Origin of the sequence: Dokdonia sp. (genome assembly GCF_039945015.1) — a bacterium.
GTDB lineage: Bacteria > Bacteroidota > Bacteroidia > Flavobacteriales > Flavobacteriaceae > Dokdonia.
In genome coordinates this window covers 115,208-172,878 of sequence record NZ_JBDUXP010000015.1, presented here as the reverse complement: position 1 = coordinate 172,878, position 57,671 = coordinate 115,208, and the positions used below count along the sequence as shown (strand labels likewise).

The following is a 57,671-nucleotide window of genomic DNA, read 5'->3' as shown; positions in this document are numbered from 1 at the left end:
TATATCGCAACACTTTTTCGTTACGCTTTCGCGAAAGCGTATATTTGCTCAAAAATAATACACTTTGCGGTATTTTATACAACTATCTTATAACGGAACTCCATATCATGGATGGCAACGCCAACCTAATGCAGTTACTGTACAACAAACCATTGAGGAGGCACTCTCTACGATCTTACGTACGCCTATTACTATTATGGGAGCGGGAAGAACGGATACGGGAGTACATGCGAGTATGATGTATGCCCATATAGACATTGCACAAACGGAAGATAGTAATGCTGCTGAATTTGTTTTCGCGAAAGCGGACATCACAAAACTCATCTATAAACTCAATAGTTTTTTACCTGCTAGTATTGCTATTATAAAGATAGTACCGGTTACCGAAGAAGCACATGCACGTTTTCATGCGACTCATAGATCATATTTGTATAGAATAAGTCCTACGAAAAATCCGTTTACACAAGAGCGAGCATTTTACCATAAGATTCCATTGGATTTACAACGTATGCAAGAAGCATCAAATATCTTATTGGACTATAAGGATTTCGAATGCTTTAGCAGATCAAATACAGATGTCAACACGTATCTTTGTGATATCAAAGAAGCCTCTTGGAAGGAACTAGATGGAGAATATCATTTTATAATAACAGCAGATCGCTTTTTACGTAATATGGTACGCGCTGTTGTAGGAACTTTACTTGAGATAGGACAAGAAAAACGTCCTGTATCTTGGATGCACGAAGTTATAAAAGGGAAGAATAGAAGTCTGGCTGGATCTTCTGTTCCAGCACACGGATTATACCTGACCGATATTGGATATCCAAAAAATATATTTATAGATTAATGGCAAGTACAAAAGGAAAAGCATTTGACACAAAACTCTTTAAAAGGCTCTTGCAGTTTGCAAAACCTTATAAAGGGCAATTGTATATTGCTGGTATAGCTGCTATACTCCTATCTGTATTTGCAGCTTTGCGTCCTTTCTTTATGAAAAACGCGATTGATATAGGTATTAATCAGAAAGATTCAGAAAGTCTTATTTATTTTCTGACTATGATGGGCTTAGTTCTTTTGGGACAAGTCCTGTTTCAATTATTATTTATTTATTTTTCAAACTGGATTGGACAACAAGTAATACGAGATATACGTGTTGCTCTTTTTGATCATATGCTTCGGTTTAAAATGCAGTATTATGACACATCTGCTGTTGGGAGACTCGTTACTAGAGCTGTAGGAGATATAGAGACGATTTCTAGTATTTTCAGTCAGGGTCTTTTTATGATTATTGCAGACCTTCTCAAAATGGGGGTTGTTCTTGGATTTATGTTTTGGGAGAGTTGGCAGCTTACATTAATCGTTCTTGCTGTTTTTCCTATTATTTTATATGCAACACGCCTTTTCCAACGCGCTATGAAAGTCGCTTTTGAAGAAGTACGCACGCAAGTAGCAAATCTCAATACCTTTGTACAAGAACGTGTCACTGGAATGAAAATCGTGCAAGTGTTTAATCGCGAAACTATAGAACATAAGAAGTTTGCAGCGATTAATAAAAAACATATGGATGCTTGGAATAAGACAGTGTGGTATAATTCTATCTTCTTCCCTATTGCCGAGATGTGTACTTCTATTACCATAGGACTGGTTGTATGGTATGGAGGAATGAAAATGGCTCAATCATCTGATGCTATTACTCTTGGAATGATTACCGCCTTTATAAGTTATATACAAATGCTATTTACACCACTACGCCAAATAGCAGATAAGTTTAATACGCTACAAATGGGGATGGTAGCAGCAAATCGTGTATTTGAGATCTTAGATACTGATTCAAAAATTAAAGACAAAGGCACAAAAGAACTCTCAGAAATTAAAGGGAAAATCACGTTTGACAATGTCCGTTTTAGCTATATAGAAGACGAAGAAGTCTTAAAAGGTGTTTCATTTACTGCAGAACCTGGACAAACAATTGCCATTGTAGGATCTACTGGTGCCGGAAAATCAACCATTATCAATCTATTAAATCGTTTTTATGAAATCGATAGTGGTATTATTGTTATAGATAACACCTCAATTTCTGATATCAAGTTAAAACAATTAAGAAAAGAAATTGCCGTCGTGTTACAAGATGTATTCCTTTTTGCCGATTCTATTCTCAATAATATAACGCTTAATGATCCGTCTATTTCTGAAGAAACGGTTATTGCATCTGCTAAGGAAATTGGAGTACATACGTTTATTTCTAGCCTTCCTGATGGATATCATTATAATGTAAAAGAGCGTGGTGCTATGCTATCTAGTGGACAGCGTCAACTTATTGCCTTTTTACGTGCGTATGTAAGTAAGCCATCTATTCTTATTCTGGATGAAGCAACTTCATCTGTAGATTCACACAGTGAGCAATTAATTCAAAAGGCCATTAGCAAAATTACCAAAGGACGTACCTCTATTGTTATTGCACATCGTCTTGCTACCATAAAGAATGCAGATCTTATTATGGTTATGGAAAAAGGGAAAATTGTAGAGCAAGGTACTCATAAGGAATTACTCAAAAAAGAACAAGGTCATTACCTTAATCTTTATGAAGCTCAGTTTACAGAAGCTGAGGAAATACTATAGAAAGGAATTCTATTATTGACTTTCTTTGTATTGATATGTTATCAGTTCTATTTCTTCTGCTTTACCTCTTAACTGCACAGAACCTATCGCTATCTTTTTAAAACCTTCTGGTAATTGATACATAATATCAGAAAACGCACTTGAGGTAAGAATATCAACTCCTTTCTCATTACACTTTGCTTGGATACGAGCTGTCGTATTAAGTACATCTCCAGAAAAAGCTATATCACGTTTTATTTTTCCTAACTCTCCTACCATAACAGAACCATAGTGAAGTCCTACTTTAAATATAGGTAGATATCCATAGTTTTTCATATAATATGCTTCTCGCTTTGCGATCTCATCTTGCATTTTATAAAAGCATAGTAATGCATTTGCTTTACGAAGTCCATTTTTCATTTTCCACGTAAGTACAACTTCATCTCCTACGTATTGATATACTTCTCCTTGTGTTTGTTGTATTGCTGGAGCAATATCATTAAAGAAATCTTTTAGGAAATTAAAATACTTTTGCTCTCCTAACGTCTCTGCAATACCAGTAGCATTACGTATATCTGCAAACATAAAAATACGTCGCTCTTTTTTAGGACTAAAGTATTTTCCTTTAAGATAATCAGGAAAAACACCTGGACCATATTTATCATTAATCATAAAGACAATCACAGTGCCTAGAACTATAAATAACCAGATAATGAGGTTTTTTATAAACAACCAACCACCAAAGAATGCTTTAACAGCTTCTATAACATCTTCACTATGGAAAGGTTTTCCTAAATAATCACTATAAAAAAAAGTGCTACCTATGAGACTAATAATAAGTGCGACTATAATGTAAGTTATAGATATTAGTATAAGTGCTTTTCCAAAAGCATACTTTCTAAGACTACGCTCCATAAAATTAAGGGTAAGTGTCCCTCCTATAACACCAGCAATAACAGATACCATAAGGTTTGCCCTAAAAGCTAATGTAAAATCAAAATCTGATGCTAATGCATTATTATCCAGTAATGTCAAATATTCATAAAAGAATAAGGCATTAAAAATAAGTACCCAAGCAACGAGCACCCAGAAAGCCCTTTTTGTGTAGTACCATAATTTTTGTTTGGAGAAACTCATATTTTTTTTGCTTTCGCGAAAGCGTACTTTATCTAATACTATCTTTTACTGTCTGTATAACATGTTGCATGGTATCACTGTTTATAGAGTCTTTAACTGCTTCTTGCATGGCTCTTTGTGCTTCTACTTGTTCTTTCATCATTCTAAAAAATTCATAATTATCTAATTGACCAGACTTCGCTAGATACACTCCTATAACAGCAATAATAATCATAAGTAATCCAAAAAGAATAGCACCTATTAAAAAGAATAGCCCCGTTTTTAGAACAATACTTCCCATATCTAGTTTGAATAATCGCTTTAAAACATAACCCATGTAGACGATCATTAGAATAATGCTTACGAATCCAAATATCTGAGCTAATGTTTGATTCCAAACAAAACATATTCCTACAATGGTGTTTAACATAGCAATATGTGAGTACCCATATAGGTAGATCACAAAATGCTCTACCAAATTATACTTTTTATAATTCCAAAATACAAGTCTGGAAAGCAGTGCCAATATAGGAATCATGGCAAAATACGTAAGAGACTGATGTTCCATCATCGTACGGATCGTACTTCCAACCATATCCTTTTGAACTTCTGCTACGCTACCTTTATAAATACTTGTTTGCGCTAGTATCATATCATCTAGGAACCAATTTTTAATGATAAAAGCATACACACTTGCTATGGTTATCGCTACTGCAAAATAACTAAAAGCAGGAAGGTATTTTTTACGCATTCCGTGCATATAACCTCCTATCACATCTTCAGGTCTTTTAAATAATCCTAAAAATGTACGCAAAAACGCATTTTCTACATTTAAGAAACGATCTACAAAATCTTCAAAAAGGTTACGCCACGTAATACGGTTATAAACACGTTTACCTCCACAACTAGAACAGAAACGTTGATCTAATGCGAGAGGTTCCTCACAATTAATACAGGTATCTCTTACTTCTAGAAGTGCTTGTTTACGTTTTGCTATTTTTCCCATGGGAAGATAAATTGGTCAGTTTATAAGAGGCAATTTAAGATAATGTAGCTAGGTACCAAAAAGTAAGACGGTATCCTTTATACTTTTTGTAAACTGCCGTACACTATCCATACGAATACTATCTTTTGCTGCCTTAGCAGCTTCTTTTAATGATCGCTGTTGCTCTCCTAGTTCTTTTGCCTTTTCAATAAATGAATCAAAAAAACCAAGTTTATAAAAAATGACTCCTAATGATCCAAAAACAACAAGAGACAACACCCCAAAAACAACAAAGAATAATAGTGTTTTTAATAGAACCTTTTCTATAGTAAGATCAAAAAGGCGCATAAGTACATAAATAGCATATCCAAGATATACAACCATTAACAAAGAACTTGCAATCACCTGAGTAGTTGGAGACCATATAAGTAGAATTCCCAGAATAGATGCAATAATTTGTGTATGTGAGTATATATACAAATAGATCACTACATGTTCTATAAAATTATATTTCTTATAATTCCAGAAGACTAATTTTGATATTAATGCATAAAACGGAATGTATATAAACGTAATAACAGATTGATACTCAAATATCATATTCACCATTGACATGGCTTCTTTCGTAAAATCTTCGGCTCCTTCAGAATTAGCATTTTCTATCCCTTGAAGAATAACAGCATCATCGAGAAACCACTTCCTAAAAACAAATAAGTATAAACCAGAAAGTGTAAGGGCTATTGCAAAATAGCTAAAAGCTGATAAGTATCTTTTACGTAACCCGTCTATATACCCACCTATGACATCTTCAGGTTTTGTAAACATGGCAATAAACGTACGCAAAAAGTTATTCTCAATATTTAAAAATCGATCTACAAAGTCTTCTGTAAGATTATGCCAGTTCAATCTATTAAACATACGTTTTGCCCCACAACTAGAACAAAAAGCTTCATCAAGATTTAATTGTTTATCACAGTTTTTACATCGATCAGATATGGTAAGGAGTTCTTGCTCTTTCTTCTTCTTTTTCTTCTTCTTTTTAGACACTGCCTTTTCTTTAGTAGACAATTCCTTTTCTTCAGTAGACAGTTCCTTTTTTTCTGGGAGTAACTCTTCTTCCATATGGCTAACTTAAATCTGTTGTGATTAGTTCTCTCAATTCGTCTATCGTTTTAAAAATCACAAATTCTCCATTTTTCACATAACTAATATCTCCTGACTCTTCACTAACAACAAGGGCAAGTGCATCTGTTTTTTCTGTAATACCAAATGCAGCTCTGTGACGTAACCCAAAACGTAGTGGTATAGAACGTCCTTGAGTCACTGGAAGAATAACCCTCGTAGCAGTAATCACATTATCCTCTATAATCATAGCACCATCATGAAGGGTAGAGTTCTTATAGAAGATACTCTCTATTATAGGTTTATTTACTTCTATATCCATAGCATCACCTGTTGCTTTTACAAATTCAAGACTCGTAGTCCTACGTATTACAATAAGTGCTCCTGTATATTGTTTTCCCATATTAACGCAGGCATCCAAAATAGCATTTACATCAATATCTAATCCTTTATCATTCTTAGAAAATTGAAAATTCTTAAAAACTGCTTTACCCCTAAGGTTTGTACTTCCTATCATTAATAAGAACTTACGTATCTCTTGTTGAAATACAACAATAAGCGCAAACATTCCTACACCTATAAATTGTCCAAGAATGGTACTAAGTAATTCCATTTTTAATAGTTCTGTAAGTTGCCATATTAAGTAAATGACAACAATCCCTATAAAAATATTTATTGCTACAGTTCCTTTTACTAATTTATAGACATAGTATAGTAATGTAGCCACTAATACAATGTCTATAATATCGAGTATTCTAAAGTTTTCTAGTATTTCCAAAAAAGCTTGCTTTGTAGTAAAAGTAAAAGAAAAAACAACAGCGTAAAACTTGCTGCATAAAAAAACCGTTTTCAAGTTATGAAAACGGTTTATAACAAGGAGTTATATCTATTTATTTATTAATAATAATTTTCTGAGTTGTTATTATTTCTGTGTCATTTTGTAATGATAAGAAATAAACTCCGTTTCCATACTTTGACACATCTAATGATGTAAGGTTATTTGTAATTGAAAAACGTGCTACTTCCTGGCCGGTAACATTATAAAGTATTGCATTTTTTACATTTGCAACAGATCTTATAAATAACTCTCCATTCGTCGGGTTAGGATATATATTAATACCATTAACTGTCGAAGGATCATCTACCGAGAGAGCTTGATCAAAAAGAGTTTGTAACTCATCAATAGGTTCAAAAACTTCACTAGTAATCCAGACATTAAGATCCAATGACAGATTGCCATAAGAGCTATCGGTATCAGAAGGATCTGCAACACGTATAAAAGCAGATGCTGAACTTACACCAAATTCTAAACATCTAGAATCTGCTCCTGGGCGTTTTGCTGCTTGCATTGCTGCCATTAATTTTTCTGCAAGTGTTCCATCCGTATTTATAAAAGCATTTTCCATATCAAGAACTACCTCATCAGATATTAAGATATTACCCGCAATAGAGTAATTAGGGCCTGTAGCATGTATAAATTCTTCAAAACAATTAGGTCCTGTAAAAGCGGCACTTAATGGATTTCCATCATTTAAAGTAACAGCAGTATATTGACGAGCAGAAGGATCATTTGCTATATCATTATCTTGAAGCCATTGCATGATTTCTTCTGGAGTATCTCCAGCAACCATACGGGTTCTAGCATTATTTTGGTTTGTAGGGTCATAAAAAGATTGTGTATGGATAGCTCCAACACCTAACACAATATCGCTTATAGCTTGTGCTCCATCTTCAGCACCTATACAAGTAGCACCAGCGCTTCCTATTTCTCCAGTATCAGGATCTACAGCAACAATAGAAAAAGTATGTTGCCCATAAGAAATTGTAATAAATAAGAATACTAATAAGGTAAATGTAATTTTTTTCATAGTTGTAGGATTATACTATAATAACAACCTATGAGTTTATTTTCCTACCTAGAAACATCCTTTTTAACTTTTTAATAGTTGGATGTCATATAACCTATAAAATTACCTTAAAAAGAGCGTCTACTACTTCCACTTTATACCGCAACCCATACTTGGTTTCTGAACCATCGTTTGTGGTCTGCTATTAAATACATTATCTAATGCTTCTCTTAAGTCACGACCATTTACAGGAATCCCATTACCAGGTCTTGAATCATCTAGTTGTCCTCTATACACCAATCTATCATCTGCTCCAAAAAGATAAAAATCTGGAGTGCAAGCAGCATCATATGCCTTTGCTACTTCTTGGCTAGCATCAAATAAGTATGGAAAAGTAAAATTATTTTTACGTGCATTGTCCCACATTTCTTTGGGTCCATCCTGTGGATAGGAAACAATATCATTACTACTTATGGCTACAAAACCAAATCCGAGTACTCTATAATCATTTGCAACACGAACAACTTCATCTATTACATGAATTACAAATGGGCAATGATTACATATAAACATAACCACGGTTCCTCGATCACCTTTTACGTCTCCATAACTACAAAGTGCATTGGTTACAGCGTCTGTAAGTTTAAAATCCGGAGCTTTGGTTCCTAGCTCAATCATATTAGAAGGTGTGAGTGCCATAGTTTTTATATAAATTATGAGTTAAACGTTTTTAAAGATACGTACTAATTGGACGTAAAACAGGATAGAATGTTACGTATTTACTGGCTTAATTATAGTCTTAATTATTTTAAAACACATTTTTACGCTTTCGCGAAAGCGTACTCAGACATAAAAAAACCACTTCCTAAAAACTAGAAAGTGGTTTTTTATAAAACTATAAATTACGATTATTTTATCATACCATATGAACGGTTAATAAAATCAGTAAGTTCTTCTCCTTTTAGAAGGTTTTGAGAAAGCTTTGCTAAGTCAAAAGACTGCTTAATTAAACGTTCTTTTTTCTTTGCTGTTTTTGTGTTTAATATCTCTGAAACAAGTTCGTGATTTGCATTTACAACTAAGTTGTACATATCTGGCATATTACCCATACCAAACATACCGCCACCGCCACCAGACTGCTGCATCTCTTTCATACGACGCATAAACTCTGGTTGTGTAATAATAAATGGTGCTGCAGCACTATCCATAGCTTCCATCTGTACGGTATAAGTACTATCTCCGATACTGTCTGTGATTACAGTTTTAAGTGTTTCTTTTTCCTCGTCTGATAATTTGCTTATTTGCGCCTCATCTTTCTTAATCAAATTATCAATATGATCTCCATCTACACGTACAAAAGAAATGCTTTCTTTACTTGTTTCTAGTTTTTGAATCAAATGACTTACAATAGGAGAATCTAATAATAAGACTTCATATCCTTTATCTTTTGCACTCTGGATATATGCATGTTGTGCATCTTTATCACTTGCATATAAAATGATAAGTTTATCATCTTTATCCGTCTGTGTTTCTTTTATTTTGGTTTCAAGTTCCTCCCAAGTAAGGTACGATCCATCTACCGTAGGGTATAGCATAAATGCATCTGCTTTTTCAAAGAATTTATCTTCAGAAAGCATTCCATATTCTATTACTACTTTAATGTCGTTCCATTTACTTTCAAAATCTTCACGATCATTATTAAATAATGATTTAAGTTTATCTGCAACTTTACGAGTAATGTATCCTGAGATTTTCTTTACTGCCCCATCTGCTTGTAAATAACTACGAGATACATTTAAAGGAATATCTGGAGAATCTATAACACCACGTAACATGGTTAAGAAGTCTGGTACAATCCCCTCTACATTATCTGTTACAAATACTTGATTTTGATATAACTGAATGCGATCTTTTTGTGCATTCATGTCTTGACCAAGTTTAGGGAAATATAATATTCCTGTAAGATTAAAAGGGTAATCTACATTAAGGTGAATATTAAAAAGAGGCTCTTCAAATTGTGATGGGTATAACTCACGATAGAATCCTTTATAGTCTGCTTCTTCTAAATCTGCAGGTTGTTTTGTCCAAGCTGGATTAGGGTTGTTTATAATATTATCAACCTCTTGCGTTGGTGCTGGATCTTCTTCTTTTGCGTCTTCTGGTTTAGGAAGTGTTTCTGTCTTCATACCAAACTTAATTGGTACAGGCATAAACTTATTATACTTCGTTAAAAGCTCTGAAATACGTCCTTCTTCAAGGAATTCTGTACTATCCTCTGCAATATGAAGAATGATTTCAGATCCTCTTTCTGCCTTGTCTGCTTCTACAAGTGTAAACTCTGGAGATCCATCGCACGTCCAGTGTGCACCTGGTTCATCTTTATGAGACTTTGTAATGATTTCTACCTTTTCGGCAACCATAAACGCAGAATAGAATCCTAAACCAAAGTGTCCTATAATTCCTGCATCTTTTGCAGAATCTTCGTATTTATTTAAAAATTCTTCAGCTCCAGAAAAAGCTACTTGATTGATATACTTCTCTACCTCTTCTGCTGTCATACCAAGACCTTGATCTATAATATGAAGCTTCTTTCCTTCTTTGTCTATTTTTACTTCTATACGAGGATTTCCATACTCAACTTTAGATTCACCTATACTAGCAAGGTGTTTTAGTTTAAGTGTTGCATCCGTTGCATTTGAAATTAATTCTCTAAGGAATATCTCGTGATCACTATATAAGAACTTTTTAATAAGTGGGAAGATATTTTCTACCGACACATTAATTTTTCCTGTTGACATATGTTTAGTATTTGATAATTAGATGTTTTATTTGATAATCTATTAGTCAAAAAAAATACCAATTCTCATATTATGACAAGATGACATAACCACATATTCAGATACTTAAAACGATAAGGTATAAAGATATAAGCATCCATAGGAGAATTCCTATGGATGCTTATATAGTTCTGTAATTATATGTATTAAATAATTTTAAACTTATAGTTTTCGCTTCTTCTTCAGTAGTCACGATCGTTAAGTTTAGAGGCTTAATCCAATCTATTAAAGCATTTACTCCTTAAGGATTTTTAGGTTTTATAAGTATGATTGGATGTTTTTTTTCTTCTTTATTTCTTCCTATTTCATTAAAGAAATCTATTGTTTTTCGTAATCTATCTCTATAGGTATACTATAATTCTGAAAAATCTAAAAATAACATATAACAATTTGTCTGAAAATATTACTGACATGTTTTCTCAAATAGGTAATCAGCAATAGTATTTCCTTTTGAACCATTTTTTATTGTTCCAGAGACTTTACATAATAAAAATCGAGAATCTTCATCTACTTGAAAAGGTACTGTTATATCATGATCTTGATCATAATTAATGTCATAAAACATCATACTCTACTTCTAGTATACTCTAGAGTAATTAAATTGTATTAAGCTTGACCAGTTGGACCAAAATTTAACGGAATAGGTTGTTTTTCATAATCCTTAATTTCTCCGTGTGCATTTTCAAAACGTTTAATATTTTCGGCAAGTGCTTTTGTTAATCGTTTTGCATGTTGTGGGGTAAGTATAATTCTAGATTTTACTTTGCTCTTAGGTGTTCCTGGCATAATATTTACAAAATCTACCACAAACTCAGAAACTGAATGATTGATTATTGCTAAATTAGAATAGGTTCCTTGTGCAACGGCTTCATCAAGTTCTATATTGATTTGTCCTTTCTTCTTTTGATTGTTACTATTATTTTCTGCCATGATATTGCATTTTACATTCATTCTCAAGCCATCACCTAGGATAAACTTATAACTACATTTTTGTTAATTCTCTATTATAAGGTATAATCAATATACGCATAAGTCTGCTCTTGTAAAAACAGAAATTCTATTATACCAATGTGTGTGTATTAAAAATCCCATCTTGTAAAACAAGATGGGATTTCATTTAATTTATATAAGAGTACGCTTTCGCGAAAGCATACTAATTATAATTTACTTCTTGCTTTTCAGCCATCATGTTATCTAAATCTTCTTTGCTTCCTACAATAATATTATCATAGCGACGCATACCTGTACCTGCTGGGATTTTATGCCCAACAATTACATTCTCTTTAAGACCTTCTAAGGTATCAATCTTACCGCTTACAGCAGCTTCGTTTAATACTTTTGTTGTCTCTTGGAAAGAAGCAGCAGAAATAAATGATTTTGTTTGAAGTGATGCCCTCGTAATACCTTGAAGTATAGGTGATGCTGTAGCTGGAGTAACTCCTCTAGCAACAACAAGGTTTTTATCTTCTCTTCTTAGTATTGAGTTTTCATCTCTAAGATCACGTGGTGAAACAATCTGACCTGCTTTAAGGTTTTCTGATTCTCCAGCGTCTTCAACTACTTTCATTCCAAAAATAGCATCATTTTCTTCAATAAAGTCGGCTTTATGTACTAATTGATTCTCAAGGAAGATAGTATCTCCCGGATCTTCAATACGTACTTTACGCATCATCTGGCGTACAACTACTTCAAAGTGCTTATCGTTGATCTTCACCCCTTGTAAACGATATACTTCTTGTACTTCATTTACTAAGTATTGTTGTACCGCAGATGGGCCTTTTATATTCAAGATATCATTTGGTGTTACAGAACCATCAGAAAGTGGCATACCTGCACGTACATAATCATTTTCTTGTACAAGAATTTGATTCGATAACTTTACTAAGTATTTCTTAATCTCTCCTAGTTTAGATTCAACGATAATCTCACGATTACCACGTTTTATCTTACCAAAAGAAACAACACCATCTATCGCAGATACAACTGCTGGGTTTGAAGGGTTACGTGCTTCAAATAATTCTGTTACACGTGGAAGACCTCCTGTAATATCTCCTGCTTTTGCAGATTTACGAGGTATTTTTACAAGAATCTTTCCTTCTTTTACTGCTTCGCCATCATCAATCATTAAGTGAGCTCCTACAGGAAGGTTATACGAACGAAGCGCATTTCCTTCTGAGTCTTCAATAATTAATGTAGGTATCTTTTTCTTATCTCTAGATTCTGAAATTACTTTTTCTTGGAAACCTGTTTGTTCATCAGTCTCTACACGGTATGTAATACCTTGTTCAATACTTTCGAATTTAATTTTTCCAGAGAATTCAGAAATAACAACTCCGTTAAATGGATCCCACTTACAAATTAAATCTCCTTCTTTTACAATATCTCCAGACTTTATGAAAAGTTGAGAACCATAAGGGATTGTATTTGTACTTAATGTGATTCCTGTTTTAGGATCTGTTATTTTAGCTTCAGAAGTACGAGAAATAACAATAAGAGCATCATTACCCTCATTATCGGTTCCTTTTACTGTCTTAAGATCTTCTATTTCTAATTTACCAGGGAATTTAACTTTTACATTACTATCCTCAGAGACACCTCCTGCAACCCCTCCTACGTGGAAAGTACGTAGTGTAAGTTGTGTACCAGGTTCTCCAATAGATTGTGCTGCAACAACACCTACAGCCTCTCCCATTTGTACTGTCTTACCAGTAGCAAGGTTACGACCATAACATTTTACACAGATTCCTTTCTTAGCTTCACAAGTAAGAGCAGATCTTACTTCTACACTTTCGATAGGAGCAGCACCGATAGCCGCTGCTATATCATGTGTAATTTCTTCTCCAGCATGTGCAAGAATGTCATTAGTAAGTGGGTTAATAACATCATTTAAAGATGTTCTACCTTCTATACGATCTTGTAATTTTTCAATTACTTCTTCATTCTTCTTAAGTGCAGAAACTTCAACACCTCTTAATGTATCACAATCTGTACTGTTTATTATAACGTCTTGTGAAACATCTACTAGACGACGTGTTAAGTAACCTGCATCTGCTGTTTTAAGAGCGGTATCTGCAAGTCCTTTACGTGCACCGTGAGTAGAGATAAAGTATTCAAGAATTGAAAGTCCTTCTTTAAAGTTAGAAAGAATTGGATTTTCAATAATAGCTCCTCCTCCATCGTTAGATTTCTTAGGTTTTGCCATCAGACCACGCATACCTGTAAGCTGACGAATCTGCTCTTTAGATCCACGGGCTCCTGAGTCAAGCATCATATACACCGAGTTAAATCCTTGTTGATCTTCACGTATACGCTTCATAGAAAGCTCAGTAAGCTTAGCATTTGTAGAAGTCCAGATATCAATAACTTGGTTATAACGCTCTGTATTTGTAATAAGACCCATATTATAAGATCCTGCAATACCATCTACTTGACCGTTTGCTTCATCAATCATCTCTTGCTTTTCAGCAGGAATAATGATATCTCCAAGAGAGAATGATAACCCTCCACGGAATGCATAACCATATCCCATTGTTTTGATGAGATCAAGGAATTCTGCCGTTTGCGGTACACTGGTAACTTTTAAAATATTACCAATAATATCACGTAACGATTTCTTAGTCAATACTTCATTAATGTATCCTGCCACTTCTGGAACAGCTTCATTAAATAATACACGACCTACCGTTGTCTCAATAATTTGATATGTAAGTTTTCCTTCTTCGTTATAATCTAAAGCACGTACTTTGATTATCGCATTAATATCTACGATTTTCTCATTATATGCTATAGTAACTTCATCTGCAGAGTAAAAAGTAATTCCTTCTCCTTTTACATGAAATTCTGGAGTCGATTTTCTGGCCTTTGTCATATAGTAAAGACCTAATACCATATCCTGAGAAGGTACCGTTACTGGTGCTCCATTTGCAGGGTTTAAGATATTATGAGAAGCTAACATTAATAATTGAGCTTCTAGAATCGCTTCAGGTCCTAATGGTAAATGTACTGCCATTTGATCTCCATCAAAATCGGCGTTAAATGCTGTACATACCAATGGGTGTAACTGTATTGCTTTACCTTCTATAAGTTTAGGTTGAAATGCTTGAATACCTAAACGGTGAAGTGTAGGAGCACGGTTTAAGAGTACTGGATGTCCTTTAAGAACATTCTCCAAGATATCCCAAACCACTGGCTCTTTTTTATCTATAATTTTCTTTGCAGATTTTACAGTTTTTACAATTCCTCTTTCGATCAATTTACGGATCACAAAAGGCTTATAAAGCTCTGCTGCCATTCCTTTAGGAATACCACATTCAAATAATTTAAGTTCTGGTCCAACGACAATTACAGAACGTGCAGAATAATCAACACGTTTTCCAAGTAAGTTCTGACGGAAACGTCCTTGCTTACCTTTTAAAGAATCAGAAAGAGACTTTAATGGTCTGTTACTATCTGTTTTTACTGCAGATGACTTACGCGTATTATCAAAAAGAGAATCTACAGATTCCTGTAGCATACGCTTTTCGTTACGTAAAATTACTTCTGGTGCTTTGATTTCCATCAAACGCTTCAGACGGTTATTACGTATAATTACACGACGGTATAAATCATTTAAATCAGAAGTCGCAAAACGTCCTCCATCAAGTGGCACTAATGGACGTAATTCTGGTGGAATTACCGGAACTACCTTCATAATCATCCACTCAGGAAGATTCTCACGATTCTTATTTGCATCACGTAACGCTTCTACAACTTGAAGACGTTTAAGTGCCTCCGTTTTACGTTGTTTAGACGTTTCGTTATTTGCTTTATGACGTAACTCATAAGAAAGCCCATCAAGGTCAATACGTCTTAATAACTCAATAAGACACTCTGCACCCATCTTTGCGATGAATTTATTAGGGTCTGTATCATCAAGATATAAATTCTCTTGTGGTAATGTATCTAATATATTAAGATACTCTTCTTCTGTAAGGAAATCCATTTTATTTAATGGTTCTCCTTCTTCATTATTTGCGATACCTGGTTGTATAACTACATAACGCTCATAATAGATAATCATATCAAGCTTCTTTGAAGGAAGCCCTAATAAATATCCAATTTTGTTTGGTAAACTTCTAAAGTACCAGATGTGTGCTACAGGAACAACAAGACTAATGTGTCCTACACGATCACGACGTACTTTTTTCTCAGTTACCTCTACACCACAACGGTCACATACGATTCCTTTGTAGCGTATTCTTTTATATTTTCCACAAGCACATTCATAGTCCTTTACAGGGCCAAAAATACGCTCACAGAACAACCCGTCACGCTCTGGTTTGTGCGTACGATAGTTGATAGTTTCTGGCTTTAAAACTTCACCTTTTGAAGCTCCCAAGATAGACTCTGGAGAAGCAAGACCTATTGAGATCTTGTTAAAGCTTTTTTGAGTTGCATTATCATTATTTCTTGCCATAATTCAATGTATGTCGAATTAATTAAAATTGTGTTGTTTGCTATTCCGCTTTCGCGAAAGCGTACTCATTAAAATACGCTTCCGCTATAGGGTATATCAAACTACTCTTCCAGACGAATGTCTAGTCCTAGTCCTTTAAGCTCATGCATCAATACGTTGAACGATTCTGGTAAACCTGGCTCTGGCATAGGTTCTCCTTTTACGATACTTTCGTATGTTTTTGCTCTACCGATTACATCATCGGACTTCACTGTTAAGATCTCACGTAGTGTACTTGATGCTCCATAAGCCTCAAGTGCCCATACTTCCATCTCTCCAAAACGTTGACCCCCAAATTGTGCTTTACCTCCAAGAGGTTGTTGCGTAATTAAAGAATATGGCCCGATAGAACGCGCGTGCATTTTATCATCTACCATATGCCCTAATTTTAGCATATAAATCACACCTACGGTTGCTGGTTGATCAAAACGATCTCCTGTTCCTCCATCATATAAATATGTATGTCCAAAACGTGGAATTCCAGCTTCGTCTGTTAAGGTATTTATTTCATCTAAAGTTGCTCCATCAAAAATAGGCGTCGCATACGTTTTTCCTAATTTTTGACCTGCCCATCCAAGTACAGTTTCATAAATCTGACCGATGTTCATACGAGAAGGTACCCCTAGTGGATTCAATACGATATCTACTGGTGTTCCATCCTCTAAGAAAGGCATATCTTCCTGACGAACGATACGAGCAACAATACCTTTGTTACCGTGACGTCCTGCCATCTTATCTCCTACTTTAAGTTTACGCTTCTTAGCAATATAAACTTTAGCCAGTTTGATAATACCAGCTGGAAGCTCATCTCCTACAGAGATTGTAAACTTCTCACGACGAAGATTTCCTTGTAGATCGTTCTCCTTAATTTTATAATTATGAAGTAAATCTGCAATAAGAACATTTGTATCTGAATCTGTAGTCCAAGTACCTTGTGTAAGGTGCGTATAATCTTCTACAGAATTTAACATCTTAAGAGTATATTTCTTTCCTTTTGGAAGAACTTCTTCTCCAAGGTCATTCATAACTCCTTGTGCTGTTTTACCATTTACAAGCTTAAATAATTTTTCAATTAATGCCGCTTGTAATTCGTCAAACTTCACATCGTACTGAGATTCAAGTACAGCAATGTCTTCTTTATCTTTTGCTCTTTTACGCTTATCCTTTATAGCTCTTGCAAATAATTTTTTATTAATTACAACACCATGAAGTGATGGAGAAGCTTTTAAAGATGCATCTTTTACATCTCCAGCTTTATCTCCAAAGATTGCACGAAGTAGTTTTTCTTCTGGAGTAGGGTCAGATTCTCCTTTTGGAGTAATTTTTCCTATTAATATATCACCAGGTTTTACTTCTGCTCCGATACGGATCATTCCGTTCTCATCAAGGTCTTTTGTAGCCTCTTCAGAAACATTAGGAATGTCATTAGTTAATTCTTCATTACCTAATTTTGTATCACGTACATCAAGTGAATACTCATCAATATGAATTGATGTAAAAATATCATTACGTACTACTTTTTCAGAAATTACGATTGCATCCTCAAAGTTATACCCTTTCCAAGGCATAAAGGCTACTTTCATATTACGTCCTAGTGCAAGTTCACCATTTTCAGTAGCATATCCTTGAGATAATACTTGACCTTTATATACACGATCTCCTTTACGCACTATAGGCTTAAGATTGATACTTGTACTTTGGTTTGTCTTACGGAATTTGATAAGGTTATATGATTTGATGTCATCATCAAAACTTACAAGGCGTTCATCATCTGTACGGTCATATTTGATGTCAATTCTATTTGCATCTACATACTCTACAGTTCCATTTCCTTCTGCATTTATTAATACACGAGAATCTGTTGCAACTTGACGTTCTAAACCTGTTCCTACAATAGGAGCATCTGCTCTTAATAATGGTACAGCCTGACGCATCATATTTGATCCCATCAATGCACGGTTTGCATCATCATGTTCCAAGAAAGGAATTAATGACGCAGATATAGATGCAATTTGATTAGGAGATACATCGGCATAATGTACTTCGGTTTTTTCCACTACAGGGAAATCACCTTCCATACGAGCAATTACTTTCTCTATTTCAATACTACCATCATCTGTCATAGGATTGTTTGCCTGAGCAATTAACATTCCTTCTTCCTCTTCTGCACTTAAATATTGAGGTGTAGAAGTAAGATCTATCTTTCCATTTTCTACTTTACGATATGGGGTCTCGATGAATCCCATACTATTCACTTTTGCATATACAGAAAGTGAAGAGATCAGACCAATGTTTGGTCCTTCTGGTGTTTCAATCGGACATAGACGTCCATAATGAGTGTAATGTACATCACGAACCTCAAATCCTGCACGTTCACGAGATAAACCTCCAGGTCCAAGAGCAGAAAGACGACGCTTATGCGTTATCTCCGCAAGTGGATTGGTTTGATCCATAAATTGTGATAACTGGTTGGTTCCAAAGAATGAATTAATTACAGAAGACAATGTCTTTGCATTAATCAAATCAATAGGAGTAAATACTTCATTATCACGTACATTCATACGTTCTCTAATGGTACGAGCCATACGTGCAAGACCTACACCAAATTGTGCAGATAATTGCTCTCCTACGGTACGTACACGTCTATTAGAAAGGTGATCAATATCATCAATCTCTGCTTTTGAGTTAATTAACTCAATAAGATACTTGATAATGGTAATGATATCTAATTTGGTAAGCACTTGCTTATCCATTTCAATATCAAGACCTAATTTCTTATTCATTCTATAACGACCTACTTCACCTAAGTTGTAACGTTGATCAGAGAAGAATAATTTATCGATAATTCCACGGGCAGTTTCCTCATCTGGCGGCTCTGCATTACGTAGTTGACGATATATGTGTTCTACAGCTTCTTTTTCAGAATTTGTAGGATCTTTTTGTAGCGTATTATGGATAATTGCATAATCAGCTTGTTGATTATCTTCTTTATGCAAAAGAATTGTTTTTGCTCCTGCTTCAACAATTTCTTCTACATGTTCTTTCTCAAGAATCGTATCACGATCTAATACGATCTCATTACGTTCTATCGATACAACTTCTCCTGTATCTTCATCTACGAAATCTTCATGCCACGTATTTAATACACGTGCGGCAAGTTTACGTCCTAGATATTTTTTAAGTCCTGTTTTAGAAACTTTTACTTCTTCTGCTAGGTCAAAGATTTCAAGGATATCCTTATCTCTTTCAAAACCAATAGCACGGAAAAGTGTCGTTACAGGTAATTTTTTCTTACGATCAATATATGCATACATTACACTATTGATATCTGTAGCAAATTCAATCCAAGATCCTTTAAAAGGAATTACTCTGGCAGAATATAGCTTTGTACCATTAGCGTGGAAGGATTGTCCAAAGAACACTCCTGGTGAACGGTGTAATTGAGAAACTACAACACGCTCTGCTCCATTGATAACAAAAGTACCACTAGGAGTCATATATGGTATTGTACCTAGATATACATCTTGTACTATGGTTTCAAAATCTTCATGCTCTTCATCTGTACAATATAATTTTAAACGTGCTTTTAAAGGCACACTATATGTAAGACCTCTTTCTATACATTCTTGTATAGAATATCTTGGTGGGTCTACAAAATAGTCTAAAAATTCTAGTACAAAATTATTACGGGTATCTGTAATAGGGAAGTTCTCAAGGAAAGTGTTGTAAAGTCCTTCATCACCTCTTTCATCTGGTTTTGTTTCCAGTTGGAAAAAGTCTTGAAAGGATTTAACTTGAATATCTAGAAAATCTGGATAGTCAGGTCTGTTCTTTACCGATGAGAAACTAATTCTTTCTGCTTGTTTTGCATCTTGCATCATCAACGAACGGAATTTGATTAGAAAACTAGATTTACTGTTGGGTAAATCGATTATTGATTTTAAGTTTTAAGACTATAAAATCAAGAAAAAGTCTTTGTTACAAAATCGTAACCATTATATACGACAAATGGTTTAGGTCAAATTACGCAATTATACATGCGCAACAGACCTAAACCTTTATCAGTTTATTGTGTGAGCTTACTTAAGCTCAACTTCAGCTCCTGCTTCTTCTAATTGTGCTTTAAGTGCTTCAGCTTCATCTTTAGCAACACCTTCTTTAATTGGAGATGGAGCGTTATCAACTAATTCTTTTGCATCTTTAAGACCAGCACCAGTTAATTCTTTAACTAGTTTTACTACAGCTAGTTTAGAACCTCCAGCGGCTGTAAGGATTACGTCAAATTCTGACTTTTCCTCAGCAGCTTCTCCACCACCAGCACCACCAGCAGCAACAGCAACAGCTGCAGCAGCAGGCTCGATACCATACTCGTCTTTTAATATAGTAGCTAACTCATTTACTTCTTTTACTGTAAGGTTAACTAATTGTTCTGCGAATTCTTTTAAATCTGCCATTTTTCTATCGTTTTAAAAAAAAATAATCTTAATTATATAATTGTTAATAGTGCGTACTGCCTAACCTTCCTTTTCAGAAAGGGTTTTGATAATACCTGCGATTGTACTTCCTCCAGATTTAAGAGCGCTAATAACGTTCTTAGCAGGAGATTGAAGTAATCCAACGATTTCTCCAATAAGTTCTTCTCTCGACTTGATATCTACCAGTGCATCTAGTTGGTCATCTCCAACATAGATTGCTTCTTCTATAAATGCACCCTTTAATAAAGGTCTATCGGCTTTCTTACGAAATTCCTTAATCACCTTTGCTGGGGCATTACCCGTCTCAGATAACATAATTGCAGTGTTTCCTTTTAATACTTCTGGAAGCTCTGCAAAATCCTTTTCTGATGCATCCATTGCTTTTGCAAGCAATGTATTTTTAACTACAGCTAGTTTTATTCCTTCTTTGAAACAAGCACGACGTAACTTAGACGTACTATCTGCATTCAATCCAGATATATCAGCTAAATAAATATTAGTACTATCTGCTAATTGCGTAGTTAAATCTTCTATTACTCTTGATTTTTCCTCTCTTGTCATAATTTCTAATTTAACTAGTAGCGTAAGCTTTAGTATCTACTTCAACTCCAGGACTCATTGTACTAGATAAAAAGATACTTTTTATGTATACCCCTTTTGCTGTTGTAGGTTTTAACTTTACTAATGTAGTAAGTAATTCTTGTGCATTTCCTGCAATTTTATCAGCACCAAAAGATGCTTTACCTACAGATGCGTGTACAATACCAGTTTTATCAACTTTAAAGTCAATTTTACCAGCTTTTACATCTGTAACTGCTTTTGCTATATCCATAGTTACCGTACCAGTCTTAGGGTTAGGCATTAAACCACGTGGTCCAAGAACACGTCCTAATGGTCCTAATTTACCCATTACACTAGGCATTGTAATAATAACGTCTACATCTGTCCAACCACCTTTGATTTTATCAAGGTACTCATCAAGACCAACATAATCTGCACCAGCCTCTTTTGCATCTGCCTCTTTATCTGGAGTAACAAGTGCTAACACTTTTACATCCTTACCAGTACCGTGAGGTAGTGTAACTACACCACGAACCATCTGGTTTGCTTTACGAGGATCTACATTAAGACGTACAGCAATATCTACGGAAGCATCGAAATTTACGTTGCTTACTTCTTTTATTAAAGCAGAAGCATCATTAAGACTGTATGCTTTACCAGCTTCAACCTTTGCTTGATTTTCTTTTTGCTTTTTTGTTAATTTTGCCATTTTAATTTTCTTTTTGGATGTTAAGCTGGAGCATCTCCACCTTTAACCGTAATACCCATTGATCTTGCAGTACCAGCAACCATTTTCATAGCGCTATCTACAGTAAATGCATTTAAATCAGGCATTTTATCTTCTGCAATTGCTCTAACTTGATCCCAAGTTACTTTTGCAACTTTCTTACGGTTAGGTTCACCAGAACCCCCTTTTACTTTAGCTGCTTCCATTAATTGAACCGCTGCTGGTGGAGTTTTTATTACAAAGTCAAAAGACTTATCTCCATAAACAGTAATAACAACAGGAAGTACTTTACCGGCTTTATCTTGTGTTCTAGCATTAAACTGCTTACAGAACTCCATAATATTAACTCCGGCCGCACCTAAAGCAGGTCCTACTGGTGGAGAAGGGTTTGCGGCACCTCCTCGTACTTGTAACTTTACAACCTTACTTACTTCTTTTGCCATTTTTCAAAATTTAACTTTGACTTGTTCTTAGAGTTGGAAGCAATAGAACAAAATCCAAAATATATTAGTGTAACACTTATTTATTTATACTTTTTCAACTTGCATGTAGCTTAATTCTAGTGGTGTTTTTCTTCCAAAAATCTTCACCATCACCTCTAGTTTACGCTTTTCTTCATTTACTTTTTCTACAGTACCATTAAAACCATTGAATGGCCCATCTATTACCTTAATGGTTTCCCCAATAGTAAAAGGTATTGATACATTATCTTGTTTAATTGCAAGCTCGTCTACTTTTCCTAGCATACGATTTACTTCTGCTTTACGAAGTGGTACTGGATCTCCTCCTTTTACCTCTCCTAAAAACCCTATCACGCCATTTATAGACTTAATAATGTGAGGAATCTCTCCTCCCAAATGAGCTTTTACCATAATATAACCTGGAAAATAAACACGTTCTTTATTTACTTTCTTTCCATTACGGATTTGTATTACTTTCTCTGTTGGTACTAAGACATCTTCGATATAGTCTTCAAGATGTAAGCGATTAATTTCTTGTTCTATATATGCTTTGATCTTGTTTTCTTGACCGCTAACGGCCCTTACTACATACCAGTGCTTGGTGTTGGTTGTTTTAGCCATCATCTATAAATTATGCTCCTACTACTTTATCAAAATACAACTTAATCACACTGCTGAATACTGTATCAACTCCCCATACTGCTAAAGAGAATATGATTGAAAAAACAGCAACCACTACCATAAGACGTTGAGCTTCCGCTAGCGGAGTCCATGTTACGTGGTTTTTTAATTCGTTATATGCTTCTTGTACGTAATTTATAATTCCAGCCATAATATCTTGTTCTTTATAAAGAATATTATCCCTAACATTCTCTAACATTACATTGAAATAATACCATATAAGTATCATCTACTTAAGCACGGGTTGAGAGACTCGAACTCCCGACACCTGGTTTTGGAGACCAGTGCTCTACCAACTGAGCTAAACCCGTATTTTATTTTAGCACAAACACCAAAATATGTGTTTGGTTTAAACAAAAGTCAAGGCGTTCCGAATAATCGGAACACCTTTACTTTTATAAATTCATTTATAATCTTAGTCTAGAATCTCAGTCACCTGACCTGCTCCTACTGTTCTACCTCCCTCACGGATTGCAAAACGAAGACCTAAGTTTAATGCGATAGGTTGAATAAGATCAACAGTTATCGTTAAGTTATCTCCAGGCATAACCATCTCTACTCCTTCTGGAAGTGCGATGTTACCAGTTACATCAGTTGTACGTACGTAAAACTGTGGACGGTAGTTATTATGGAATGGTGTATGACGTCCACCTTCTTCTTTCTTAAGGATATAAACCTCAGCTTTAAATTTAGAGTGAGGAGTTACAGATCCTGGCTTAGTAATTACCATACCACGAGAGATCTGAGTTTTCTCAATACCTCTTAAAAGGATACCTGCATTATCTCCAGCTTCTCCTCTATCAAGAATCTTACGGAACATCTCAATACCAGTAATAGTAGAAGTTAATTTCTCAGCTCCCATACCGATAATCTCTACAGGATCTCCTGTATTTGCTACTCCAGTTTCAATACGACCAGTTGCAACAGTACCACGACCAGTAATAGAGAATACATCTTCGATAGGCATTAAGAAATCTTTATCAGTATCACGTACTGGCTCTTTGATCCAATCATCAACAGCAGCCATAAGCTCCATAACTGTATCTACCCACTTTTGCTCATTATTCAAAGCTCCTAATGCAGAACCAGCGATTACTGGACCATTATCACCATCATACTCATAAAAAGTAAGAAGTTCTCTGATCTCCATCTCTACTAATTCAAGTAATTCTTCATCATCAACCATATCCACTTTATTCATGAATACAACGATACTAGGAATACCAACCTGGCGACCAAGAAGGATGTGCTCACGTGTTTGTGGCATAGGACCATCTGTAGCAGCAACCACAAGAATAGCACCATCCATTTGAGCAGCTCCCGTTACCATGTTCTTTACGTAATCGGCGTGACCTGGACAGTCAACGTGCGCATAGTGACGGTTTGCAGTTGAATACTCAACGTGTGATGTATTAATTGTAATACCTCTTTCTTTTTCTTCTGGAGCATTATCGATAGAATCGAATGATCTCAGTTCTGATAAACCTGCATTTGCAAGTACCGTAGTGATCGCGGCAGTAAGTGTAGTTTTACCGTGATCTACGTGCCCAATTGTACCGATATTTAAATGCGGCTTCGAGCGGTCAAAAGTTTCCTTTGCCATGATTTAATATTTAATCTTAGTTATTATTAGTGTTTATTCTTTTTGATCTTTTTATCTTTTGATTAAACACAAAAGAGAGTGTGACCAGCACTCTTATTTTTTTCTTGAGCCAACGACGGGATTTGAACCCGTGGCCTCTTCCTTACCAAGGAAACGCTCTACCCCTGAGCTACGTCGGCTTATTTACGCTTTCGCGAAAGCTCAATACCTCAAAGGTATATAAGAGCGGGAGACCGGGTTCGAACCGGCGACATTCAGCTTGGAAGGCTGACGCTCTACCAACTGAGCTACTCCCGCATTTATTAACACTACATATTATAGTATTAAAAGGTAAAATCAATATGTCAAAAACTCACTTCAAAACAAATGTTACTCTGAAGCATATTTCAAACAAAAACCTCAAGATTATATCACTTGAAGTTTGTATTTAAAATAATAAGTGGGGAGAGCAGGATTCGAACCTGCGAAGTTAAAAACAACGGAGTTACAGTCCGTCCTCGTTGGCCGCTTGAGTATCTCCCCCTTTATCAAATTTTCCGGATGCAAAAATATGCATTCTAAATTGATTTAATCACAAAATTTTAAAGAACTTTTTAAAAAAATTTAAGAGCCGATGGAGGGACTCGAACCCACGACCTGCTGATTACAAATCAGCTGCTCTAGCCAGCTGAGCTACATCGGCTTTTTGTCTTTTTTACTCCTCAAATGAGCCATAAAAAAGTCCGCTATTTCTAACGGACTGCAAATGTAGACAATTTTAATATCTAACAAAACATTTTATTTGTTTTTTTTAAGCAATATGTGCTCTTATTTTTTCTTTTCTTTTTTTAAGTAGTCTTTCAAGGGATTGAACACATACATCTATACCTTCTTCAAAGGATTTTGCATTCTTTTTTACAATAAACTCATCGCCCGGTACATTAACCAATACCTCTACAATCTTATTTCCTGGTTTATTGTTAGGTTCTAACTTCAAATACACATCTGCGTGTATTATTTTATCATAAAACTGTTCTAATTTATTTAATTTTTTCTGAATAAAATCAATCAATTTTGTGTCTGGATCAAATTGTGGTGCTTCAACAGTTACTTTCATAAGCCACTATATTTTAAGGATTAAAACTTCGGCAGTACAACTACCGTGATTACACAAACATCAATCATTTTTTGTTACGAGGGTGAGCATTCTTATACACATTGCGCAACGCAGCTATACTATTATGCGTATACACTTGTGTAGACGCTAGACTGGCGTGACCTAATAAATCTTTTACAACGTTTAGATCTGCTCCTTGGTTTAGCATGTGAGTCGCAAAGGAATGTCGTATAATATGCGGACTCTTTTTGATCTTGTTTGATGTCTTACTAAAATAGTGATTTATTATCCTATAAACAAGAGTATCATATAATTTAATTCCTTTTTTTGTAATTAACAAAGGAGCATCAAGCTGTCTTAAAATTATCTCGTCTCGCTTCTCCAGGTATCTATATACTGTATTACATATATTAGGCAACAACGGTATAATTCGCTCTTTGTTACGTTTACCTACAACTCGTATTGTTTTTTGAGATATATCTACACTCCCTATAGTAAGACTTATAAGCTCTGCTCGACGCATACCTGTACCGTACAATAGTTCTACCAACAAAAGATCTCTCAATGACTCAAAATCATCAGAAATCGTTAACAAATCAAACACTTCTGTGATTTCATTTTCTGAAAAAGGAATTTGAAGCTTCTTAGGAATCTTTAAAGATTTATGCTTCGCCAAAGGACTTACTTCTATTTCTTCAACTTTTATTAAAAATTTATAGAAGGATTTTAAGGATGAGATTTTTCGATTAACAGTTCTATTTGAAATCCCTGAATCTACAAGAGACACAATCCAACTTCGTATCTGACTATAATTTACGGTTGCGATATCTTCTTGCTCATAGTTTGCTTTCGCGAAAGCGGAAAACTCTTCAATATCTCCCTCATAAGCTTGCACCGTAAGCTTACTATAATTCTTTTCTAATGTAAGATAGTCTATAAAGGAATGAAGAGACATACAAAGTATTATTAAAAAGGTTTTCCAAACTTTTCAAAGAGATCGCTCTCCCCTATAAAGGCATTACGTATATGCAATAAAAAAAACCGTTGCTTCACAAAGATATACTTTATAAAGCAACGGTTATATATTTTGAAAGAGATTACTCCCTCCCTATCATCCAGACTTCCTATATAAATATAGGTGACGGAATCTTTTTTCTAGATATTTTCCTTATCTCTAAGACCTTGAATATATGCAGCCTTTTGAACTTCACGTCTTCTTGTTACAGAAGGCTTTGTGAATTGCTTACGCTCTCTCAAGTTACGCATAGTCTTAGTGCGATCAAATTTACGTTTGAAACGCTTAAGCGCTCTATCTATATTTTCTCCGTCTTTTACTGGTATAATTAACATAGTGGGACCTCCTTTCTTTTAGAATAAATTAGGGCGCAAAGATACTACTAATTATGTATCATGCAACTTTAGATATAAAATATTTTATGCTTTTGTTTTTGTCTGTACTTTATACTCTTTTTTATCGATAATCATTTTGGCAATGATCTCTCTAAGAATATCTGAAGTCCCTCCTCCTATAGGTCCTAATCTACTATCTCTAAGTAAACGCGCCAATGGGTATTCTTCCATATAACCATATCCTCCTAACATCTGAAGACAGTCATAAATAACCTCATCTGCAATCTTTGTTGCCGTAAGTTTTGACATGGTTGCTTCTTTTACAACATACTCCCCTTTATTAAGACGGTATGCTACTGAGTAATTAAAAGCTTTAGACATCTCTACTTCTGCTTTACGCTCTGCTATTTTATGTCGTAATGCTTGAAAACGATCTATGGTTTGTCCAAACGCCATACGTTCTTTCATATATCCTAATGTGTACTCTATAGCATACTCTGCTCTAGCATGTGCATTAATCCCCATAATTAATCGCTCTGTAGCAAAATGCTGCATAATATACCCAAAGCCTTTGTTTTCTTCTCCCATCAAATTTTGTAATGGAATACGAACATTATCAAATGCTATTTCTCCCGTATCAGAAGCTCTCCATCCTAGTTTATCTAACTTTGTTGCAGAAACTCCCGGTGTATCACGATCTATAATAAAGATACTCATACCTTTTCCTCCTAATTCAGGAGCAGTCTTTGCTGCTACTACAAGGTAATCTGAGTATACGCCATTTGTAATAAAAGTTTTTGATCCATTAATTACATAATGATCTCCATCTTTTACAGCCGTTGTTCTCATTCCTGCAACATCACTTCCCCCAAAAGGTTCTGTAATACACAAACACCCTATCTTTTCTCCTGTAATACTAGGAGCTAAATATTCTGATTTTACACGTGCATCTCCTTCTGCATTAAGATGTGTCATAGCCAGGTAAGCATGTGCCCATATCGCTGCTGCAAACCCTCCAGAGTTTATTTTCTGTAATTCTTCTAGAAGGATTACAGTATAGAAAAAATCTAATCCCATCCCTCCATACTCTTCAGGATATGCAATTCCAAAAAATCCCATATCTCCAAACTTCTTCCAGATAAATCGATCAATCTTCCCAGTCTCTTCCCAAGTATTTATATGTGGTACAACTTCTTTTTGAAGAAAATCCTGTAAGCTTTCTCTAAAAAGATTATGTTCCTCAGTAAAATATAATTCGTTCATCCTTTTCTTTAAATTAGACCTAAAATAGGCAATATGTTAAACAGAAATTTGATTGTTTTATTCAGCTATCAAATATAACTTAATTCTCGCTAATTTATAGTCGGTCATTCCATCAAGTTCTAACAATTCATCGAGTGATTTTATACCTTCATGTAGTATTCTATAGTCTACAATTTCCTTTGCTAGATCAAAATTAAGAAGTGGTATCGTAGATAAATCGGATGCTGTTGCCGTGTTTACATCTATATAGATAACGGTTGGTTTTACCTTTACCGTATAATGATTTAGAATTGTTCGTTTAATCTTTGTAGAAACTCCGTATACATCATATAGCTGTTCATCTATCTGGTAACCTCCTAGTTTCTTTACATGACGTACGATTTTATCTGCTGCTTTTTCATCTATCCCATCTAAAGCGATTAACTTTTCCAATGTAATGCTGTTAAGTGCATCTTTTTGATCATATGTCTTCCACTTTGATTTTGCAGTATATGATGATTTCTTTTTTGGATTAGTTACCCATTCAGGAAATTTAAAGTAAGGAGAAATGATAGCCAGTAAAGAATCCGAAACGTGTGTTACTTGTTTAAAATCGGTCTTAGAGTTGACCCATTTTCCGCTTTCGCGAAAGCGGTGCAATCGACTTATCTCTTCTACCGTCATCCCTAACGTATATCCTTTATAATCGGTTATAAAATTAGGGTTAAATGGATAGATTTTAGGTTTCCTACTTTCTGTAGCAACTCTTTTTAAAGAATCTATTTGTATTTGGAAAGCAAGAACTTCTTGTTGCTCTGCTTCAGAAATAATAATTTCTTTTTCAGGCTTATAAAAATAAGAAAAGCTCATTCCAGCAAGAATAAGCCCTATTAAAATCAAAATCCCACTTCTCTTTTGTCTATCGTAAAAGAAGTGGGATTTAAAATTATTCATGAGTTGTAATTAGTTTTTTACAACGCCTTTAATCGCATTTACATATTTAGTCATTTCCTCTCTAACTCTTGGGAATAAGAATAACAACCCAATCATATTAGGGAATACTAATGCTAATATCATAGCATCAGAAAACTTAATTACTGCGTCTAAAGTAGCAGATGCTCCAATAACTACAAATAATAAGAACAATACCTTATATACTATATCTGCTTTCTTACCTCTTCCAAAAAGGAATTTCCAAGACTGTAATCCATAGTACGACCAAGAAATCATTGTAGAAAAAGCAAAAAGTATAATTGCTACAGTAAGGATGTATCTAAATCCAGGAATTACTGAGTCAAATGCCATAGAAGTCAAATCTACACCTCCAATATATTGTCCAGTTTCTGTTATTAAAACAGTACTACTTACAGAGTTTCCATACTCAAATGCTCCAGCATCCATATTAAAGAATATAATTACCAATGCTGTCATTGTACAGATTACTACTGTATCAATAAAAGGCTCTAGTAATGCTACTACTCCTTCACTAGCAGGATACTTTGTTTTCACAGCCGAATGCGCAATTGCTGCAGATCCTGCTCCAGCTTCATTTGAAAATGCAGCTCTTTGGAATCCTACAATAAGAACTCCTAATACTCCTCCAAGACCTGCAAGTGGTGTAAATGCACCTGAGAAAATCATTCCAAAAGCATCACCTACATATTTAATATTTGCAAAAATGACAACTAAAGATGCTAGGATATATATACCAGCCATAAAAGGCACAATCTTCTCTGTAATATTTGCAATACGTTTAATTCCTCCTATAATAACAATTCCAACAATCACTGCTAGAATAACTCCAATAATCATCCCAGAAGCACCTCCAGAAAGCCCTAACATGCTTTCTATTTGCACAGCTGCTTGATTAGATTGGAATGCGTTTCCTCCTCCAAAAGAAGCTCCTACACAAAGTATAGCAAAAATCACGGCTAATACTTTACCTAAGATGGCTTTATTTTGAGCAGCTAGTCCTCTTTTTAAGTAATACATAGGTCCTCCATACACAGTTCCATCTGGTCCTACATCACGGTATTTTACACCAAGTGTACATTCTACCAGCTTCGTTGACATCCCTATAAGTCCACATACAATCATCCAGAAAGTAGCACCTGGTCCTCCAACAGCTATAGCAACCGCTACCCCTGCTATATTCCCTAATCCTACAGTACCGGAAACGGCTGTAGCCAATGCTTGGAAGTGACTTACTTCTCCTTCTTGACTTTCATCTCTAATAGTATCTGGTAAATCTCCATCCACTATATTAACATCAGACTTCTCTACACCATGACCTTCAATCTCATCATATTTACCTCTTACAGTATTAATCGCAAGTTTGAATTTTGTAACCGCAGGAAAACCAAAATAAACAGTAAAGAATGTTGCTCCTATAACTAGAAGAATTACAACAATAGGAATATCATAGCCAGCAATAGGAACGGGATATAAAACAGTATTCTCCCACCAAGTAGCAACTGGCATAAAAGCATCATTAACTTTTTCATCAATTCCTTTTTCTGCAGCATCTTGAGCATACATACCCATAGAGCTTAGCATTCCAATAAGTAATAGAAGATATTTCTTCATCATTTAATTTATGTTAGGTTATTATTAAATCAGAGAGCAAGATGCAAAAAAAAGCCCCTTAATCAAAGAAATGATTCTTAAAATCGATCACATTTATGAAATTCCAAAAATATGATGCAGGTTTACAATCTGTTCTGGACGTCCTATAACGATCAATTTTGAATCCATTTTAAGGACAAGATCTGCACTAGGGTTCACTGTATATTTCCCTTCTGGCGATTTATATCCTATAATCGTACAGCCCGTTTTATTTCGGAAATCTATATCCTTAATACTAGACTCTTCTCCACTTGGGCATATTTTTTCAAAACCAATCTCTTCTACATTAATACTATCTTCTTCTCCTACTACCGAAAGGTTATCTAAAAATTCTATTAAATCTGGCACCACTACAAGTGAAGCCATATGATCTCCTCCTATTCTATTAGGCATAATCACATTATCTGCTCCAGCAAGTTTTAATTTCTTTTGGGAAGTTTCGTGTTCTGCACGGCTTATAATTTTAAGTTCTTTATTAAGTTGTCTTGCACTTAACACTACAAAAAGATTATCTGCATCATCTGGTAAGGCAGTGATAAGTGTTTTTGCACGCTCTATACCAGCTTCAAGCAATACTTCATCTTCATTTGCATTCCCCTTTATAAATAACACCTCTCCATCCTCATGTCGCCCTATCACTTCATCATTTTTATCTATTACGACAAAAGGGTGATTGTATGCTTTTAGTTTCTCAACAGCTTGTTTTCCATTACGCCCATAACCACATACAATAATATGATCTGATAACTGATTAATTTGTTTCTGCACTTTTTTAAATTTTAAAGTATCATAGGTGTTCCTACTAATAATATATTCTGTAATTACAGAAATCGCATATCCAACAATAACAACACTACATAATATAAGTATTACTGTAAATAACTTAGCTTCTGGCGTGAGTGGATATACTTCTCCATAACCAACGGTAGTAATTGTAATCACCGTCATATAGATAGCATCTATCCATTCATATCCCGCAATCATCCTATAACCAAAAACACCAATAAGGAGTGTGATGATTACAAAAATAAGAGCAACATATATTTTGGATCTAAAAAAATCAAACATAGACTTATAGGTCAAAAACCGAAGTTCGTTTTGTATACACCAAATCTTTAAGCCTTAATAAAAAAGCAGAAGTAATATATAATGCAAAACCAATTCCTAATGTTGCAAAAGACATATATATAAAAAACAAACGTACATTCTTTGCTCGCATTCCTAAACGATCTGCAAGACGAGAAGACACATAAAAACCATGTTTTTCAAAATAGTGCCTAATATTGTATACCAGTTTTAACATTATTGCAAAATACAAAAAGTATATGATTTCAATTCATTTTACTTTAGGTTTAAAGCATTCCAAATTAGGAGTGTATTTCTTATCTAGATTTACTTTTCTTTGGTTCCTTTTAAACAAAAAATAATGCTTGATCTTTTTGAAAAAAATCATCTTTAGACAAATTATAAAAATGACATAAGAACGTATTACAAGAAGTTTTTATACTATCTAAAGTTTATCGTTCTGAAGTGATGCTTTATATGTACAAGCAATGCTACTTAAAAAAGAGATCATAATACTTTCTGTTAATAAATAAATTAGATTTTTCTTCTGTATTCTACCTTTTTTGAATTCCCTATTTTATCTTTGTTTCCATGGAGCATTTCATCGTATCAGCTAGAAAGTATCGTCCTCAGACATTTAAAGATGTTGTAGGACAGCAAGCTATTACAAATACGCTTGAAAATGCTATTGCAAATAATCATCTTGCGCAAGCCCTTCTTTTTTGCGGACCTCGTGGTGTGGGAAAAACAAGCTGTGCTCGTATTCTTGCAAAACGTATTAATCAAGATGAGAACACCCGTCCTGATGAAGATTTTGCATTTAATATTTTTGAACTTGATGCTGCCTCAAATAATTCGGTAGATGATATTAGGAATCTTATAGATCAAGTTCGTATTCCACCACAAGTCGGAACGTATAAAGTATATATTATAGACGAGGTACACATGCTATCGCAAGCAGCTTTTAATGCTTTTCTAAAAACACTAGAAGAGCCTCCAAAGCACGCTATTTTCATACTTGCCACTACAGAAAAACATAAAATCATACCTACTATATTATCTCGTTGTCAGATTTTTGACTTCAAGAGAATCACTGTAACTGACGCTAGAAAACATCTCGTCGAGATTGCAAAAGAAGAAGGTATAGACGCAGATGAAGAAGCGCTACACATTATTGCTCAAAAGGCAGATGGTGCCATGCGAGATGCCTTATCAATTTTTGATAGAGTAGTGAGTTTTAGTGGGAAAACGCTTTCGCGAAAAGCGGTCACAGAAAACTTAAATGTATTAGATTATGAGACTTACTTTACAGCTACGGATCATATTCTGAAAAATGAAATCCCACAGTTACTTTTACAATTTAATGATATCTTATCCAGAGGATTTGACGGACATCATTTTATAGCAGGACTTGCATCTCATTTTAGAGATCTTATGGTTTGCAAAAATCCGCCTACTATCCATTTATTAGAAGTTGGCGATGGTACTAAAAAGAAATATTACGAGCAATCACAACAAACAGATATTCCGTTCTTGCTAAAAGCCATTGAGATGGCAAATAGCTGTGATCTCACTTATAAAACAAGTCGTAACCAAAGACTACTTGTAGAACTTTGTTTAATGCAGCTTGCCTCTATCACTTATGATGGAGAAAAAAAAAATGATGGGCCTTTCATAATTCCTCCTTCATTTTACAAATTACCAAAAGAGAATGCACAACATATAGATCGAACATTAAAAGTTCCTCCTCCTATACAAGGACAGACTCAAGAATCTATTTCTCAAAGTCAGCCAGAAACACTTGCTCCATCTATACCACAACAGACAACTGTTGCTACACCAGCAGTTCCTAAAACAGTACCCAAAGAAATTACAACAACAACACCTGAGACAATTGTTCCTAACATAAACATTAGAAAAGAAAGAGTTTCTGGTTTATCAATTAAAGGGTTACAACGCAAAAAGGAATTAGAAGAAAAATTAGAAGAACGAAAAGTGGATGTCACAAATTTACCACGTGAACCCTTTACAGAAATCGCCATGCAAGCAACTTGGCGAGAATACGTTTCTAAAATCTCAAAAAAAGGTGAAAAAATTGTTGCTTCAAACCTAGAAGCAGATGTTCCAAAACTTAATGGCACTACCATTACATTAGAGTATCCTAATGCAACTATGAAAGTAGAGGTAGAAAGAGCTCAAGGCCCTTTACTTGAATTTCTTAAACGCAAACTTAGCAATTACGATATCACACTAGATATTACAGTAAATGAAGAAGTACAACGTAAATATGCATATACAGGACAAGAACGATATGACAAACTTAGAGAGCAGAATCCTGAACTAGATATTCTGAAACGTGCTTTTGATTTAGAAATACTAGAACAATAATTATGGAAGAGAAAGATCCTATCCAAATGCTACATCTTAAATTACCTACAGATCCAAGGTGGGTAAACATTGTAGAAAAAAACCTAGATGAAATACTTACAGATCACGCTTATTGCGAACAAAAAGCGGCATCATCTGCAATATCATTTATTATAGGTTTTCCAGAATATACAGAGCTTGTCTCTGAGATGAGTGATCTTGCTCAAGAAGAAATGAGCCATTTTAAAATGGTGCATGATATTATGAGAGAACGTGGTTTAACACTTGGACGTGAGCGCAAGGATGCCTATGTTCATAAACTACGTTTCTATTTCCCAAAAGGAGGTAGTCGTGTAGAAAGCCTTATTAATAGATTACTAGTTGCTGGCCTTATAGAAGCAAGAAGCTGTGAACGTTTTAGATTACTATCAGAAGAGTTAGAAGATAAAAAATTGGCTCGGTTCTATAAAAAACTAATGATAAGTGAAGCTGGGCATTATGCTATGTTCCTACGTTTTGCCCGCCAATACGGAGACCGTGAAGTCGTTGATAAAAAATGGCAAGAACTTCTTGATTTTGAAGCACAAGTAATGAAAGAACTTAGCGTTAAAGAAACCATACACGGATAACTTTTATACATAAGAAAAATAAAAAAGCCCCAATCATACGATTGGGGCTTTTTTAATACTATGTATTGCTATAATTCTTATAAACGGTATCCTATACTAAATGTAAAGTAACTATTATTACCTGAAGCGTTTGTTATAACATTATCCCTATTTGCCTCATTTGTATTTGCTGAGAATAACGGTAACTCAACAGCAGCGTCATCTTCAAACACTTCTGTAATTCCTATTGTATATCGTACCTCTGCAAAAATGTTATCTGTAAATTGATATCCTAATCCTCCAAATCCTGCAAATTCAAAGCTCTTAAAATTTTCAGATTGTTCAAAAGCAGAAATCTTCAATCCAGCTTGAGGCCCAACATTTATAAAGAGTTTATTTAAATTAATTTTAAGTGCTAATGGCAATTGAAGGTATTCATAACGTAATCCTTCAAATTTGTTTCCTTGAGAAGAATACGCCACTTCTGGCTGAAAACTTAAACGCTCGTTTATTGAAAATTCTGCGAAAAATGCAGCTGTAAAACCTACTCTAGTACCTTCTTGTGCGTCAAATCCACCTTGTCTAGGTGTATCCCCAGCTAAGTTTACGATATCAAAAGAAAGGCTGCTAATTTCACTTACGTTCACTCCCATTTTAAAACCATACCCTACTCCTTGCCCATAAGTTAATGAACAACACATAAGTAATAAGAAGCTGGATAAAAGTGTAATTTTTTTCATAATTTCTGAGTATTTTTTATGATATAGAGATTATGCTAATAATTTAATTTCTATATCCCAAATAGTTATCTTCCGAGCGAAAGATACATTCTTTTCAGGGTTTTATAAAAAAAATTGAGATAAGGGCTTCTATTATTCTTTGAATGTCAAAGAAACATCGATTAATGACCAAAATTAATTCCAATTTGAAGATAAAAGCTTCTACTTTGCTCTATACAATGTCTTAATTATACCATCAGACAATCCAATACTAGGCACAATAATATGTTCTGCTTTAGACCATTTCATAGCCCTCAGATAGATACGAAGCGCTGGAATAATCACATCGGCTCTATCAGGATTAAGACCTAGCTTCACAACACGTTCATCATAACTTAACTCCTCTAATTCTTCATAAAAATTTAAAAGATTTAAATAAGACAATGATTTTTGTGACTTTTTGCCTTTCATTTTAATCACCTTATTAATATTTCCTCCAGAACCTATAACTGTTATTTTATCATAATTTTCAGTCTTCTTTTTTATCCATCTAGCAACTTCTTTCCATTCTTTATCTTTTACAAGATTATTTAATAAACGTACGGTTCCTATCTTAAAAGATTTTGAAGCAGTTGTTTCACCTTGATCATAAATAGTACACTCTGTACTTCCTCCTCCTACATCAACATATAAATAAACTCTATCTTTCTGAATAACACTATGAAGATCTGTCGCTGCTATTATTTTTGCTTCTTCTTTTCCGTCAATAACTTCAATGGCAATAGTAGTTTTCTCTTTTATGATTTGCACAACTTTATCGCCGTTTGATGCCTCTCTCATTGCAGAAGTAGCACAAGCACGATAGTATTTAACTTGATGAGCATTCATCAATAACCGAAATGCCAGCATAGCATCAGTCATCCTTCGTATATTTTTCTTAGAGATTTTGCCTTTAGAAAAAACATCTTCCCCTAATCGTATAGGGACTCTAATCAATTCGTTTTTACGAAAAAGCGTAGGCATATCCTCCTGCTCTATCACATTTGCTACTAATAATCGAATTGCATTAGACCCAATATCAATAGCTGCGTATTTTTCAATGGTAAGCATTAATTTTCTATCTCATTTAAGTAATAATCATACGTTGCTAATTGAGAACGTACTTTAGTTTTATCATTCCTCACATATGCATTATCCTGTCTATCATTAAGCTCTCTTGCTTTTACATTATCATTCCAGCAAATATCAAGTGTCTTTAATATCTCTTTCTTAATATCCTTATCGTATATAGGGCAACTTACCTCTACTCTATTATCTAGATTACGCGACATCCAGTCTGAAGAGGAAATATATACTTTTGAATGTTCTCCTTTACCAAATACATATACTCTAGGATGTTCTAAAAAGCGATCAATAATACTAATCACTCGTATATTGTCACTAAGACCCGGTACACCTGGAATTAAACAACAAATCCCTCGTATAATCAAATCAATTCGCACGCCAGCTTGACTAGCCTCATATAGCTTATCAATAATAGCATAGTTAGACATACTATTCAGTTTAAGACGAATGTATCCTTTACCTCCCTCTTCTACTTTTTCAATCTCCTCATCTATAAGTCTATTAAACGTAATACGACTATAATGTGGTGAGACAATAAGATGCTTATACTTATTGACAATATAATTGGTATCAAAGAAGTTAAAGAGTTTTGATAAATCTTTAAGAATCTTCTGATCTGCTGTAAAGAGTGTATAATCAGTATATATGTTTGCTGTTTTATGGTTAAAGTTCCCAGTACTTATAAAACCATATCTCACTATTTTTTCTTCCTCTTCTCGTTCAATAACACATACTTTACTATGCACTTTTAGTCCAGGTACTCCAAAGATAAGTTTGACCCCTTGATCTTCCATTTTCTTTGCATACATCATATTAGACTCTTCATCAAAACGAGCACGTAATTCTATCTGTACCGTAACCTCTTTTCCATTTTGAGCTGCATTAATTAATGCACTAGCTATATGAGAAATCTTAGCCAGTCTATATATCGTAATCTTAATAGATAACACTGATGGATCTAGCGCAGCTTCCCGCAAGAACTTAATCGTATAGGCAAACGTATGATACGGAGCATACTGTAAAAAGTCCCTTTGGGCTACTTTTTCAAACATGCTACAGTCTAAAGTTATCCCCTTAATAGGCAATGGCTTTTGCTTAGGATACAGCAAATCCTTATGTCCCAAACTAGGGAATCCCATATAATCTTTTCGGTTATGATAGCGTCCACCAGGAATGATACTATCATCATTTTCTATATCTAGCTTTTTAAGAAGAAAAGCTAATGTCTCTTCTTCAATGGTTTTATCATATACAAAACGAACTGGTGCTCCATCTTCTCTACCCTTAACAGAACTTGATAATTTTTCTATAAAACTTTTTCCAAGATCAGATTCCATATCTAGCTCTGCATCACGTGTGATTTTAATCATATGCGCAGAAATAGATTCGTAGTCAAAAATATTAAAGATACTATCTAGATTATAGCGTATCAGATCATCTAGCATAATAATACAATTCTTATCGTCTATTTTAGGAAGTACGATAAAACGATCTATACTACTAGGAATTTCGAGTAACGCATATATCGGTTTTTTACCACCTTTGATCTCCATTTTTATAGTGAGATATGCCTCTAAATCTTGGATACGAGGCAACTCTACATCTTCTTGAAGTATGATTGTTTCGATCGCTGGGCTTACTTCTTCAGTAAAAAAATCTTTTATAAATTTTTGATGCTCTTCGTTTTCAATTTCGGTTTCCTTGAGAACATGAATCCCTTCTAATTCAAGTTTCTGGTATATATCTTGTAATATTTTTAAACTCTCTGCTTGCTGATGTATCACTATATCAGTAATCATAGGTAACAGCTCTTCTGCTGTATACACTCCTAATGCTTTTCTTCCTTTACGACCCGCTCTTACAATACGACGCACCGTTGCATATCGGACCTTAAAAAACTCATCCAGATTATTGGAAAATATCCCTAAAAAACGCAACCGTTCAATCAGAGGAACCGTTTCGTCGGCTGCTTCTTGCAATACACGACCATTAAATTGTAACCAACTTAACTCTCTATTTATATATCTACTCTTTTGTAGTTCGTTCATGCTTTATAACTCTTTTGGTGTGCAAGTGAAAATGGTTTTTCCTTGGTTGATATCCTTCCAATGTTCTATATCAAAAGTAATCGCTGTAAACCCAGCTGTAGGCACATTATCTATTCTTTTATTTCCGTAAATATTTACAAAATTAGTCATCGCATTATTATGTCCAAAAACCATAAGACAATGAATCGAATCATCACAATTACGGATCACATTAACTAAATCTCTTCCTTCAAAATCATATAGTGTATGATCTAGTACGATATCATTTTCTGGTATTTGGTACGCTTTCGCGAAAAAAAACGCCGTAGTCTTAGCTCTCATCGCATCACTACTCATCATAAGATCTGGCTTAGGCATATGTTGCGCAATATATGAGGCAATTTTAGGTGCATCGTTTAACCCTCTATCATTTAAAGGGCGTTCGTGGTCTATAACATCAAACTTCCAACTGGACTTTGCATGACGTACTACATAAAGTGTTTTCATATCAGGGAGCTAATCGTTCTTTAATCCATTGTCCTTCTTCTATTCTATACCGTATTCTATCGTGTAATCTACTTGGACGTCCTTGCCAAAACTCTATAGAAATAGGCTTTACTATATATCCACCCCAATGTGAAGGACGAGAAATAGCCACATCGGCATATTTTTCTTTAAGTTCAGTCATTGTATCTTCTAAAACCTGACGGTCAGAAATCACTTTACTTTGATCAGATACCAAAGCTCCTAACTGACTTTCTTTAGGCCGTGCATTAAAATATGTATTAGATCGTTCTTCAGACACTTTACTCACTTCCCCTTTTACAATGACTTGACGTTCCATACTTGGCCAAAAAAAAGAAAGCCCTACCTGCGGATGCAGATTCATACTTTCCCCTTTCTCACTTTCGTAATTTGTATAGAATACAAAGCCATCTTGATCGTATTCCTTAAGTAATACAATACGTGATTTTGCAAAACCATCTTTACCTAAAGTCGCTAGCGACATCGCATTGGGTTCTTTTACACCTCCATCTGCCTCTATTTCTTTAAACCATATAGCAAATTGTGCTAAAGGATCATCTACTGTATTCTCAAGTAATAATGCTCCTTTTGCATAGGTTTGTCTATAATCATGCAAATCTCTATTCATACTTGCTAAGGTACGGGAAAGCAAACAAAGTTAAAAGTAGGTTTGTCCAGTTTTACATAGAATTAATCTTACAAAAGCACATTAAAAAAAGGGGTATTAACCCCTTGTCATAAAAACTTGATTTTTATAACTTTACTTATAAAAGTGACACCCGTATGAATTCTCAAAAAAAAATGAAGCATTTTATATACTTCCTCCTTATTGTATTTGTCTTTAGCACAACATTTTCTTGTGTTAGCACACGAGTCGAAGCAAATCCATATCAAGATGGCGCTGTCAATATTGCATGTCAGAAAAAAAGTAGTTGGAGTTACTTCTGGGGACTTAAACAAAAAACAGTAAGTGCAAATCCTGAGATAGAAGGCACCGAATGTCCTTGTAGAAATAAAGCCATGACTTGGGTAGAAAGCAAAACATCACTAGGTGATTTTGTAGTAAGTCTAGTCACTGTAGGCATTATAAATCACAGAACCATTACCTATGGTTGCGCTAGAGATCAAGGAGGCGAAGGCGGTTTAGAAGATTAATATCAAAAACATATGATACCAGAAGGATTAGAAAAATTACCCATCGAAGAATGGACAAATAAGCATGAGAACTTTACACATGATCTTGTTCCCAACGCATCTTTTAAAGTCTTTAATCCCACAGGAGGAAGTCGCAAAGAACGTTATCAAAAAACGACACAGAATTTTCAGTGGCTTATAAAACACGGTGTAGCTAATAATCTAAAGTTACGCGCGATGGGTAGCGGTTGGTCTTTTACCAAAGTATCCGTAACCGAAGGAGGTCTTATTGATACTGCTTCTTTAAATTTTTCTTTTCCATTAACGCAAAAATTTGTCGCGCAGGACTATCAGAAACAAGCACAAGATTTATATTTCTTACAATGCGGAAGCATTATTTATGAAATCAATAATCGTCTGTCTACCAAAAACCCAGCAAGATCCATCAAAGCATCTGGAGCGAGTAATGGTCAGACCATTGCTGGAGCGTTGTCTACAGGAACGCATGGAGCTGCATTTGAGGTAGGTGCTATTCAAGACTTTGTAGTAGGACTTCATATTATCACAGGACCCAATGAGCATGTTTGGTTGGAGCGAGCTTCCTATCCAGTTGCCGCACCTACATTTGTAGATTGGTTGGATACAAAAATTATTAAAGACGACGCCCTTTTTGAAGCCGCTTTAGTTAGTTTTGGAAGTTTTGGTTTTATACATGGTGTGATGATAGAGACTGAGCCTATCTTCTTACTAGAAGAACATCGTAAAGGAGACATTCCCTACAATGATGATCTAAAAAAAGCCATGACACAATTGGACTTCTCTGGACTCAATTTACCAGGTGCAGGTCCTAATAAAGAACTCTATCATTTTGAGGTGCTTTTTAACCTACATAAGTTTGAAAAGAACAATTCTGAAAAAGGTGCTTTTCTTAAGTATATGTACAAGAAGCCTTATCAATTGCCGTATGATGTTGTAGAGCGAGATAACAACTTTACTTATGGAGATGATTTACTAGGTATTATGTCTTCTTTACTAGATAGACTTGGTGTCGTTTCTGATTTGCTCATTCCTCCTATGGTAAATACGATGTTTGGACTCGCATTTAAACCACAAGATCCACAAACGGGAACGATACGAGAACTTTTTAATTACTCAAAATTTAGAGGAAAAGTAGCCAGTGCTGCCATCGGAATAGACATTGCAGATGCCGCCAAGGTTGTTGAGGAAATTATGGTCGTAAATAAACGATGCCCATTTCCTGGAGGACTTTCTTTACGCTATGTAAAAGGAACTAAAGCCACGCTTGGCTTTACAAGATTCACACATACCTGTGTATTAGAAATGGATGGGGTAGATAGTAAAGCTGCCAGAGTTTTTTACGAAGCTATTTGGGATAGACTGGAAGAACTCAACATTCCGTATACATTACACTGGGGTAAAATCAACTTTAATCTGAATAAGACACGTGTTAAAAATATGTATGGAACAACCAATGTAAATGCATGGATTGACGCACGTAACACATTATTGTCTAACGAGGTTGCTACGGTGTTTTCTAATAAGTTTATTGAGCGTTGTGGTCTTGATACATTGCTTGGACCTATCGTTTAGTTAGAATAAAGAGTATAGAGTATAGACGGGATCTCAATACACATATTAAAAATAGAGTAACACTCTAAATTAGAGTACTACTCTATTTTTAATATATGCTATTTTCACACCTCCCTAACCCTCCTTCTTTGGAGGGAACACTCAAAATAAAAATTCCCTTATATAAGTCTATACTTTATAAGCAAAGCGATCTATTCTAAATATTCTATTATACGCCATTCCTAAGGCAGGTAGGCTTTTCGCGAAAGCGAAAAAATGAAACCAATACAGTTCTCTTTTTATATCTCTCCAATCTTCAGGAGCTAACTGTCACAGAGAACTTGTCGAAGTGCTTAGAGGGAAATACTCAAAACGTTTAAAAAGCTCCTCACCTCATTGAGGGGAGGTGGATGGATCGAGGCAACGAGATTCAGACGGAGGGGAGTTACATGCTATATTCTATAAGCAAAGCGATCTATGCTCTATACTCTTTGATTTACTTTTTCTTCTTTTTGGCTTTTATAAATCCTTTTTGGATCAATAAATCACGTATTGCTTTATTATGTTTTACAATACGCATATGTTCTTCATAGGAAAGGTCTTCTTCTTCTAATTGTGCTTCGTAGTTTTCTAGTATTTCTACCTCATTGGCTCCTATAAAATAGCGTCTGTGTTCTGTATAGCCATCGGCATCTAAGAAATACTCACAGGTATAATCATCATCGTGTATTATTTTAAAAGCAATGGTGATGTTATTTTTTACGGCAGTAGATCCTGCTGTACGGTATACACGATTAGGGTATGTGTCTTGTTTTACCAAGAAAAGATTACGCGGTATTAACAGATCAAAGTGTTCTTGTAAACGAGCTAGTATTTGCTTGGGTATTACTTTTGGTTCTTCCATGGTATCGTGTCTTAAAATGTAAATACCTCACCATCATCGGCTAGGTGTACATTGGGAAATATCGTTAGGGCTTCTTCTTTAAATTCGTTTAGATCTCCATATCTCGTAGAGTAATGCCCTAGGATAAGGTGATCTACCTTGGCTTCTTTGGCAATGCTTGCGGCATGCTTTGCTGTACTATGTCCTGTGGGTTTACACAGATGTTCATGACTATCTAAAAATGTAGATTCATGGTACAAGGCTGTTGCATTTTTTATTTGATCTGCAATGACAGGTTTATACATGGTATCGCTACAGTAGGCATAACTCTTGGCTTTAGGTGGATCAAATGTCAAATCTTTATTAGGAATTACAGTACCATCTTCTAGCGTGGCATCGCCTCCTTGTTTGATTTTATTATAATAAGCTTTATCTATGTCTAAGTTTAAAACGGCATTGATATCTAACTTACGATCACCTGTTTTCTCTTGAAAGAAATACCCATTGGCATAAATACGGTGTTTTAAAGGAATGGTCGTCACTGTCACGAGATCATCTTCATAGATGCGTTCTGGTTCTTTGCTATCTAGTTCTTTAAAGTATAATGGATAACTGGTAAAGCTTTGCGTAAGCTTCAGCTGAAGTAAGCATACTTCTTTTATACCTACAGGACCATAAATGGTAAGCGGTGTGGTACGTTTTAATAAACTAAAGGTTGAGATCACTCCCATCAATCCAAAAAAATGGTCTCCATGTAAATGTGAAATGAAGATATGCTTGATACGGGCAAATTTTATTTTATTTCGCCGTAAGGCAACTTGTGTCCCTTCTCCACAATCTATCAGGAATAGATGGTTTCGTATGTTAAGTACTTGAGATGTTGGGTTTTTAAATGCACCTGGAGCAGCGGCATAGCAACCTAAAATAGATACGGTAAGTGAACTGCTCATAGTATATGATACTGTGTATTGTAATTAGAGTGCGAAAATAAATATAACTTAATACAATTAGATTCTTTCTTTTCTTTTTTTCATTGCCAAACTGAATATCGGTAATGTGTCATAAAACTATAAAACACGTCATTCTGAACTTGTTTCAGAATCTCAAGCTTCTATTTACCAATATTGTACGAGACCCTGAAACAAGTTCAGGGTGACATATAAACTATGCGATAAAAAACGGATGTACAGTTCTTCAAAAAAAATCAAAAATGTAAAGTTTTTTAATCAAAATGTAAAGTTTATTTGACATTATGAAAAACATGTTATACATTTGGATCATTCATTAATCAAAAATCAATCGTTATGAACATTCCTTATTTATTTCCAAATCGCTTTAAAAAAATAGGCTGGATCCTTTTTATTCCTGCTGCTATTTTAGGTATCTACATCTTAAAATCGGGAGAGGTTCCAGCTTTTTTTGAAACCTCTGTTTTGGCTTTTATCCATGAATCTTTTATAAATAGTGATTCTGAGTTAATAAGCAACTATTATTTTGAAGTCATTGAGAATAATATTCTGGATGAAATTTTAGTAATCATTACTATCATAGGAGCGCTTTTTATAGCATTTTCTAAAGAAAAGCATGAAGATGAGTATATTAATAAGATCCGTTTAAATTCGCTCGTATGGGCTACCTATGTAAACTATAGTATTCTTATTATTTCTACTATTTTTGTGTATAATGCTACGTATTTCTGGGTGATGCTCTTAAATATGTTTACGATACTTATTATTTTTATCGTACGTTTTAACTGGCAACTTATTAAACTAAAAAAAGAGGCGTCTTATGAAGAATAGTATCAAAGTAGAGCGCGCCAAAAAGAACTTAACGCAAGCTGATCTCGCAAAGCTCGTCAACGTAAGTAGACAAACAATTAACTCTATGGAGTTAGGGAAGTATGTACCGTCAACAGTACTGGCATTACGTCTAGCCAGTATATTTGAAACAGATATCGAATCTATTTTTACATTAGAAGAGTCAGATTGGAAGTAGTTGTATATTCTTAAAAGCCAAGGTCTCGTTCGATTTCTTCCATTTGGACGATATCTTCGGCTTCTTGAAGTGTAGGAACCACGATCATTTCTTCTGGAACAAGATCATAATCTATTCCTGTATTGACAACCACGAAGGATTTTCCAGCTTCTCGTTGCGTATTAGAAAGTGCTAAGAAAGCAATCAGTTGATCCAGCGTAAGTGCTTCGTATTTTAATAGATCAACCACGAGGTTCAAAGCTTCATATTTCTCTGGAACAATACGTTCTAGATAGGATGCAAAGTCCATCACATCATCACGCTCATCGGTTAGGGTTGTATAGGTATCTGTTGTTGTAATTTTCATTACTGTTTGATTTTTGAAGCTAGTAGATACATCACTGCCATACGAACAGCCACGCCATTTTCTACCTGATTAAGGATAATCGCTTGTCCAGAATCTGCTACATCACTGGTGATCTCCACGCCTCTATTGATAGGACCTGGGTGCATAATCACAATTTCTTTATCTAGGGATTCTAGTAAGTTCTTATCGACTCCATATTGCTGTGCATATTCTCGCGTACTTGGAAAGTAACTGATGTCCATACGTTCGTTTTGCACACGAAGCATATTGGCCACATCACACCATTGTAATGCTTTGCGTAAATCCAGCTCTACTTCTACCCCAAGGCTTTCTATATATTTTGGGATCAGTGTTTTTGGACCACATACTTTTACGTTGGCTCCTTGAAGTTTCAACGCATAGATATTAGATAAAGCAACACGGCTATGTAATACGTCGCCTACGATCACTACATTTTTACCTGCGACCTCGCCTAAACGTTCTCGGATAGAATAACTATCGAGTAATGCCTGTGTAGGATGCTCATGGGCTCCATCACCTGCATTTACGATACTGGCATCTATATGTTTGGAAAGAAATACACCCGCTCCTGGATTAGGATGACGCATCACCACCATATCTACTTTCATAGACAGGATATTATTGACTGTATCTATTAAGGTCTCCCCTTTCTTCACCGAAGAAGCTGCAGCCGAAAAGTTAATCACATCAGCACTTAGTCGTTTCTCTGCCAGTTCAAAAGAAAGTTTGGTACGGGTACTATTTTCAAAAAAGAGATTGGCGATTGTAATATCACGTAAGGAAGGAACTTTCTTAATCGGTCGATTAATCACTTCCTTAAAATGATCGGCAGTCTTAAAGATGAGATTGATATCCTCTTTTGTGATGTATTTTATTCCTAGTAAATGTTTTACACTTAATTCACTCATCGCTACTTATTAATCACATAAACGGTGTCTTCACCTTCATTTTCTACCCAACTCACTTTTACTTTCTCTTCATTGATGGCATCTACCTGTCGTCCTCTATAATCAGGTTGGATCGGTAGATGTCTGCTAAAACGTCTATCAATCAGACATAAAAGCTCTACTTCTTGCGGTCGTCCAAAACTCTGTATGGCTGTCAGCGCCGCATTGATACTACGTCCTGTATACAGTACATCGTCTATAAAAACGACTTTCTTATTCTCGACTACAAAATCAATGTGTGTTCTGTTTGCCTCTAGTATTTTTTCGCTTCTGCGAAAATCATCACGATAAAACGTAATATCTAGATATCCTAAGGATACGTTTTCGATCCCATAACTATCTGTCAATAGTTTTTTGATCCGTTCTGCTAAGAATATCCCACGGGGTTGTATTCCTATAAGTACGGTTTCTGAAAAGTCTTCGTGATTTTCAATAAGTTGACAAGCCAGTCTATTGAGGATAATGTGTACCTCGGTAGCATTAAGTAATACTTTTTGACTCATAGATGATTCCAAAACAATGTTCGGAGAGCAAAGATAGGGAGTTTTTTTGTTATTGCTGGTTTTTTCCGCTCCTGCCTGCCGTCAGGCAAGTTCGCGAAAAGGGTTCCTCATGTATATAATCAAGAATTCAAGACTGGAAAATGAAAAGAGAGAAGAGAAAAGTCTAGTTTCTAGAATCCAATCTCTAAAAGCAAGGCGGTCTTGCGTCATCTCGACGACAGGAGAGATTTCACAAGTAGCTCACATAAAAGCTCCAATTAAAACCTTCTCTCTGTTATGTGATTTCCTGCCTACGACAGGCAAGTTCGTCACTTGTATCTTATTCTATCGAAATAATGAGAGAAAACAGAAAATAGAAAAAGAGAGAAGAGAATAGAGAATAGTCTAGGTTTTAGAATCCAATCTCTAAAAGCGAAGCGGTCTTACGTCATCTCGACGACAGGAGAGATCGCATAAGTAGCTCATACAAAAGCTCCAATTAAAACCTTCTCACTGTTATGTGATTTCCTGCCTACGGCAGGCAGGTTCGTCACTCGTACCTCGTTCTGTCGAAATGACGAATCTTTATTATTCTCGATTACGGAAAGCCGTAAAGAGAGCTGATTGGGTTTGGTTAGGTTTACAGGTGATTGTAAACGTTTATAATTATTGTAGTCGTTTTAAAATATAATTACAGGTTTGTTCTCTTGAAAATTATACTGGATTTGAGAAACACACACATATGTAAAATAAAGTACATGTGTTTTATATAGTAGTTAGCCATAATTTAGCCAAACATTGAAAACAGAGGATTTAACATATATAGATTGGAATTTATTTTCTATACTCAAAGAGCCGAAATTGAAACCTCATATTGTTCTGAATGATTTCCTAAAAAAGGAATCTGATAAAATTACTTTAGTTTATTCAGATGCACATCTTGGAGATTTAGCAAAGACATCTGACAAATTATCAAGTAAACGAATTAATGACCTTAATTATCTTTCTGAAAAAACAAAGGATTTAGTAATCGTTAAATATTTTGGACGTGATTATATTGATGTCGAAAACAGAAATGCACTTGAATTTCACGAACAGAATGTCCATGATAATTCAACAGCACCATTAGTTCAATGGCAAACTATTGTTAAACAAATGACAGACAATTATGGACCATTAAGAGATGACATAATCAAAACACATTTTAAATTAGACCCAAAGAGTATCTGCAATTTTTCAGTTTCTCAATTGGACGAATTAATTAAAATGATAGGAATAAGTGGTTCTTTAAAGGAATTCGTTGAATTCGGATTATCGCTACGTGGAGATACTTCAACAAATCCTTTGACATATATTGATTATTATACAACTGCGTATATGAATTTAGACTTGATTGGTTTTTTCCCAGACTCAATGAATGAAAAAGGAGATTTCAGTAATTTGCTAAATGATTCTAAACATTCGGCTTATGGTTCAATCTGTAAAGCATTTATAACGAACGACAACAAGTGTTACCATAAATCCAAATTTCTATTTGAATATTTTAAAAGTAATTCAAAACTGATTAAAACCTGTAAGATTAAAAATGGAACCGCACAATTAGAGAAGGAATTAAACAGTTTAGTAGAATAAAAACCGAATAGAAAATCCGCAAGAATTTTCGTAAGTAGGCAAGAATTAGCAATTAATTATTCACGTTAGCCATAATTTAAATGAATATCACACCAAAAGATAATAATATAGAGTTTAATCGATTTTTATCAGAAAGACTCGGACTAGAATTATATGAAGATAAATTCTTGCGTGACTATATAAAAAAAGCTCAAAGTGGTGCGCTAAACCTATATGATGCTTCTTTAATAAATGTCTCTGATGAAAGTTGGATATTAATACTACACGGAGAAGTATTACTGGTTTATGGTAAGAACTGGAAGAAAGAACAATTTTCAGAAATAAAAGAAATCTTTGAACTTAACTCATACACAAATTATTCATTAGCTGGAAACTCAGAATTAATTAATGATTTAATAGATTTTTTTAAGGTAGATAATCACACGATTGAAAAAGAAAGAATCTTTTACAGAACAAATAAAATTAGCGATTTTGACTCTAAAAAAAATACAATTTGCATAGCACAAATGTCAGATGCTAATGAACTGTCCGAAATGCTTCAAAAGTACTACCACGAGGAATATAATGGTCAAAATGATAAATCAATTGACGAAATGTTCAGACGAATTTGTGGTTTAATACAAACCAATTCGATGTATGTTCTGAAGAATAGTAGTGACGAAATTTGTAGTTTCTGTACAATTATAAACCCCGACATTGGAATTCTGTTTACTAAAAGTAAATTTCGTGGAAAGGGGTATGGCAAAATAATAATATCGTTTTGTTCTAAATTACTGCTTGAAGAAAATGACGAAGTATTTGTAATGACGGACAAGGCAAAAATGGTATCAAATATTGTTTGTGAAAAAGCAGGGTTTAAGCCATATTTTAATTATACGAGTACTGAAATAAACAATGGCTAACAACGTATATAAAAAATGCTCAAGATGGTTAATAGGATTAAAACTCCTACATTTTAATTACCTTTAATCTCAACCGAAAAGTCCGTCTCCGAAAAGACGCGCTTTTCATATACAAATCCGTTATCGGCAATTATAGAACATGACAGAAACACAATTAAATAAGGTAATTGAAGATCTTGACTTGGAAATTGGATTGCAAGATGCAGAAAGCGGAATCATAACAGTTTCAAAGCCAATTTCACTGAACGATAAAGTTTTCAAAAGTAAAACCGATAAAAGAATTTTCCCTCATAAAGAGATAAGAATTAATAATTGGGAGTTTTGTCGAAATCCTATCTTTTCAGTTAGTTTATATAAAGGAAAGTCTGAACCTGAAATGAGTTTTTCATACGAATTCCCAGAAGTAAAAAGTTACCTATCAAATGAAGCAGATTTAGATGCGGTTAGTAGTTTCGTCTTGTATCATATAGACGAAAACTTAAAAGCTCTTAATGGATTTGAGTTAATCTCAGAAAATTGGAGAACAACTCACAAAGATTCAACAGAATTAGCAAATACAAAAAGAAAAGAATCAAAGGAGAAAAATTTTATTACTTACTCATTTTGGGAATCAAACTACATATATTTTAGTATTGATGGAGAGTTTTTCAAAAATGATATAATAAGAAACTTTGCAAAAATTTATTGTCATCTAACATATCAACTTTACTCTTTATTTTCAGAGGTATTGTCTTGCACGGTTGGAATGAAGCCGACTGATGAGTTTAGAAAATTTACTCATAAAAGAAGTGAAAAATCAGATAGAAAAATTTTCATTTCTTACAGTAGAAAATTTGACCAAGAAGTTGAAAAAATTTTGAATAAACTCAAGCAGTCGATGCTAGAATTTTGGTTTGATAAAAATCAAATAACCTATGGTGATTTTATAGATGAAAAGATTGAGGATGGAATCGAAAGTTCAATTGGGTTTCTATTTTTTCTTTCTCCTGATATCAACAAAAAGTTTTATCCAAGGGCTGAGTTGTCATTAGCATTTGAAAAATGCTTAAAAGACGAATCCTATTTTTTGATTCCTGTATTGTTAGATGAGATTGGGAATCTAAAAATGCCCATTGAGTTGGCAAGAAGAATGTACGTATATCCTTATGATGATAACAAGGATTTGGATATAAACAGTCTTGAAAGTTTAATGACTGATTTAATGAAAAAAGCAATAAAAGATAAAAGCAATAAATAGATTGGAAGACGCATACAAATAGCCTTTGCTAAATTTTAAGGTTATCCTTTAGAAACCCCACCACTCCACATTCACAACAAGCACCCTCTACCCCTATACATCCTTAAACCCACAAATACAACCACCGTAACCTCAACACATTCTTAGTACGCTTTCGCGAAAGCAGAAAAATTATAAAAACTCTACTCTATACCAACCCAAAAACCATCCTCTTACTAAAGAATGCATTATACTTCTAAAATAATACTCGTTTTAGAAGCGCCATACACTGCGATTTTTTCAAGGAAGGAAACAAGATGCTTATTGTTTCTAAAATAACCTAAAACGCATAAGCAATCATCCCCCGTGATTCTATCACAACGTTGCACTTCTTCCATGGCTTCTATTGCTTCTATGTGTTTTTGAGTACCTGTCGTTCCTGATGGCCCTCGGTGTATGACTAATGTTATATAGGCTTTGGTCTCAATGCCTAGTTTTTCATGATTCACTTTTAACGCATAACCTTCTATGATGCCTTCTTCTTCCATTTGCCTAACTCGCTTACCTATGGCGGGAGCGGATAACCCAACTTCTTTTCCAATAGTAGCGAAGCTTTCTCTGGCGTTGATTTCTAGCATTTCTAGTATCTTTTTATCTAATACATCCATTTGCAATCAAAAATTTATTAAATAATATTCGATATAATCGAATGTAAATATAACAAAATGAATTCGATTATAAAGTAAAAGTAACATATTACATTCTATATTTGTTAAGCTAGTTTTAAACAGAATAGTTATTCACTTTAATAATTCAAATACAAAAAGAGAACATATGAGTTCATTTTTAATTGATTGTATTGGTTACGGAGGGTTAGTCATCAACTTATATTCAATGTCTACGAAAGGGGGAATATAAGCTAAGATTCATCTCACTCATCGCTAATATAATTTACATTTTATATGGCGCATTAATCAGCGCAACTCCAATTATTGTAGGATGTACTATTGCTGTATTTCTGCATGGGTATCATTTAAGGCGGTTAAACATTAAAAAGCACAGCAATGATTAGAATACAAATAGCAAAAGAAACAGATATCACCATTTTAGCGCTTTTAGGAAGAGTCACATGGGCTGAATCTCACGGACACTATATAGATGATAAAAACAATCTATTAGAATACCTAAACAAGAATTTTTCGGTTTCTAAAACAGAACAGGAAATAAACAATCCAAAGAACCTTTTCTATATTGTATATGTAGATGATTTCCCTGCTGGTTATGCAAAATTGGTACTACACGCAGCACAAGAAAATGTTACTTCTCTAAACAATTGTCGCCTAGAAAGGATCTTTATCCAACATGAATTTATACCCTTAAAAATTGGACAACAACTTCTCACTTTTGTTGAAGAGAAAGCGAAAGCATTACAACTAGATACAATGTGGCTTTCTGTTTATATAAAAAACAAGAGAGCCATTCGGTTCTATGAAAGAAATGAATTTAAAAACGTTGGAGAAGTGAATTTTCTTGTCAATGGAAAAGAATATGAAAACATCGTTTTCTCAAAAAAAATATAAGACGATTCAAATCTAGAAATAGAAGAAAAACTACTAGCAATAACTTATATAAAACATAGCTAGTAAGTGCTTAATCGAAAGGTCTGTGTGTATTTGCTAAGTAGCCAAATTTTTAAATTTGATATCATTAAAAAAGGAAAAGATAATTAACAAAATTTAAAAATTTGGCTTTAGCTTCATTTGAAAAGTATCGCTCACAACTGCCCTACTTTTCATATACTAAACGTTATGAGCAATTCTTCAAAAACGAAAAGAATCTCACTAATTTTAGTAAAAAAGATAAACTTTAACGTAGCATTTAAATGAACCATCTGAAATATAGATTCAGATAGCTTACTTATAAAATAAGTAACTATTCTTTGGCTACATCTGGTCCCATAGCTGAGTCAGTAATAATTTTAACTACATACGTGTAAGGACCATTAGAAGGTTTTTCTGCTATCCAAGCACAATGCCAACCAGTACCCCAACGTTGCCCTGTATCCCAGGGATTATTTTTGTCTGTATCCCACTTCCAAGCTTTAGTTTCATCTTGCGGATTAGAGGGGAAATCATTTCCCGAGTATACGTGCAACTGACCTTGTTGGGCTCTAAAAGGAGCGTCGGTAGTCCATTTTAGCCATAAATTACCTTGATTTTCATATGCTTCTAATGTCCATTCATATTGATTCGTCATAATTTCTAAATTTTAAATTGTCCTACTCTATTTAATCTAAGCTTTTCGGATTTCGCTTTCGTAATTAAAAACTGATAGTAGCTACTCACAATCAAATGTTATAGTTTATGATTACACGTCAAATATGTGATAAAATTTCAAATATTACTAGAGTATAAATACCTGATTAACAAATCAATAGGTTATTTTTAGTTTTAATACCTGACAATTCAAAGCCAAAGAATTAATGACCATAATTATGAAAGAATGTCAAGACTCATGACATTTAGGTATGAGGATACTAATTCTGTCACGAGAGAAAAAGGGTAAAACAAAACATAAAAACTCAGCGCTGTGTTTATCTGAAAATGTAGTATCTTTTTACACACAACCAATCATATACAATCACATTAGCGGTTATTAGAATAATCCAACAATAAAATTTAAATGCTAAAAAAAATACTTTGGGGAATACTAGTTTTGGGCTTGATAGGTGGCGCCTTTGGCTATTATAAATACTCAAGAATAATGTCCCCAAATGTTCCTGAAAAACTAGAAAACGATATCGTCATTATTCCGACAAATTCCTCATTTGACGATGTCGTTGAAATCCTCTATACGAATAACCAAATTATAGATACCGTTTCATTTCATGAAGTGTCAGAAATGATGAGTTATAAAAAAAATATCATAAGGTCAGGAAGGTATAAAATTACTCCATCTTGGAGTAACCGCTCATTAATAAGTCATCTTCGAGGAGGAGAGCAAGAAACTGTAAATTTAATTTTAACTCACGGTTGGTTATTGTCAGATGTAGCTAGTAAAGCTTCTAAATTTATAGAAAGTGATTCAACGGCTTTGATTACCCTTTTTCAAGACAAGGATTATATAACCAAATTTGGATATACTCCTGAAACCCTAATGAGTTTGTTTATTCCAAATACGTATGAATTTTATTGGGACACCAGTGAAAAGGCTTTTTTTGAAAGAATGATTAAAGAGCATACCAATTTTTGGAATTCCAACAATAGACTTGCAAAGGCTAAAAAAATAGGATTGACTACCGAAGAGGTTTACACCTTAGCTTCAATTGTGGAAAGGGAAATATCAAAAGATGAAGAGAGAAAGCGAGTAGCGGGATTATATTTAAATCGAATTAAAATAGGTATGAAATTGGATGCAGACCCTACTGCAAAGTTTGCAACGAGAGACTTTAAAGCGACAAGGATTTTATATAAACATATTCGTTTTGAATCTCCATATAACACTTATTTACACAGAGGGCTTCCACCAGGACCCATAAGTATGTCATCAATTACGAGTATTGATGCTGTTTTGAATTCAGAAGAACACGATTTTTATTATATGTGTGTTGACCCAAATAATCCGGGATATCACCTTTTTGCAGAATCTATAACAGAGCATACTAAAAATGCCAGAAAATATCATCGTTGGTTAGATAGTAAAAAGAAATAATAACAACCACTAGCGTTGGTTTGTAATGCATGCTTTCTAACTCTATATATTCTTAAATCTACAAGTACAGCTATTGTAATCGCAACTCATTCTTAGTACGCTTTCGCGAACCTGCCTACCGGTAGGCAGGAGCAGAAAAATGAAAACATAAAAATTCAGCCCTGTGTCTATTCGAAAATGTAGTATCTTTTTGCACGCTACGCTTTATACACAAGATCGTTATACCAAATTTGAACTAAATGAGATTTTTGATTTTAATATGTACCTTGATTTCATTCTTATTTATCAATTCATTGCATGGACAAGAAAGTAACTTTAATAAATTAGACGAGTTAACAAGTTTAAAATCAAAAGATACTTTATGGGTAGATATTAAGAAAGGAGGGTGTTTTCACGGAACTTGGAGTAAAATTATTATAACTAGAAGAAATGACCAATTTGAATTTATTAAACTGGATGATTTAACAAAGATTCTAATTAAATATGACAAAACCTTAATACTTAGGGACGATACGAATAATTGGATTCGAAAAAATTTAGATAAAATAAAGAAAAGTGATCATTCAACAATACTTAGTCAAGAAGAATATTTGACAACTATTGATAAGCTAAAAGAGTCAATACAGTTTTATGAAAATTGTTCGACAGATATTGCTGGAGAATATTCTATAGTTGAGCTTGAATTGACAAAACTGAAACTAAAATATAGTTATAAATGTAAAATACAATTGAATTTATAACAAACAAAACTAGGTATAACACGTTGTATAATTCATTCTTAGTTCTAACCTATTTCCAAAAACCCTAATCTGTTTTCTATTCAGTTTGTATTTGCTAAATTAGGCGCTTAAACACGCAGTAAACAAGTATCATTAATATCAAATCCAATAATAACATAAAGAAGTATGCAATAATTGCAGTATTTATTACGATCGTGTCATTTGTTTATACGTTTATGATTGCTGTTTTATTTGCACAAGATTATGAGACCATAGATTATTATTTTGATTCAGGTTTTTCTGTAAGTGTCATAGGCTGTCTCATTATTTTTATAACTTACAAAATAGATACTCTTATTTATAAGACTATAAATAAGCCTTCTAAGTCTATGTTTGCAATGAGTGTTTTTGTGAGTTTTCTTACGAGTGTATTGTTGTTCTTTTCTATTTCCTGGATTTTAAATGGTTTTGTAAGAAAAGAATGGTCGTTAGACTTTACCTTCTTAAAGCAGCAACTAATATTCATAAACTTCCTTTTATTACTGATATTATCGTATCATACAATAGCATACTTTACGCGAACAATAGCTATAAAAAACAAGAAGCTAAAAGCTGATAACTTAGAAATGAGCTTGGCTTTAAACAAGTATGTGTCTCGTGTTCCATCTCTATTACATAAGAAAACTGAGTTAATTCCAATTGATCAAGTTTTGTTTTTCAAAATAGAAGAAGGAGTTGTTTTTGCTCATACAACCAATGAGCAGAAAAAACCATTAACAATAGCAACTCTAAACCAATTAGAGTCAAAATTAAATCCAACTACATTTTTCAGAATTAATCGTTCTGAAATTGTAAATATTGAAAAAATCGAATCTTTTGAGCCTTATTTTAAAGATCGATTAGCGCTTAAAATAGTAGGCAACAAAGCTACACTATATACTTCCAATACAAAGTCTCCATCATTTAGAGAATGGCTTTTAGAGGGTTCTAATTAACAGCTATTCAATTGAAAATTCCCTCAGTTCGGTAATAACTACTTTTTATTAGCAGCTGTTAGTCATTTGTTTGTAAGAAAATAACAAATGGTTGGTCTTTTTAAAAAACTCAATAAACGTCAGAAAAGGATATCCCTTTTTTCATTTCTTCTTTTGTCATCACTCATCATAATTTACTTTTTAAAAGATAAAGGAGTTACGTACGAATTACCTGAAATTTCAAAAAACACAAACTCAGAAAGAGCAATAAACAATTATTTAGGCACTGAGTTTGAATGGTTCTTATATACCCCAGATCAAGTTCCCTTATTTGTAAAAGAAGTTGGAAAAGGAGAAACGATTGTCACACTTCATGGGGGTTTTGGTATGTCTCATGATTATATGAGAAATTTCATGAAGTCTTTTGAAAACACATATCATATTGTGTATTATGATCAAAGAGGTTCGCTACGCTCGCCAGTTCCAGATTATAATTTTGAAAAACACATTACGCTAGAGAATATGGTCAATGACCTTGAATTGTTGAGAAGGGAATTAAAAGTGGAAAAATTAAAACTAGTAGCACATTCCATGGGAGCCGTTTTGGTTTATGAATACATGAAAAAATTTCCTAACCGAGTAGGTGATGTGATTATCATCTCTGGTTTTAGTCCAAAATTCCCAGATTCTAATGCCGCTTTTCATGATATATATACATCCCAAAAAGAAAGAGACATTTTTTCTAATAGAGCTACAATTACATCTGAACTAAAAAAAATAAAAAGCAACGTTGATACAACTACCGCAGAGTATCTTTACTTAAACTATAAAATAAACTCTTCTTCTCTTCAGGTTTATGATATGAATACATGGACTCATACTACAGGAGGTGTAGGCTTTTTTAATCCTAAAATAAATGAGCTCATTGGTCCTGAAAGTAATATTCCAATACTATATGGATTAAAGTTTTATTTAAAACAAAATCAGTATAATAAAGGGACATTAGATGTTACAGATAGTCATCAATTTAAATCTCCAATAGATTACCTATCCGTCATTGAAAACCATCCTGGAAGAATAGATTATATGTTGGGTACGAATGAGGTTGGGGATTGGAATTTAAGATTATATAAAAGATATATAAAGGAAACCGACAAGGTGAAATTGCATATTTTTCAAAATGCCGGTCATAATATCTGGATAGATAAACCCAAAGAGTTTCATGAAAAATTAAACCAACTATTAAATAATTCAAAATAAACGTACCTCTCCCAGCTGGCATTCGTTTGCAACGAGTGTTTTCTAACTCTATATACTCTTGAATCTACAAGTACAGCTACGGTAACTTCTACTCATTCTTAGTACGCTTTCGCGAACCTGCCTACCGGCAGGCAGGAGCGGAAAATGAAAACATAAAAATTCAGCTCAGTATTCATCTGAAAATGTAGTATCTTTTTACACGCTATGTCTCATAAACAAGACTTTTGACAGTCATTAAAAAACAAATAAACATGAAAAAAAAGATCTTATTGTTAATGATCAGTTTTGTGATGCTCTCCTTATTAAATTGTTCAAGTAAAACAATACACTTAACAAGTGAGAATTTGGATGTTAGAAATAGAGAGATTGTATCGATTAACAGTGATCCAAACACTATCGTTTTGAATAATCAAAAAGGAGATGGTATGGCGATAATCAAAGATCTAGATTTTGATACGGGTATTATTGAATTAGAGTTAAAAGGAGAGAATACTCCGGGAAAAAGTTTTGTAGGTATTGCATTTAATATTCAAAATGATTCTACATACGAAGCAGTATATTTTAGACCTTTTAATTTTAAATCTGAAGAAAAGATACGAAGAG

Annotated in this window: 55 protein-coding genes and 5 tRNA genes (1 of these 60 cut by a window edge); 17 read left to right on the top strand and 43 right to left on the bottom strand. The window is 34.3% G+C overall.

Annotation, left to right across the window (positions count from 1 at the left end; genetic code table 11):
* The first annotated feature begins 64 nt into the window (after positions 1-64).
* The gene (truA, locus tag ABJD27_RS11595; protein ID WP_348166816.1) at positions 65-847 is read left to right on the top strand and encodes a tRNA pseudouridine(38-40) synthase TruA; all 783 of its coding nucleotides are present in this window, start codon (positions 65-67) and stop codon (positions 845-847) included.
* On the top strand, positions 847-2,619 hold the full coding sequence (locus tag ABJD27_RS11590; RefSeq protein ID WP_348166812.1) for an ABC transporter ATP-binding protein: 1,773 nt from the start codon (positions 847-849) through the stop codon (positions 2,617-2,619). The genes truA and ABJD27_RS11590 overlap by 1 nt, the downstream gene beginning before the upstream one ends.
* 12 nt (positions 2,620-2,631) lie before the next feature.
* Here the strand turns inward: ABJD27_RS11590 and ABJD27_RS11585 are convergent, their stop codons facing one another.
* The 31 genes from ABJD27_RS11585 to ABJD27_RS11435 all read right to left on the bottom strand — a co-directional run bounded on the left by ABJD27_RS11585 (position 2,632) and on the right by ABJD27_RS11435 (position 32,123).
* Complete coding sequence (locus ABJD27_RS11585; RefSeq protein WP_348166809.1) at positions 2,632-3,735, bottom strand: adenylate/guanylate cyclase domain-containing protein; 1,104 nt, start codon at positions 3,733-3,735, stop codon at positions 2,632-2,634.
* Between the two features lie 28 nt (positions 3,736-3,763).
* Positions 3,764-4,720 (bottom strand): DUF3667 domain-containing protein, encoded by a 957-nt coding sequence (locus tag ABJD27_RS11580; RefSeq protein WP_348166806.1) that lies wholly within the window; start codon positions 4,718-4,720, stop codon positions 3,764-3,766.
* Positions 4,721-4,768: 48 nt separating this feature from the next.
* A complete protein-coding gene (locus tag ABJD27_RS11575) occupies positions 4,769-5,821 on the bottom strand; it encodes a DUF3667 domain-containing protein (protein ID WP_348202042.1) in 1,053 nt (350 codons plus the stop codon).
* Between the two features lie 4 nt (positions 5,822-5,825).
* The gene (locus ABJD27_RS11570; protein ID WP_348202041.1) at positions 5,826-6,599 is read right to left on the bottom strand and encodes a diadenylate cyclase; all 774 of its coding nucleotides are present in this window, start codon (positions 6,597-6,599) and stop codon (positions 5,826-5,828) included.
* A 112-nt stretch (positions 6,600-6,711) separates the two neighbouring features.
* Entirely contained in the window at positions 6,712-7,689 is a 978-nt protein-coding gene (locus tag ABJD27_RS11565; protein WP_348172881.1) for a DUF1028 domain-containing protein, read from the bottom strand.
* 123 nt (positions 7,690-7,812) lie between these two features.
* Entirely contained in the window at positions 7,813-8,367 is a 555-nt protein-coding gene (locus ABJD27_RS11560; protein ID WP_348172884.1) for a thioredoxin family protein, read from the bottom strand.
* A 209-nt stretch (positions 8,368-8,576) separates the two neighbouring features.
* Positions 8,577-10,466, bottom strand: coding sequence for a molecular chaperone HtpG (gene htpG / locus ABJD27_RS11555; protein ID WP_348172887.1), 1,890 nt, complete (start codon positions 10,464-10,466; stop codon positions 8,577-8,579).
* A gap of 442 nt (positions 10,467-10,908) precedes the next feature.
* Positions 10,909-11,073, bottom strand: coding sequence for a hypothetical protein (locus ABJD27_RS11550; protein ID WP_348172890.1), 165 nt, complete (start codon positions 11,071-11,073; stop codon positions 10,909-10,911).
* Positions 11,074-11,111: 38 nt separating this feature from the next.
* The gene (locus tag ABJD27_RS11545; protein WP_348172893.1) at positions 11,112-11,435 is read right to left on the bottom strand and encodes a DUF3467 domain-containing protein; all 324 of its coding nucleotides are present in this window, start codon (positions 11,433-11,435) and stop codon (positions 11,112-11,114) included.
* A gap of 223 nt (positions 11,436-11,658) precedes the next feature.
* Complete coding sequence (rpoC, locus tag ABJD27_RS11540) at positions 11,659-15,960, bottom strand: DNA-directed RNA polymerase subunit beta' (protein ID WP_348172896.1); 4,302 nt, start codon at positions 15,958-15,960, stop codon at positions 11,659-11,661.
* A 101-nt stretch (positions 15,961-16,061) separates the two neighbouring features.
* Positions 16,062-19,880 carry a DNA-directed RNA polymerase subunit beta gene (rpoB, locus tag ABJD27_RS11535; RefSeq protein WP_348172899.1) on the bottom strand — a complete coding sequence of 1,273 codons (3,819 nt, stop codon included), beginning with the start codon at positions 19,878-19,880 and terminating at the stop codon, positions 16,062-16,064.
* Between the two features lie 198 nt (positions 19,881-20,078).
* Positions 20,079-20,453, bottom strand: coding sequence for a 50S ribosomal protein L7/L12 (rplL, locus tag ABJD27_RS11530; RefSeq protein ID WP_348172902.1), 375 nt, complete (start codon positions 20,451-20,453; stop codon positions 20,079-20,081).
* Positions 20,454-20,513: 60 nt separating this feature from the next.
* Positions 20,514-21,035, bottom strand: a complete 522-nt coding sequence (gene rplJ, locus ABJD27_RS11525; RefSeq protein WP_348172905.1) for a 50S ribosomal protein L10 — start codon at positions 21,033-21,035, stop codon at positions 20,514-20,516.
* A gap of 10 nt (positions 21,036-21,045) precedes the next feature.
* Positions 21,046-21,744: a 50S ribosomal protein L1 gene (gene rplA, locus ABJD27_RS11520; RefSeq protein ID WP_348172907.1), complete on the bottom strand. Its 699-nt coding sequence runs from the start codon at positions 21,742-21,744 to the stop codon at positions 21,046-21,048.
* A 20-nt stretch (positions 21,745-21,764) separates the two neighbouring features.
* The gene (gene rplK / locus ABJD27_RS11515; RefSeq protein WP_348172910.1) at positions 21,765-22,205 is read right to left on the bottom strand and encodes a 50S ribosomal protein L11; all 441 of its coding nucleotides are present in this window, start codon (positions 22,203-22,205) and stop codon (positions 21,765-21,767) included.
* Between the two features lie 84 nt (positions 22,206-22,289).
* A complete protein-coding gene (nusG, locus tag ABJD27_RS11510; RefSeq protein WP_348172976.1) occupies positions 22,290-22,844 on the bottom strand; it encodes a transcription termination/antitermination protein NusG in 555 nt (184 codons plus the stop codon).
* A 10-nt stretch (positions 22,845-22,854) separates the two neighbouring features.
* Positions 22,855-23,055, bottom strand: a complete 201-nt coding sequence (gene secE, locus ABJD27_RS11505; protein ID WP_348172913.1) for a preprotein translocase subunit SecE — start codon at positions 23,053-23,055, stop codon at positions 22,855-22,857.
* A gap of 87 nt (positions 23,056-23,142) precedes the next feature.
* Positions 23,143-23,215, bottom strand: a tRNA-Trp gene (locus ABJD27_RS11500).
* A 104-nt stretch (positions 23,216-23,319) separates the two neighbouring features.
* Positions 23,320-24,507: an elongation factor Tu gene (gene tuf, locus ABJD27_RS11495; protein ID WP_348172916.1), complete on the bottom strand. Its 1,188-nt coding sequence runs from the start codon at positions 24,505-24,507 to the stop codon at positions 23,320-23,322.
* 107 nt (positions 24,508-24,614) lie between these two features.
* A tRNA-Thr gene (locus tag ABJD27_RS11490) sits at positions 24,615-24,686 on the bottom strand.
* A gap of 45 nt (positions 24,687-24,731) precedes the next feature.
* Positions 24,732-24,804: transfer RNA gene (locus ABJD27_RS11485), tRNA-Gly, on the bottom strand.
* Between the two features lie 143 nt (positions 24,805-24,947).
* Positions 24,948-25,029: transfer RNA gene (locus tag ABJD27_RS11480), tRNA-Tyr, on the bottom strand.
* An 86-nt stretch (positions 25,030-25,115) separates the two neighbouring features.
* Positions 25,116-25,189 (bottom strand) — tRNA-Thr (locus tag ABJD27_RS11475).
* A gap of 108 nt (positions 25,190-25,297) precedes the next feature.
* Positions 25,298-25,603 (bottom strand): ribosome-associated translation inhibitor RaiA, encoded by a 306-nt coding sequence (raiA, locus tag ABJD27_RS11470; RefSeq protein WP_348172919.1) that lies wholly within the window; start codon positions 25,601-25,603, stop codon positions 25,298-25,300.
* Between the two features lie 64 nt (positions 25,604-25,667).
* Complete coding sequence (locus ABJD27_RS11465) at positions 25,668-26,558, bottom strand: tyrosine-type recombinase/integrase (protein ID WP_348172922.1); 891 nt, start codon at positions 26,556-26,558, stop codon at positions 25,668-25,670.
* A 200-nt stretch (positions 26,559-26,758) separates the two neighbouring features.
* The gene (rpsU, locus tag ABJD27_RS11460) at positions 26,759-26,953 is read right to left on the bottom strand and encodes a 30S ribosomal protein S21 (RefSeq protein WP_348172925.1); all 195 of its coding nucleotides are present in this window, start codon (positions 26,951-26,953) and stop codon (positions 26,759-26,761) included.
* An 84-nt stretch (positions 26,954-27,037) separates the two neighbouring features.
* Positions 27,038-28,216: an acyl-CoA dehydrogenase family protein gene (locus ABJD27_RS11455; RefSeq protein ID WP_348172928.1), complete on the bottom strand. Its 1,179-nt coding sequence runs from the start codon at positions 28,214-28,216 to the stop codon at positions 27,038-27,040.
* A gap of 57 nt (positions 28,217-28,273) precedes the next feature.
* Positions 28,274-29,149, bottom strand: coding sequence for a helix-hairpin-helix domain-containing protein (locus ABJD27_RS11450; RefSeq protein WP_348172931.1), 876 nt, complete (start codon positions 29,147-29,149; stop codon positions 28,274-28,276).
* Between the two features lie 9 nt (positions 29,150-29,158).
* The gene (locus ABJD27_RS11445) at positions 29,159-30,781 is read right to left on the bottom strand and encodes an alanine/glycine:cation symporter family protein (RefSeq protein ID WP_348172979.1); all 1,623 of its coding nucleotides are present in this window, start codon (positions 30,779-30,781) and stop codon (positions 29,159-29,161) included.
* A gap of 93 nt (positions 30,782-30,874) precedes the next feature.
* Positions 30,875-31,888, bottom strand: a complete 1,014-nt coding sequence (locus ABJD27_RS11440) for an NAD-binding protein (protein ID WP_348172934.1) — start codon at positions 31,886-31,888, stop codon at positions 30,875-30,877.
* A 4-nt stretch (positions 31,889-31,892) separates the two neighbouring features.
* A complete protein-coding gene (locus ABJD27_RS11435) occupies positions 31,893-32,123 on the bottom strand; it encodes a PspC domain-containing protein (protein ID WP_348172937.1) in 231 nt (76 codons plus the stop codon).
* A gap of 353 nt (positions 32,124-32,476) precedes the next feature.
* Here ABJD27_RS11435 and ABJD27_RS11430 point away from each other — a divergent pair, with 353 nt between their 5' ends.
* Both ABJD27_RS11430 and ABJD27_RS11425 read left to right on the top strand, forming a co-directional pair.
* Positions 32,477-34,273, top strand: a complete 1,797-nt coding sequence (locus tag ABJD27_RS11430; protein WP_348172940.1) for a DNA polymerase III subunit gamma/tau — start codon at positions 32,477-32,479, stop codon at positions 34,271-34,273.
* Between the two features lie 26 nt (positions 34,274-34,299).
* The gene (locus tag ABJD27_RS11425) at positions 34,300-34,881 is read left to right on the top strand and encodes a tRNA-(ms[2]io[6]A)-hydroxylase (protein WP_348172983.1); all 582 of its coding nucleotides are present in this window, start codon (positions 34,300-34,302) and stop codon (positions 34,879-34,881) included.
* Between the two features lie 77 nt (positions 34,882-34,958).
* On the opposite strand, the gene ABJD27_RS11420 is transcribed toward ABJD27_RS11425, so the two are convergent.
* The 5 genes from ABJD27_RS11420 to pdxH all read right to left on the bottom strand — a co-directional run bounded on the left by ABJD27_RS11420 (position 34,959) and on the right by pdxH (position 39,884).
* Positions 34,959-35,600 (bottom strand): porin family protein, encoded by a 642-nt coding sequence (locus ABJD27_RS11420; RefSeq protein WP_348172942.1) that lies wholly within the window; start codon positions 35,598-35,600, stop codon positions 34,959-34,961.
* Positions 35,601-35,801: 201 nt separating this feature from the next.
* On the bottom strand, positions 35,802-36,689 hold the full coding sequence (locus ABJD27_RS11415) for an exopolyphosphatase (protein ID WP_348172944.1): 888 nt from the start codon (positions 36,687-36,689) through the stop codon (positions 35,802-35,804).
* Positions 36,689-38,752, bottom strand: coding sequence for a polyphosphate kinase 1 (ppk1, locus tag ABJD27_RS11410; protein WP_348172947.1), 2,064 nt, complete (start codon positions 38,750-38,752; stop codon positions 36,689-36,691). The genes ABJD27_RS11415 and ppk1 overlap by 1 nt, the downstream gene beginning before the upstream one ends.
* A gap of 3 nt (positions 38,753-38,755) precedes the next feature.
* Entirely contained in the window at positions 38,756-39,238 is a 483-nt protein-coding gene (locus tag ABJD27_RS11405; RefSeq protein ID WP_348172950.1) for a histidine phosphatase family protein, read from the bottom strand.
* Position 39,239: 1 nt separating this feature from the next.
* The gene (gene pdxH, locus ABJD27_RS11400) at positions 39,240-39,884 is read right to left on the bottom strand and encodes a pyridoxamine 5'-phosphate oxidase (RefSeq protein WP_348172953.1); all 645 of its coding nucleotides are present in this window, start codon (positions 39,882-39,884) and stop codon (positions 39,240-39,242) included.
* Positions 39,885-40,039: 155 nt separating this feature from the next.
* Here pdxH and ABJD27_RS11395 point away from each other — a divergent pair, with 155 nt between their 5' ends.
* Both ABJD27_RS11395 and ABJD27_RS11390 read left to right on the top strand, forming a co-directional pair.
* On the top strand, positions 40,040-40,411 hold the full coding sequence (locus tag ABJD27_RS11395) for a hypothetical protein (RefSeq protein WP_348172956.1): 372 nt from the start codon (positions 40,040-40,042) through the stop codon (positions 40,409-40,411).
* Positions 40,412-40,423: 12 nt separating this feature from the next.
* On the top strand, positions 40,424-42,001 hold the full coding sequence (locus ABJD27_RS11390) for an FAD-binding protein (protein WP_348172959.1): 1,578 nt from the start codon (positions 40,424-40,426) through the stop codon (positions 41,999-42,001).
* 475 nt (positions 42,002-42,476) lie between these two features.
* Here ABJD27_RS11390 and ABJD27_RS11385 read toward each other — a convergent pair whose 3' ends face one another.
* Together ABJD27_RS11385 and ABJD27_RS11380 are read right to left on the bottom strand one after the other, a co-directional pair.
* Complete coding sequence (locus ABJD27_RS11385) at positions 42,477-42,884, bottom strand: hypothetical protein (protein WP_348172961.1); 408 nt, start codon at positions 42,882-42,884, stop codon at positions 42,477-42,479.
* Positions 42,885-42,895: 11 nt separating this feature from the next.
* Entirely contained in the window at positions 42,896-43,813 is a 918-nt protein-coding gene (locus ABJD27_RS11380) for a ribonuclease Z (protein ID WP_348172964.1), read from the bottom strand.
* Between the two features lie 354 nt (positions 43,814-44,167).
* On the opposite strand from ABJD27_RS11380, the gene ABJD27_RS11375 reads away from it, so the two are divergent.
* Both ABJD27_RS11375 and ABJD27_RS11370 read left to right on the top strand, forming a co-directional pair.
* Positions 44,168-44,662 (top strand): hypothetical protein, encoded by a 495-nt coding sequence (locus tag ABJD27_RS11375; RefSeq protein ID WP_348172967.1) that lies wholly within the window; start codon positions 44,168-44,170, stop codon positions 44,660-44,662.
* Positions 44,652-44,858: a helix-turn-helix transcriptional regulator gene (locus ABJD27_RS11370; RefSeq protein ID WP_348172970.1), complete on the top strand. Its 207-nt coding sequence runs from the start codon at positions 44,652-44,654 to the stop codon at positions 44,856-44,858. The genes ABJD27_RS11375 and ABJD27_RS11370 overlap by 11 nt, the downstream gene beginning before the upstream one ends.
* Positions 44,859-44,868: 10 nt before the next feature.
* Here ABJD27_RS11370 and ABJD27_RS11365 read toward each other — a convergent pair whose 3' ends face one another.
* Genes ABJD27_RS11365 through pyrR form a run of 3 tightly spaced genes read right to left on the bottom strand, consistent with a single transcriptional unit; the run spans position 44,869 to position 46,675 of the window.
* Positions 44,869-45,204, bottom strand: a complete 336-nt coding sequence (locus tag ABJD27_RS11365; protein ID WP_348172973.1) for a ribonuclease Z — start codon at positions 45,202-45,204, stop codon at positions 44,869-44,871.
* On the bottom strand, positions 45,204-46,133 hold the full coding sequence (locus ABJD27_RS11360) for an aspartate carbamoyltransferase catalytic subunit (RefSeq protein ID WP_348202040.1): 930 nt from the start codon (positions 46,131-46,133) through the stop codon (positions 45,204-45,206). Before ABJD27_RS11360 ends, ABJD27_RS11365 begins: the two co-directional genes overlap by 1 nt.
* 2 nt (positions 46,134-46,135) lie before the next feature.
* Positions 46,136-46,675, bottom strand: a complete 540-nt coding sequence (gene pyrR, locus ABJD27_RS11355; protein ID WP_348174212.1) for a bifunctional pyr operon transcriptional regulator/uracil phosphoribosyltransferase PyrR — start codon at positions 46,673-46,675, stop codon at positions 46,136-46,138.
* 777 nt (positions 46,676-47,452) lie between these two features.
* Between pyrR and ABJD27_RS11350 the strand changes: the two genes are divergently transcribed.
* The 3 genes from ABJD27_RS11350 to ABJD27_RS11340 all read left to right on the top strand — a co-directional run bounded on the left by ABJD27_RS11350 (position 47,453) and on the right by ABJD27_RS11340 (position 50,425).
* Positions 47,453-48,286 carry a hypothetical protein gene (locus ABJD27_RS11350; RefSeq protein ID WP_348174210.1) on the top strand — a complete coding sequence of 278 codons (834 nt, stop codon included), beginning with the start codon at positions 47,453-47,455 and terminating at the stop codon, positions 48,284-48,286.
* An 80-nt stretch (positions 48,287-48,366) separates the two neighbouring features.
* Entirely contained in the window at positions 48,367-49,188 is an 822-nt protein-coding gene (locus tag ABJD27_RS11345) for a hypothetical protein (RefSeq protein ID WP_348174208.1), read from the top strand.
* Between the two features lie 139 nt (positions 49,189-49,327).
* A complete protein-coding gene (locus ABJD27_RS11340; protein WP_348174206.1) occupies positions 49,328-50,425 on the top strand; it encodes a toll/interleukin-1 receptor domain-containing protein in 1,098 nt (365 codons plus the stop codon).
* A 227-nt stretch (positions 50,426-50,652) separates the two neighbouring features.
* On the opposite strand, the gene ABJD27_RS11335 is transcribed toward ABJD27_RS11340, so the two are convergent.
* Positions 50,653-51,072: an Lrp/AsnC family transcriptional regulator gene (locus tag ABJD27_RS11335; RefSeq protein ID WP_348174204.1), complete on the bottom strand. Its 420-nt coding sequence runs from the start codon at positions 51,070-51,072 to the stop codon at positions 50,653-50,655.
* A gap of 396 nt (positions 51,073-51,468) precedes the next feature.
* On the opposite strand from ABJD27_RS11335, the gene ABJD27_RS11330 reads away from it, so the two are divergent.
* Entirely contained in the window at positions 51,469-51,984 is a 516-nt protein-coding gene (locus ABJD27_RS11330) for a GNAT family N-acetyltransferase (RefSeq protein WP_348174202.1), read from the top strand.
* Positions 51,985-52,336: 352 nt separating this feature from the next.
* Here ABJD27_RS11330 and ABJD27_RS11325 read toward each other — a convergent pair whose 3' ends face one another.
* Positions 52,337-52,660, bottom strand: a complete 324-nt coding sequence (locus ABJD27_RS11325) for a hypothetical protein (RefSeq protein ID WP_348174200.1) — start codon at positions 52,658-52,660, stop codon at positions 52,337-52,339.
* A 426-nt stretch (positions 52,661-53,086) separates the two neighbouring features.
* On the opposite strand from ABJD27_RS11325, the gene mltG reads away from it, so the two are divergent.
* From mltG to ABJD27_RS11300, 5 genes are all read left to right on the top strand, one after another.
* Entirely contained in the window at positions 53,087-54,115 is a 1,029-nt protein-coding gene (mltG, locus tag ABJD27_RS11320) for an endolytic transglycosylase MltG (protein ID WP_348174198.1), read from the top strand.
* A 239-nt stretch (positions 54,116-54,354) separates the two neighbouring features.
* A complete protein-coding gene (locus tag ABJD27_RS11315) occupies positions 54,355-54,855 on the top strand; it encodes a hypothetical protein (protein ID WP_348174196.1) in 501 nt (166 codons plus the stop codon).
* A gap of 194 nt (positions 54,856-55,049) precedes the next feature.
* Positions 55,050-55,829, top strand: a complete 780-nt coding sequence (locus ABJD27_RS11310) for a LytTR family DNA-binding domain-containing protein (protein WP_348174194.1) — start codon at positions 55,050-55,052, stop codon at positions 55,827-55,829.
* Positions 55,830-55,982: 153 nt separating this feature from the next.
* Positions 55,983-57,068, top strand: coding sequence for an alpha/beta fold hydrolase (locus ABJD27_RS11305; RefSeq protein ID WP_348174193.1), 1,086 nt, complete (start codon positions 55,983-55,985; stop codon positions 57,066-57,068).
* A gap of 251 nt (positions 57,069-57,319) precedes the next feature.
* Positions 57,320-57,671, top strand: partial view of a hypothetical protein gene (locus tag ABJD27_RS11300; RefSeq protein ID WP_348174191.1) — the 5' portion only. Its footprint extends 284 nt past the window's final position; the window shows 352 of its 636 coding nt (coding positions 1-352); its start codon is at positions 57,320-57,322; its stop codon lies beyond the right edge, outside the window.

Coding starts and splice junctions, on each gene's coding strand:
- ABJD27_RS11425 (WP_348172983.1), top strand. CDS start 34,300: ATGCTACATCTTAAATTACCTACAGATCCAAGGTGGGTAAACATTGTA.
- ABJD27_RS11380 (WP_348172964.1), bottom strand. CDS start 43,813: ATGAGCAGTTCACTTACCGTATCTATTTTAGGTTGCTATGCCGCTGCT.
- ABJD27_RS11560 (WP_348172884.1), bottom strand. CDS start 8,367: ATGGCACTCACACCTTCTAATATGATTGAGCTAGGAACCAAAGCTCCG.
- htpG (WP_348172887.1), bottom strand. CDS start 10,466: ATGTCAACAGGAAAAATTAATGTGTCGGTAGAAAATATCTTCCCACTT.
- mltG (WP_348174198.1), top strand. CDS start 53,087: ATGCTAAAAAAAATACTTTGGGGAATACTAGTTTTGGGCTTGATAGGT.
- raiA (WP_348172919.1), bottom strand. CDS start 25,603: ATGAAAGTAACTGTTGAAGCACCACAATTTGATCCAGACACAAAATTG.
- ABJD27_RS11440 (WP_348172934.1), bottom strand. CDS start 31,888: ATGTTTGATTTTTTTAGATCCAAAATATATGTTGCTCTTATTTTTGTA.
- ABJD27_RS11335 (WP_348174204.1), bottom strand. CDS start 51,072: ATGGATGTATTAGATAAAAAGATACTAGAAATGCTAGAAATCAACGCC.
- ABJD27_RS11445 (WP_348172979.1), bottom strand. CDS start 30,781: ATGAAGAAATATCTTCTATTACTTATTGGAATGCTAAGCTCTATGGGT.
- ABJD27_RS11375 (WP_348172967.1), top strand. CDS start 44,168: ATGAACATTCCTTATTTATTTCCAAATCGCTTTAAAAAAATAGGCTGG.
- ABJD27_RS11585 (WP_348166809.1), bottom strand. CDS start 3,735: ATGAGTTTCTCCAAACAAAAATTATGGTACTACACAAAAAGGGCTTTC.
- rplJ (WP_348172905.1), bottom strand. CDS start 21,035: ATGACAAGAGAGGAAAAATCAAGAGTAATAGAAGATTTAACTACGCAA.
- ABJD27_RS11590 (WP_348166812.1), top strand. CDS start 847: ATGGCAAGTACAAAAGGAAAAGCATTTGACACAAAACTCTTTAAAAGG.
- rpoC (WP_348172896.1), bottom strand. CDS start 15,960: ATGGCAAGAAATAATGATAATGCAACTCAAAAAAGCTTTAACAAGATC.
- ABJD27_RS11365 (WP_348172973.1), bottom strand. CDS start 45,204: ATGAAAATTACAACAACAGATACCTATACAACCCTAACCGATGAGCGT.
- ABJD27_RS11395 (WP_348172956.1), top strand. CDS start 40,040: ATGAATTCTCAAAAAAAAATGAAGCATTTTATATACTTCCTCCTTATT.
- ABJD27_RS11455 (WP_348172928.1), bottom strand. CDS start 28,216: ATGAACGAATTATATTTTACTGAGGAACATAATCTTTTTAGAGAAAGC.
- ABJD27_RS11405 (WP_348172950.1), bottom strand. CDS start 39,238: ATGAAAACACTTTATGTAGTACGTCATGCAAAGTCCAGTTGGAAGTTT.
- ABJD27_RS11330 (WP_348174202.1), top strand. CDS start 51,469: ATGATTAGAATACAAATAGCAAAAGAAACAGATATCACCATTTTAGCG.
- ABJD27_RS11390 (WP_348172959.1), top strand. CDS start 40,424: ATGATACCAGAAGGATTAGAAAAATTACCCATCGAAGAATGGACAAAT.
- ABJD27_RS11435 (WP_348172937.1), bottom strand. CDS start 32,123: ATGTTAAAACTGGTATACAATATTAGGCACTATTTTGAAAAACATGGT.
- pyrR (WP_348174212.1), bottom strand. CDS start 46,675: ATGAGTCAAAAAGTATTACTTAATGCTACCGAGGTACACATTATCCTC.
- ABJD27_RS11450 (WP_348172931.1), bottom strand. CDS start 29,149: ATGAATAATTTTAAATCCCACTTCTTTTACGATAGACAAAAGAGAAGT.
- ABJD27_RS11345 (WP_348174208.1), top strand. CDS start 48,367: ATGAATATCACACCAAAAGATAATAATATAGAGTTTAATCGATTTTTA.
- ABJD27_RS11360 (WP_348202040.1), bottom strand. CDS start 46,133: ATGAGTGAATTAAGTGTAAAACATTTACTAGGAATAAAATACATCACA.
- ABJD27_RS11565 (WP_348172881.1), bottom strand. CDS start 7,689: ATGAAAAAAATTACATTTACCTTATTAGTATTCTTATTTATTACAATT.
- nusG (WP_348172976.1), bottom strand. CDS start 22,844: ATGGCTAAAACAACCAACACCAAGCACTGGTATGTAGTAAGGGCCGTT.
- ABJD27_RS11575 (WP_348202042.1), bottom strand. CDS start 5,821: ATGGAAGAAGAGTTACTCCCAGAAAAAAAGGAACTGTCTACTGAAGAA.
- ppk1 (WP_348172947.1), bottom strand. CDS start 38,752: ATGAACGAACTACAAAAGAGTAGATATATAAATAGAGAGTTAAGTTGG.
- ABJD27_RS11415 (WP_348172944.1), bottom strand. CDS start 36,689: ATGCTTACCATTGAAAAATACGCAGCTATTGATATTGGGTCTAATGCA.
- ABJD27_RS11325 (WP_348174200.1), bottom strand. CDS start 52,660: ATGACGAATCAATATGAATGGACATTAGAAGCATATGAAAATCAAGGT.
- ABJD27_RS11545 (WP_348172893.1), bottom strand. CDS start 11,435: ATGGCAGAAAATAATAGTAACAATCAAAAGAAGAAAGGACAAATCAAT.
- pdxH (WP_348172953.1), bottom strand. CDS start 39,884: ATGAATAGAGATTTGCATGATTATAGACAAACCTATGCAAAAGGAGCA.
- rplA (WP_348172907.1), bottom strand. CDS start 21,744: ATGGCAAAATTAACAAAAAAGCAAAAAGAAAATCAAGCAAAGGTTGAA.
- rpoB (WP_348172899.1), bottom strand. CDS start 19,880: ATGATGCAAGATGCAAAACAAGCAGAAAGAATTAGTTTCTCATCGGTA.
- ABJD27_RS11580 (WP_348166806.1), bottom strand. CDS start 4,720: ATGGGAAAAATAGCAAAACGTAAACAAGCACTTCTAGAAGTAAGAGAT.
- ABJD27_RS11550 (WP_348172890.1), bottom strand. CDS start 11,073: ATGATGTTTTATGACATTAATTATGATCAAGATCATGATATAACAGTA.
- tuf (WP_348172916.1), bottom strand. CDS start 24,507: ATGGCAAAGGAAACTTTTGACCGCTCGAAGCCGCATTTAAATATCGGT.
- secE (WP_348172913.1), bottom strand. CDS start 23,055: ATGGCTGGAATTATAAATTACGTACAAGAAGCATATAACGAATTAAAA.
- ABJD27_RS11430 (WP_348172940.1), top strand. CDS start 32,477: ATGGAGCATTTCATCGTATCAGCTAGAAAGTATCGTCCTCAGACATTT.
- rplL (WP_348172902.1), bottom strand. CDS start 20,453: ATGGCAGATTTAAAAGAATTCGCAGAACAATTAGTTAACCTTACAGTA.
- ABJD27_RS11420 (WP_348172942.1), bottom strand. CDS start 35,600: ATGAAAAAAATTACACTTTTATCCAGCTTCTTATTACTTATGTGTTGT.
- ABJD27_RS11370 (WP_348172970.1), top strand. CDS start 44,652: ATGAAGAATAGTATCAAAGTAGAGCGCGCCAAAAAGAACTTAACGCAA.
- rpsU (WP_348172925.1), bottom strand. CDS start 26,953: ATGTTAATTATACCAGTAAAAGACGGAGAAAATATAGATAGAGCGCTT.
- ABJD27_RS11385 (WP_348172961.1), bottom strand. CDS start 42,884: ATGGAAGAACCAAAAGTAATACCCAAGCAAATACTAGCTCGTTTACAA.
- ABJD27_RS11315 (WP_348174196.1), top strand. CDS start 54,355: ATGAGATTTTTGATTTTAATATGTACCTTGATTTCATTCTTATTTATC.
- ABJD27_RS11465 (WP_348172922.1), bottom strand. CDS start 26,558: ATGTCTCTTCATTCCTTTATAGACTATCTTACATTAGAAAAGAATTAT.
- ABJD27_RS11340 (WP_348174206.1), top strand. CDS start 49,328: ATGACAGAAACACAATTAAATAAGGTAATTGAAGATCTTGACTTGGAA.
- rplK (WP_348172910.1), bottom strand. CDS start 22,205: ATGGCAAAAGAAGTAAGTAAGGTTGTAAAGTTACAAGTACGAGGAGGT.